Genomic DNA, 55447 nt, shown 5'->3' with positions numbered 1-55447 from the left:
TCGCCTCCATCCGTGCCTTCCACCCGTTGCAGGTGATCTACCTCGTGACCGGTGTCCTCGTCGTGGCCTCGACGCCGCGCCAGCACGACGCGGCTTCGCCCGAAGCAGTGCCCGCGCCCGACCGCCGGCTGACGCCATGAGCCGCCGGACCCGGCTCCTCTGCGCCTCGGTCGTCGCGCTGGTGGTGGTCGCCGCCGTCCCCACGTTCTTCGTGGACGGGATCCTCAACGGGACACCGGTGATGAACGGCTCGGCGCGCGGCACGGCGCTCGTCATGCTCACGCTGGCGCTCCCCGTGCTCGTCCTCGGGATGGTCTCGTCGGATCGCGGCTCACCACTGGGGGCCGCCGCGCTGCTCGGGGCGCTCGCCTACCTCACCTACAACGCCACCCTGCTCGTGTACGCCACGCCGTTCAACGAGCTGTTCCTGGCCTACGTCGCCCTCCTGGGGCTGTCGTTCTGGTCGTTGGTCAGCGCGCTGCTCGACCCACGTCCACCGCTCCTCCCGGAGACCCTGCCCGCGCGCGGCATCGCGGCGTTCATCCTCGTCGTCGTCGTCCTCAACACGCTCGCGTGGCTGCGGTTCGTCGTGCCCGACCTGGGCGAGGACCCGCCCGGGTTCCTGGCCGGGACCGGCCTGACCACCAACCCGATCCACGTGCAGGACCTCGCGTTCTGGCTGCCGGCGATGGCGATCGTGGCGGTGCTGCTGTGGCAGCGGCGCCCGGCCGGCATCTTCCTGGCCGGCCCGGGCCTCGTCTTCTGGGTGATCGAGGCGGTCGGCGTCGCGGTCGACCAGTGGTTCGGCCACCGCGCCGATCCGGGCTCCGACGTGGCCACGTCGGCCGGCGTCGTCATGTTCGCCGTCCTCGCCGCAGCAACGGCCGTACCCCTCGCCCTCTGGCTGCGCGCGGTCGCCGGACGCACCCGCCACCCGGGCGGCCCACCAGCACGTCCCTCACCACGCACTCCACAAGGAAGTGACCGAGCATGACCACCACGCCCACCCCTACTCCTGTCCCGATTCCCGATCCCTTCCCGGCGGCCTACCCGGTCCACGTCGATGCCGACCTGGACCCAGGCCTGAGCCGCGGGCTCTGGCTGGTGAAGTGGCTGCTGGCCATCCCCCACTACGTCGTGCTGGCCTTCCTGTGGCTCGCCTTCGCGGTCACCAGCGTCATCGCGTTCTTCGCCATCCTGTTCACCGCGCACTACCCGCGGGCGTTGTTCGACTTCAACGTCGGGGTCATGCGGTGGAGCTGGCGCGTCACCTACTACGCCTACGGCGCGCTGGGCACCGACCGCTACCCGCCCTTCACCCTCGCCGACGTCCCGGACTACCCCGCACACCTCGAGGTGGACTACCCCGAGCGCCTCTCGCGGGGACTGGTGCTGGTGAAGTGGTGGCTGCTGGCCATCCCCCACTACCTGGTCGTCGGCCTGTTCGTCGGCGGCCTCGGGTACGGCGTGCGGGGCGCCGACGAGGAGCCTCTGCTGACCATCAGCCTCATCGGGCTGCTCGTCCTGGTCGCCGGCGTCGCGCTGCTCTTCACGGGACGCTACCCACGTCCGGTCTTCGACCTCGTCCTCGGCCTGAACCGGTGGGTGCTGCGCGTCGCGGCGTACGTCTCGCTGATGACGGACCGCTACCCGCCGTTCAGCCTCGACCAGGGCGGGCACGAACCGCCGGTCGTCGGTCCGCCGCCGGCCGTCACTCCCCCCTCGAGCCCGTCCGCGGTGTCGCAGGGGGCACCCGCACCTCGCCCGCACGACGTGTCCCGCGGTGGCTGGACGACCGGCCGGGTGGTCGCCCTCGTGCTCGGCTCGCTGCTGGTGGTCGGCGCGGTCAGCAGCGCAGGCGCCGCCGTCACCCTGGTCGCCGCCGACCGGATGGCGCGCGACGACGACGGCTTCCTGACCAGCCCCCGCGAACAGCTCACGACGGACGGCTTCGCGATCACGTCGGAGGACGCCCACCTCCGGACCGACGGAACGCTCGAACGCCTGCCCGACGCGGTGATCGGGGACGTACGGCTGTCCGCCGAGGGGGCCGGCGGGACCGAGGTGTTCGTCGGCATCGGACCCGCTGTCGACGTACGGGCCTATCTCGCCGACGTGCAGCACGACACGCTGGTCGAGGTACGGGACGGAGACCCGGTCTATCGCTCGACGTCGGGCGGCTCCCCGGCGACCCCGCCGACCGAGCAGACCTTCTGGGTGGCCGAGGCGACCGGCGCCGAGCCGACCGTCACCTGGGCCCTCGCCGAGGGTGACTGGTCCGCCGTGGTGATGAACGCCGACGGCTCCGCCGCGGTCGAGGTCGACGTCGCGGCAGGCGCAGAGGTCCCGGTGCTGGCGACCGTGATCGCGGTGCTGTTCGTCGCCGCAGGGCTCCTGCTCCTGCTGGGGGCAGTCCTCATCGCCGTACCGATCCGAGCCGTCACCCGGAGGCGCGCCTGAGGGCTCCTGCCGCCTCGACGGGCGCCTGGCGTCAGACGTGCTCCAGGCGCTCGGCGAGGCGCGCCAGGTCCTTCGTCATCGCGCCCTTCATCGCCCTCCGCATCACGGGCGCCGCGACCTTGGCGAAGCCGCTGGGGGTGCCGCGGTTGCGGAGTCCCATCTCGGTGCCGGCCGGGTCCTCGCTCCAGGTGTAGGTGGTCTCCATGGGGAACGGGCCGTCGGCGGTCCGCATCACCAGCCGCTCGCCCGGCACGAGCTCGACCACCTCGTACGTGTAGGCGAGCCGCCTGCCGAGGAACCTGGCCTCGAAGTCCATCCGTGACCCGACCGCCACCGGAGGCGGCGTCCGCCAGCGCACCGAGTCGATGTTGGCGTACCAGTCGGGAGCGTTGGTCGGGTCGCCCGCGTAGGCGGCCACCACCTCACGCGGGAAGGGCAGCACGGCTCGCACCTCGACGTCGACGTCCACCGCACCAGTATGGGGTCGAAGGACTCTGGGCCCGCGGCTCGAGCACCGCCGAGGATGCTGGGATGGAGCGCACCACGATCCCGGCCACCATGTCCGCGTGGGCCGTGGACAGCCCGGGCCCGATCGCAGGACGACCCCTGGTGCAGGTCACCCGGCCAGTTCCTGATCCGCAGCGGCACGAGGTCCTCGTACGGGTGACCGCGTGCGGTGTCTGCCGTACGGACCTGCACCTGTGCGAAGGGGACCTCGCCCCTCGTGGCCGGGGGGTCGTCCCGGGGCACCAGGTGGTGGGGCGCGTCGCCGCCAGGGGCGAGGAGGTCACCGGGCTGGAGGTCGGGCAGCGCGTGGGCATCGCTTGGCTGCGAAGCACCTGTGGCGAGTGTCGCTGGTGCCGCTCCGGGGCCGAGAACCTCTGCCCCTCGTCGCTCTACACCGGCTGGGACGCCGACGGAGGCTTCGCCGAGTACGCCACGGTGCCGGCCGCGTTCGCCTACCCCCTCCCCGTCGACGTCCCGGACCCGCAGCTGGCCCCGCTGCTGTGCGCGGGGATCATCGGCTACCGGTCGCTCCGGCGGGCAGAGCTCCCCCCGGGTGGACGGCTGGGCATCTACGGCTTCGGCTCGAGCGCGCACGTGACCGCCCAGATCGCACTCGCGCAGGGAGCGGAGGTGCACGTGATGACTCGCAGCCGGGACGCCCAGGACCTCGCTCGCAGCCTGGGCGCCACCTGGGTGGGCGACGCCGAGGAGACCCCGCCGGTCCGGCTCGACTCCGCCATCGTCTTCGCCCCGGCCGGCGAGCTCGTACCTGTGGCACTGGCTGCCCTCGACCGCGGCGGCACCCTGGCCCTGGCGGGCATCCACATGTCGACCATCCCCGCACTCGACTACGACCGACACCTGTTCCTGGAGCGGACGGTGCGCAGCGTCACCGCCAACACGCGAGCCGACGGCGCGGAGCTGCTCCGGCTGGCCGCTCGCATCCCGCTCCACATCCGCGTGACGGCGTACGCCTTCGACTCGGTCGGACGGGCGCTGGCGGACCTCGCCGCCGACCGAGTGACGGGGTCAGCGGTCGTCACGATGTAGGACCCCGGCCGGGGTGCCGCTCGACACGGAGGGTCGGCGCCGGCTCATCGGCACGACGTCGGGCACGTGAGCTCGGACAGCGCCCGGGCGAACGTCGGTGGGGTGCGGACCGAACGCAGCAGCCGGCGGTGGAGCTCGGCACCGCCCCCCACCTCGACCAGCTGCTCGATCGCGGGCACCACGACCGCCTCGTCACCCCACCCGCCCAGGGTGGGTCGCACCAGGTCGAGCAGACCCTCCACAACTGCGGGGGCGGGAGCCCGCTCGCCGGTCCGCGGATCGCGCACGTGTCCGGCGAGACCCGTGCGAGCGGCCGACCAGCACGACTCGAGGAGCACCGCGTCCGGCACGTGCAGGAGCGGGACCGCCCGGTGTGCCTCGTCGACGGCCGTGGCCACGAGTGCCCGCACCAGCCCCGCGTAGGCCACCGCGTGGTCGACCGTCAGGCACACGTCGGCCACCCGGACCTCGACGGTCGGGTACCGGGGTGAGAGCCGCGCCAGGTAGTAGACGTTCCGCTCGTCCAGGGCGCGGCCGGACGACACGGCGGCGCGCACCTCGGCGTCGTACTCCTCGACCGAGCACACGTCCGGCGGGGGTCGCACGGTGGGCCATCGGGACATGAGGGGGAAGCGCCGACTGGCCCACCCGGAGTCACGTCCCTCCCACACGGGCGAGGCGGTGGTCAGGGCCAGGAGGGTCGGCAGCCACGGCCTGAGCCGACGCAGCACCTGGAGGCCGAGGCGCCGGTTCGCGACGCCGACGTGCACGTGGCAGGAGCACGTCCCGCTCGAGGGTGCCTGGTCGGGGAAGCGCCGCAGCAGCTCGGCGTACCGAGGCGTCTCGGTGATCATCGCCTCGAGCGGCAGGCCACGCGGTGGGACGCCTGCCGCGACGCTCACCACGTCCATGGCCGACGCTGCCCCGGCCACGCGGATCCGCGCTCGGTGAGACCTGTGCGCACCTCGTCGAGAGTCAGGCAGATCGGGGTGCGGGTCTCGACCATGTATCGCATGATCTCGCTGGTCACGACGTACGGCGCCGCGGCCAGCGCGATCACCTCGGGTGCGACGGCAGCGACCGACCCGGTCCGCGGGTCCAGCAGCAGGAACTCCTCCTCGACGCCGACCGTCGGGGGGCCGAGCGCCACGGTCGGACCACCAGGGCTCTCCACCGAACGCCTCCGTCCTCCCCCGCTCCACCTTGCGTGAGCCCCCAGCCCTCCACCAGAGACGAAGGGCCCGCGCACGCCGGGCGTCCGTCCCGGCGCCGACCGCCGTTGACCAAGACTTGAATATGTTTGCAATTTGCATATTCTTGAGCCGAGGGCACCGCTCCAGCTGGGAGTGAGCCAGGAACGGGAGTCAGCTCATGAGCGTGCCGCTGTACCAGGCGAAGGCCGAGTTCTTCCGGACACTCGGTCACCCGGCGCGCATCCGCATCCTCGAGCTGCTGTCGGAGCGCGACCACGCGGTGCACGAGCTGCTGGAGCAGATCAGCATCGAGCCCAGCAACCTCTCCCAGCAGCTGGCCGTGCTGCGGCGCACCTCACTCGTCGTCGCGCACCGCGAGGGAGGGGAGGTCAGGTACTCGATCGCCGCACCCGAGGTGCGGGACCTGCTGCTCAGCGCCCGGAGGATCCTGGTGGGCCTGATCCACGTGGACGAAGACCCGGTCACCTCCCCGTCCGCCAAGACGGCTCGGTGACGCGCGAGGCTCCCTCCGGGCCGAGCCGCACCGAGGGACGTGTCCTGCGCGTGTGGCGGGCTCGAGCACGGGACCTGCTGCCCCGCGGCAGTGACTGGACCCATGCTCGCCCCCGACGCGACCTGACGGCGGGTGTCATGGTCGGGCTCGTCGCGATGCCCCTGGCCCTGGGCTTCGGAGTGAGCTCGGGGATGGGCGCCACCGCGGGGCTGGTCACTGCCATCGTGGCCGGAGCGGTCGCCGCCGTCTTCGGAGGAAGCCGGGTCCAGGTGAGCGGGCCGACGGGCGCGATGACGGTGGTCCTCGTCCCGATCTTCGCCACGTACGGCGCCGACGGGGTCCTGGTGGTCGGGCTGCTCGCCGGGCTGATCCTGATCGGGCTCGCCCTCGCCGGCGCGGGTCGGTTCATCCGCTACGTCCCGGTACCGGTCGTGGAAGGCTTCACGGTGGGCATCGCGGCAATCATCGCCCTGCAGCAGCTCCCCGGCGCGCTCGGCGTCGAGGTCGATGCCGACAAGGTGCTGTCGCTGGGCGCCGTGGCGATCCGCACCTGGGCCGAGAACCCGTCGTGGGTGCCGCTCGGCATGGCTGCCACGGTCACCCTCGCCATCCTGGCGATGACCCGGTTCCGTCCCACGCTCCCCGGATCCCTGATCGCCGTCGCTGCGGCCACTGTCGCCAACTCGACCCTCGCCCTCGGGGCGGGGACCATCGAGCGCATCCCCTCCGGACTCCCCGCCCCTCACGTGCCCACCGTCGCCCTCGGCGACCTTCAGGCCCTGGTGCTGCCCGCGATCGCCGTCGCGGCCCTGGCGGCACTCGAGAGCCTGCTCTCCGCCACGGTCGCCGATGCGATGAGCGTGGGTCAGCGGCACGACTCGAACCGGGAGCTCCTCGGGCAAGGCCTCGCGAACCTCGCCGCTCCCCTCTTCGGGGGAATCCCTGCGACCGCCGCGATCGCCCGCACGGCGGTCAACGTCCGAGCCGGCGCCACCTCGCGGCTGGCCGCGCTCACCCATGCGCTGGTCCTCCTCGCAATGGTGCTGGTGGCCGCACGCTGGGTCTCGGAGATCCCCCTGGCTGCGCTCGCGGGAGTGCTCGTGGCGACCGCCATCCACATGATCCGGGTCTCCAGCCTGCTGGCCCTGACTCGCTCCACGGGCGGAGATGCGACGGTGCTGGCGATCACCGCCGCGGCCACTGTCCTCTTCGACCTGGTGACTGCGGTCATCCTGGGTCTCGTCGTGGCCGGGTTCGTCGCCCTGCGCCAGACCGCGAGGACGGCCCGGCTCGACGAGATGTCCCTCGATGGGGCCGACCACACCGACGAGGAGCAGTCACTGCTCGACGAGCACATCGTCGCCTACCGCATCGACGGTCCCCTGTTCTTCGCTGCGGCGCACGACTTCCTGCTCGAGCTGGCGGACGTCGCGCACGTCCGGGTGGTCGTCCTGCGGCTGTCGCGCGTCACCACGCTGGATGCCACCGGCGCGCACGTCCTGGCCGACACGATCAGCCGGCTCGAGGGTCGGGGGGTCACCGTGCTGCTCTCCGGGGTCCAGCCTGCGCACGCCCGCGTCCTGCGGGAGCTCGGCGTGTACGAGCGCCTCGCCCACGAACGGCACCTCTTCGAGGACACGCCGGCAGCGATCGCGCACGCCCGCCTGCACGCCTCGCGGATCGCCCACGCCGCCGCCACGACCACGACCGGTCACGACGAGGGCCTGACCTGACCCGTCCGCCGCCGCCGTGGCGACAGGCCCGGCAGGAGGTCAACATGACCAGCGGGCCCCTGGCAGCCCGAGACCAGGCTGGTCGCGCCTCGCTGACGCCGTCACCTGAGAGCGTCGGCGAGCTCCGTCAGCGACGCGACCCGGACGTCGGGCGCCCCGAAGTAGGACGGGTAGCGACCGCCCGACCGGTCGATCCAGGCGGTGGCCAGGCCCGCGCGTCGGGCACCGTCGATGTCCCAGGGGTGCACCGCGACGAGCATGGCGTCCATCGGCTCCACGCCGCACTGCTCCAACGCGTAGGCGTACGCCCGTGCAGCCGGCTTCCAGACACCTGCGTCCTCCACCGTGAGCAGGCGCTCGAACCGGTCGCGTACGCCAGCGCCCTGCAGGAGCCCGTCCGCGACCGCGGCGGACCCGTTGCTCAGGGTCACCAAGCGGATGCCCAGCTCGCCCAGGGCCCGGACGCCCTCGACGACGTCGGGGTGCACCGCGAGCTCGGAGAACCCCTGCATCACGTGCTCGACGGCCGCGTCGAGCGGACGGTCGAGAGGCTGACCGTGCAGCCGCACCCGCAGCGCCTCGGCGCCGAGGGTGGCGAACGACTCGCTCTCCCCGGAGACCGTCAGCGCGAACCCGTCCCGCAGGAGCTCGGCGAACCACAGCTTCGCCAGGTGCGCCGGGGCGCCGACGTCCTCGAACCGGGCCGACAGCGGGGCCATGTCGGACAAGGTCTCGTTCACGTCGAAGACCAGCAGCCTCGGCCTCCTCGGTCCGTCGGGGCTGACCGGGTGGTCGGAGCTGGGTGGCAGGTCGGTCACGAGGTCTCCTGTCGTTGCGCGGGCGTCCCTTCCCAGTGTGCTCCCGCCCCGCTCACGCCGGCACGGCGGTGATCACCAGGTTCTGCTGGTAGCCGCCGGCCTCCGGGACGTACGGGCCCGTGCAGGTGACGAGTCGGAGACGCGCGGGACCGGTGCGGGCGAACACCTCCGCCGGAAGCGCCTGTCGGTCGAACCTCTCGATGCTGTCGACCCGGTAGGACCGGATCTCGTCCGGACCGGTGGCGACCTCGACTCGGTCGCCGACACCGATCGCCTGCAGCTCGGCCAGCGGCCCCACGCCGAAGCGGCGCGAGTCCACGTGCCCCGCCAGCACCATCGATCCCCGGTCGCCGGGGCCCGCCCCGAACCGGTACCACCCGAGCACGCGCGGGTCGGCAGGCAGACGCATCTGCCGTCCCCCGTCCACACCGACCGGACGGACGACGGCGTCCAGCCCGAGGGCCGGCACCCGCACGCGGGTGGGTGGGCGAGCACGACTCGTCGGGAGCGCGCCGAGCGAGGCGTCGGCGCGTCGGACGATCCCGGGCGACCCGTCGTCGCCCGGGGTGCCGAGTCCGCCCGCACCCTGGCGGGGCAGGGACCCCGGGTCCGGCGCCGAGACGGCGGCGGCGCCGCGCACCTGCACGACCTCCGGCGGGTCGTCCCCTCCCGTGACGACGACGAGGCTGAGCAGGAGCCCGGCGACCGCAGCCGCAGCCACGGCCCACCAGATGATCCTGCCCAGCCTCGTCATGGTGTCTCCTCGTTCGAGCGCTCAGCCGTCAGCGGCGGGTACGCGCCGGGACGAGCCTCGTACCCGCCACGCCGAGCGCCAGCAGCGACCCGAGCCCCAGCGCGAGGGCCCACAGCGGGGCACCCTCGCCGACCGCGGCAGCGCCCGTCTCACCGCCGGGCACCCCGGCCGGAGCGGAGTGCAGCCCATCGATGGTCTGCACCGCGAGGTCGAGGTTGCCGGCCTCGGCCGAGCCCCACGCGTACACGATCGTGGCGGTCCCCTCCGCGAGCTGCAGGTCGGCCGGGCCGAGCACGGCCTGGTTGTCGCCGGCCAGCGTGACGTCGGCGGAGTAGCCGCCCGCAGGGACGTCGCCGGACGCCTCGTCGGGGTTGGCAAGGCTGGGGAACAGCACCTCACCGTCGGCTCGGACGTCCACCGCCGGAGCCGCGGCGGTGTGGCGCACCACGAGGCGCGCCTGGCCCGCCTCGGTCGCCGACACGTCGTTGACGAACGGGGTCAGCACCGGGTTGCCGTCGGCGTCGAGGTGGGCCACCACGGTGGCGTTGGCACCGGCCGGCACCTCCACCCCGTTCGCCTCGATGGCCGGATCTGCGTTGTCCGGGTTGTCACCGTCCGCAAAGACCTGGATGTCGTAGGTGCCGGCGGGCAGCTGGAGGGGGTCGGTGAGGGTGCCCGGCTCGAAGTCGGGGATCAGCTCCTCGCCGTTGGCGTAGACGTCCACGGTCAGGTCGGGGACGGCGTGCAGGACCGAGACGGTCGCCTCGGCCTGGGCGGCGGAGGCGGGCGCGGTCATGGCAGCGGGTACGGCGACCAGGGCGGCGGCCGAGAGCAGTGCAGCGGTCTTCTTCATCAGGCTGTTCCTTTCGTGGGTGTTCCTGATGGCCGACGTTCGGAGCCGTGCCCCATGGCGGATGGGAAAGTTCTACAAAAAGTTCAACAACATGTCGAAGGTGCCGTCCTGCGGCTGTCAGCGCGCGCGCTCGAGGTCCGCCGGACCAGCCCACTCGCCCTCGATCGGCCTGCGGATGCTGCCGGCGCCCCGATCGGGCGTAGTGTCGCGAGCACGAGGGACACGCTCACTCGAGCTCGGCCCGGGGGGATCGAGCGACTGACTGCCCGCGGAGCTGCTTGGTGCCCCGCGGGCAGCCGGGGCCGAGCTCACGAACCACCCGGACAGGACACCCGTGCACGCCAGGACCCTCGTACGACCCGCCGAGCCGGACGACGAGCGGACGGTGGCCGACCTGGCCGTCGTGAACCACATGTTCGCGCCGGACGACCTGGACGACTTCACCCAGACGTTCCGCGGCGCGGTCGGCGGAGACGTCGACGACCACCAGTGGTTCGTGGCGACGACCCGGGACGGCCGCGCCGTCGCTGCGGCCTACCTCGCTCCCGAGCCCTTCGCCGATCGGCTGTGGAACCTCTACTTCATCGCGGTCGATCCGTCCGAGCACGGGCGCGGAAGGGGAACGGCCCTCCTGGCGCACCTGGAGGGCCTGTTGCGCGACGCCGGTGAAGCACGCGCGCGAGTCCTGCTCGTCGAGACGTCGAGCACCGACCAGTACGCCGCCACGCGCGCGTTCTACCTGGCCCGTGGCTTCGACCAGGAGGCGACGATCCGTGACTTCTACGGCCCGGGTGACCACAAGGTCGTGTTCTGGAAGTCGCTCTCGAGCTGACCCGACACGCTCAGAACGTGAGCACGTCGTCGGCCTCGACCGTCCATGCGGCGAGGACGTCCATCGTGGATCGCGGTGCGCCGTCGATGAGGTTGTCCTCGGTGAGACCGCGGGCGTCGAGGCAGGTGCCACAGCAGGCGACCTGCCCACCGTGGCGGACGAAGCCCGTGAGCATCCTGTCGAGGGTGTAGTAGCCGTCGGGGGTCTTCTGCCCGGCCACCGCGCAGGTCACCGCGTCTCCCATCAGGAAGACCCTCACCTCGGCGTCGTCGCGGCGACCGAGGGCGACTGCGAGCCGTACGGCGTTGAAGGTCTCGTCCGCGCCGTAGGCCGGGCCGTTGAGGATGAGCAGGAGCTTCTTCATGGTTCCGATGCTCCTCGCCTGCGCGCTCACGCCTCAGGGGCGAAAGGCCCGTGGGCTCGGGTCGACGGTCACGCCGCGCCGGTCTCGATGGGCACGCCGGCGACGCGCCACTCGAGGACACCGTCGACGGCTCGGCGGGCGTCGAGTCCCTCCGCGTTGAGCAGTCGGACGGCGTCGTGAGCCAGCACGCAGTAGCGCCCGCGGCAGTAGGCGACGATCTCGCGGGTGCGCGGCAGCTCCCCGATCCGCCCGGCCAGCTCCTCGAGGGGGACGTGGATGGCGCCGGGAAGGTGACCGGCGGCGTACTCCGGCTCGGGCCGGACATCGAGGACCACCGCCTCGCCGTCGGCGATCCGGCGCAGCAGCTCGTCGGTGTCGACGGCCGTGGTGTCCTCCGGCCCGAGGTAGGCCCGCCGGGCGAGCTCGGTGTGCGGGCGGTGGACCTGCGCCACCCGCCGCAGGTGGTCCCAGAGGCCCGCGACGTCGGTCCCGGCCAGCGAGTAGTAGATCCGCTTGCCGTCGCGGCGGGAATCCACGAGACCCGCCTCACGCAGCGTCTGCAGGTGCGCGGAGCAGGTGCTCATGCCGAGGTCGGCCGCCTCGGCGAGGCTCTCGACGCTGCGGGGTCCCTGGCTGAGGAGGTCGAGCAGCTCGAGTCGCTTGGGATTGCCGAGGACCTTCCCAACGGCGGCGAACTCGGCGAAGAGCGCGTCCTTCCCGGCCCGGTCACCCATGCCCGATCTCCCTCGCCGACGAAGCGTCCGGGCGGTGGTGGGTCTCGTACATGCGCACCGCCACGATGAGCCCCGACACGGCGGTCAGCGCGGCGACGGTCCACACAGCAGCGGCCACACCGAGGGCGTCGGCGACGACGCCGGCCAGCAGCGCCCCGACCGCAAAACCGCCGTCGCGCCACAGCCGGTAGACACCGACCGCGCGGGCGCGCCACGCCGGGTGCGCCACGTCGCCGATCGAGGCGAGGAGGGTGGGATAGACCATCGCCGTGCCGGCACCGAGGAGCGCGGCCGCGACTGCCCAGAGGGCGAACGAGTCGGCGAGCGCGATCAGCGCGAGCGCGAGGGCCTGGAGCCACATGCCCGAGGCGATGAGCCACTTCCTCCCCCATCGGTCGGAGAGCGCGCCCGTGACGAGCTGCCCGACGCCCCACACGCCCGGGTAGAGGGCGGCGAGGACGCCGATCTCGCCGATCGAGAGGCCAGCGCTGGCGAAGAGGATCGGGAACAGGCCCCAGGCGAGGCCGTCGTTGAGGTTGTTGACCAGGCCGGCCTGGCTGGCCGACGACAGGGCGGGCTCCTTGAAGCTGGTCTGCACGAACACCTGACCGCTCGTGAGCTCGCCGCGGAGGTGATCGTGCTTGCCGTCGATCCGGGCGACGTGCCCGGCAGCCTCGAGCCGGGCGTGCTCGCGGGTCTCCTGCACGCCGAGTGTCGACAACCCGAGCCCGAGCGCGGCGAAGGCGATGCCGAGGAAGAACGGCTCCGGCCGCAGCCCGTACGACTCCGCGACGTAGCCGGTGGCCAGCGCGGTCGCGGCGACGGCGGCGTACCCGGCGGCCTCGTTGAACCCCATGGCGAGGCCGCGACGCGCGGGTCCCACGATGTCGATCTTCATCACGACGGTCGTCGACCAGGTCAGGCCTTGGCTGATGCCGAGCAGCACGTTGGCAACGATGATCCAGGTCCACGACGGCGCCCAGATGAGCATGAACGGCACCGGCACCGCGACGAGCCAGCCCGCCACCAGGACCGGCTTGCGACCGAAGCGGTCCGACCAGGTGCCGGCGAAGTAGTTGGTGGCCGCCTTGGCGATGCCGAAGGCCAGGATGAAGCTCAGCCCAGCGGTGTAGGCCGTGATGCCGAACTCTTCCTGGCCGAGCAGCGGGAGCACGGTCCGCTCCTGACCGAGCATGCCGCCGACGAGGGCGTTGACGACGACCAGCAGCGTGAACTGCGCGGCGTTCTGGCGCAGCCCGAGCTCGACCCGGCGCCCGGTGCCGGCGGATCTGGTCCCGGCGCTCACCGGCTCGTCTCCAGGGGTCCGCCGCTCGCGTCCGCCCACTCCTGGGGTCCGCCGTCGAGGACGGTGACGTGGTGGTGACCGGACCTCGCGAGCAGGCTGGCGGCACCCATGGCGCGTTCGCCGTGCCCACACATCACCACCAGCGGCTCGTCCGGCACGTCGGCAGCGCGGGTGGCGAGGGCGCCGAGCTCGATGTTGTCCGCGCCGGGCACGTGGCCTCCCTCGAACTCGCCGCGCTGCCGGATGTCGAGGACACGAGTGCCGGCGAGGGCGTCCGGGCGCGCCACCGGGATCGAACCCGCCGGCCGGCCGGTGGCCGTCCAGGCGGTCAGACCGCCGTCGAGCTCGCCGGCGAGCTGGTCGTAGCCGACCTTGCGGGCCTGCCAGACGATCTCGCCCGGGTCCTGGTCGGGGTTCCGGACGACCACGATGGGGCGGTCGTCGTCGAGGAGCCAGCCCAGCCAGGTGGCGAACACCGGCCGTAGCGGGATCGACACCGACCCGGGCACGTGCCCGGCGCCGAAGTCCGCCAGCGGGCGTACGTCGACGACCTGCGCCCCGGCCGCGACGAGGTGGTCCACCTCGTCCGCCGTGAGGGCGCGGAGGGTGTCGCCCTCGACCGCGGCGGGGCCGCGTCGGTTGATCTCACCCAGTCGCAGGAAGTAGGGCGGGAACGTACCCAGCGAGTCGAGCAGCTGGGCGACGAACGCGTCCTCGGACTCGGCCCGGAGCAACGCGTTCGTGGCCCGTTCGGTGCCGATCGTCGACGTACGCTCCGCACCCGGCGGTGCCGAGCAGAAGGAGCCGGCGCCGTGCGTGGGCCACACCGCCACGTCGTCGTCGAGGCGCGCCAGCCGCTGCAGGGACCTGTACTGAGCGCGGGCCAGCTCCTCCGTACGCTCCGGCGACACCAGGTCGGTGCGGGCCGCCGAGCCCACGATCAGGGAGCCGCCGGTGAACACGCCGAGCGTCCGGGAGTCGTCGAGCAGCTCGAAGGCGATGTGCTCGTGCGTGTGCCCGGGAGTCGCTAGGGCGCGCAGGCGCAGGTCACCCAGGTCGACCTCGTCACCGTCGGCGAGACCGGTGTGCGGGTACTCCCTGCCGCCCGACGCAGAGGCCAGCACCTGCGCCCCGTCCGCGCGGGCGAGCTGGACCGCGCCGGTGAGGAAGTCCGCGTGCAGGTGGGTGTCCGCGGCGTACGCCACCATCAGCCCACGGCGCCGCGCCGCGGCGTACAGGGCGCGGAGGTCGCGACTGGCGTCAACCGCCAGCGCGCGACCGTCGTCCAGGTCGAGGAGGTAGGCGGAGTTGCCCAGCCCCTCGTCCACGAGAGGGATGACACTGATGTCGCCCATGACCACCTCCGGAGCACGTCGGACAGACGCCGCGAAGCCTACGTCATTCCACAGAATGATGGAATGAATACGTTGCGGTGTCAGCCCGGAGTGCCGACGAACACGCGCCCCATGGCGAAGATCCCCCGCTGCGGGATCCAGAAGTCCCCCAACCGCGCCTGCTGCGGCAGCGGGGCAGGACGTCCGGCGTCGGCGCCGTCGATCGTCGCCTCGGTGTCCACGACCCGCCAGATCCGCAGGGGATTCGCGTCGAACGGGAGGCCGTTCGCGGTGAGCCCGGTCATGGAGACCTTGCCCACACCGAGGGTCGCGGAGGCCATGGCGCCCATCGCCCCGAGCATGGAGGTGGAACGCCAGGCCGCCATCGGCATGACGGAGCCCATCGCGCTCATCACCCGGGTCATCGGCGAGGCCGCGAGGGTGAGGCGCCAGTCCACACGCCCCTCGGCGATGACGTGCAGCTGCGCGGGTCCGTCCCAGGTCACGTCGATCGGGACGACCGTGGACTCCTGCACGCCGTGGCCGAACCAGCGGGAGCAGGCGACCTGGGGTTGTGCCGACTCGTAGAAGTGCCACGCGCCGTCGGGGTCGCGGTGCCAGATGGAGGTGAACTGCTCACCGACCGAGGACGCGGTCCACCGCCGCAGGCCGAGGACGTGGCCGGATGCGAAGGTCTGGCCCATCACGCCGTAACCGGCGACGCGCTCGTCCGGTCCGGGCGGCAGCTGCGGATGCCTCTCGGACTCGGTCGCGTGATCGCGCGGTGGCCTCACCTCTGCAGGCTAGCCCTCTCGACCGTGCCGGTGTGTTCCAGCAGACCGGTGATCCGCCACTCCCCTGCTCCCTCGACGAGGCGCCGCGAGTCCCCCAAGGACCCTGCCGCAACTGACTTCCGGCCCTGTCGGGCGCGGAGCATCGACGCGACGATGGCAGCACGTGGATCGAGAGGAGGGCAGGGTCGAGATGTCTTCGCTACCCATCCGCTGGCAGAGGCTGGTCAAGGACGGGGCCACCTGCACTCGATGCGGGGACACAGAGGTCGAGGTGCGTCGCGCGACTGAGACCCTCCGTCAGGCTCTCGCCCCGCTGGGGATCGAACCGGAGCTCGAGGTGCTCAGCGTCGACGAGAAAGCGTTTGCAGCCCGACCTCTCGAGTCCAACCGCATCTGGATCGCGGAGCGGCCGATGGAGGACTGGCTCAGCGGCAGCGTGGGCAGCAGCCGGTGCTGCTCCGTGTGCGGAGACGCCGACTGCCGGACGCTCGAGATCCACGGCACGACGTTCGAGACCATCCCCGCGACGATGATCGTCAAGGCAGGACTACTCGCCGCAGCAGACCAGCTGGACGGGGGCTCACCTACTCCGATTGCTCCGACAGAGACCGGGAGCGGAGCAGACTGACCGTCCTGCGGACGGGATGGGTGCGCACGTGCGAACCACGCCGGCCCTGTCGGCGGGATTGCGGGCACCGTCGTGTCGGACCACCATGGGTGGCGTGGCGACCACGAGCAGCACCCGCCTCGACTTCAGGGTGCTCGGGCCTGTGGAGGCGTGGCGCGAGGACGCTCCACTGGCGTTGGGCGGACGGCGGCAACGGTGGCTGCTCGCACTCCTCCTCATCGAGCCGGGACGGACGATCTCCAGCGACCGTTTGATCGACGAGCTCTGGCAGGGACGCGCCCCGGGCGGCGCGGAGGGCACGCTGCGCGTCTATGTCTCCCGCCTGCGTTCGATGCTCGGCGGCACCACGCTGGTCGCTCGGCCGCCCGGTTACGTGCTCGACATCGACGCCGAGCGCTGCGACGCGACACGTTTCGAGCGGCTCGCCCGTGAAGCACATGAGGCGCTGGGTCGGGGGGCGGCCGGACTCGCCGCCGAGCGGCTGAGGGCCGCGCTGGCGCTGTGGCGCGGGCCGGCGTTCGCAGACGTGCGCGACGACGGCGTCGTCGCCGACGAGGCTCGCCGGTTGGACGAGCTTCGGCTCGCCGCCCTCGAGGATCGCATCGAGGCCGACCTGGTGCTCGGGCGCTACTCGACGCTCCCCGCCGAGCTGGAACGTCTCGTTCTGGACCACCCCATGCGCGAACGGCTGTGGAGTCAGCTCGTGCTCGCGCTCCACCACTCCCACCGCCGGGTCGAGGCGATTGCGGCGTGCGACCGCGCGCGCAGGATCCTCGCCGACGAGTGGGGCGTCGACGCGAGCCAGGAGCTGTGCGCCCTTCAGGACATGATCCTCCGCCAGGAGCTCAGCCCCGCACCTTCGGCCGTCGAGCGCCACAACCTCCCGGCAGCCTTGACCAGCTTCGTCGGCCGCGACCGCGAGCTGGGTGCCGTGGCCGAGCTGCTGCGCGTCCATCGCCTGGTGACACTCACCGGTGCGGGCGGTGCCGGCAAGACCCGCCTCGCGCTCGAGGCGTCCCACGCCCAGGTCGGCGCCTGGACCGGCGGGGTCTGGCTGGTGGACCTCACGGCGATCGTCGACCCGCGCGCGACACCTGGCACGGTCGCCGACGTGCTCGGCGTCCGCGAACGAGGTGACGTCTCCGCCCTCGACGGGCTCGTCGAGCACCTCCGCGACAAGGAGCTGCTGATCCTGCTCGACAACTGCGAGCACCTGGTGGGCGCGTGCGCCGAGCTCGCCCACTCCGTGCTGCGCGCGTGTCCCTACGCGCGGATCATGGCGACGAGCCGAACTCCCCTAGGCGTGCCGGGTGAGGTCGACCTCGCGATCGACCCGCTGCCCACGCCGACCGACGACACCCCACTCGCGGAGATGACCACGTTCGACTCGGTACGCCTCTTCCTCGACCGCGGCCGGGCGCGACGAGGCGACCTCGCGACGACGTCGGCCGAGATGCAGACCGTGGCCCGTATCTGCCGGGAGGTCGACGGACTGCCGCTCGCGATCGAGCTCGCCGCCGCACGGTCCAAGGCTCTGTCGGTCGACGACATGGCCAGCCGTCTTGATGACCGGCTGCGGTTCCTCCGCTCCGGGAGCGCACTCGACGCCCCCCGCCACCAGACGCTCCGGGCGACGATCGACTGGAGCCACGACCTGCTCGCGGCGGAGGAGCGTGAGCTGCTGGCCGCCCTGTCCGTCTTTGCCGGGGGGTTCTCGCTCGGCTCCGTCGCCGCTGTCTGCACGGACGGCAGCACCGATCGCGCCGAGGTGGGCGTCACCCGGCTCGTCGAGTCGTCGCTGGTCGCCACGGCGACGCGCCACGGCACGACCCGGTACCGGCTCCTGGAGACGATCCGGGAGTACGCCGCCGAGAGCCTCGCCTCCGGGACCCTCGGCGAGCGGCTCCGTAGGGCGCACGCGGAGCACTTCCTTGCGATGGCGCGAGAGGCACCCACCGAGGCAGGACCGGGCAAGCTCGAGGCGCTCGAGGTCCTCGACGTGGAGCGCGAGAACATGGATGCCGCGACGAGGTGGGCGCTCGCCACCGGGAGCGACCTGGCCGTTCCCCTCGCAGCCGCCCTGTGGCGGCACTGGTTGATCCGGGGCCGGCGCCGCCAAGGCCTCGCGTGGCTCGAGCAGGCGCTTGACCTCCCGGACGACGTACCGTCCCCGCCGCGTGCCGTGGCCCTTGCCGGAGCGGCGCTGCTCGCCAGGCTTGTCGGCGACTTCGCGGCCGCCGAGAACCACGCCCGCGAGGGCATCGCGCTCGGTCGTACGATCGGCCCTCCGCGGGCCGTCGCGGTGTCGCTCAACGTCCTCACGACGCTCGCGGTTCGGGCCGGCCACGTCGATTGCGCCCGCGTCCACTGCGCGGCGTCGGTCGCCGTCGCGCGTGCCGCCGGCGACGAGCGGCTCGAGGCCCTCGCCCTCGTCGTCCTGACCGAGGGCCTTCTCCACGAGGGGAGGTACGCCGACGTCCGCGAGGTGGGCGGGCGCGCCTTGGCGCTGGCCCGCTCGGTCGGCGATGACGAGGTGATCGCACTTGCGCTGGCACGACTGGGGGTTGCCGCGGTCCACGAGCGTCGGCTCGCGGAGGCGTCCGACCACCTCGTCGCGGCGCTCGGCCACGCGCAGTCGCTGGGCTTCCCCGAGACAGCCGCATGGTGCTGCGAGGGACTCGCCGTCGTGGCTGCCGAGACGGGCGACCCCGCCCGCGGGGCCCGCCTCCTGGGTGCGGGCGAAGCCCTGCGACACGCCGGCGGAGGTGTCGTCCAGCCCGCCGAGGCCGCTGTCCGCGAGACGGCGCTGGTGACGATACGCCTCGCCCTTTCCGACGACCAGGTGGAAGCAGAGCTGGAGAGCGGGCGCCGCCTCAGCCTCGACGAGGCCGCCGCCGAGGCGGCGGCCACACCACGAGCGATGTAACCGATCTGCAACGCGCGCAGCGCACCGTGTCGTTCCCACGACCCCGAGGAGGAAGACATGTTGCACTCACGAAGGTTCCCGTTCACCGTCCTGGTGCTGCTCGCCCTGGTGAGCGGGCTGGCCCCGCGGGCAGCGGCCGGTCCGCCCCACCGGGCAGGTCAGGCCGAGGAGCCGGTCGCAGCCATGCTCCCATTCCACGGCACGCTGGAAGGGCGCCACGTCAGCAGGGTCCCCCTCGCCCCGCCCGTGGTGTCCGACCGGTTCGAGGCCACGGGCGAGGCGACCCACCTCGGTCGTTACGAGGTCGTCATCAGCGCCACCGTGGACTTCGGAACGCGGCCGGTGAGAGGCGAGGGGCACTACAGCTTCACCGCTGCGAACGGTGACCGGCTCGTGGCCGACCACACCGGGTCCTCCACGCCCGTCCGGCCGGGAACCGTGCTGATCACCGAGCACGCGATCATCGACCCCGTGCACTCAACGGGACGGTTCGCGGGCGCCACGGGGGCGTTCACCGTCGAGCGGCTCGCGGACGCCGCCACCGGGGTGGGTGGTGTGACGAGCGGAACTATCCACGGTTCGATCTCGTTGGCGCCGCTGCAGCGGCGCCTGGAGAGGGCCCCCTCCCAGCGGTAATCACAGGTCCGCCACGAGCGCGAGCCGGGGTGGTGCGCACATGCGAGAGGCCCTCACAGTCAGACTGGAGGGCCTCTCGAACTTTGCAGCGGGGGCAGCATCTGAACCTGCGACCTGGAGACATCGGGCGCCACGGAGCAGGTACGAAGGTCGCGGATCACGGACGTGATCGGACTGTACGTGCCTAGTTTGTGGCAGTCGGTCCGACTGGCACGCGGGATCCGGGCGTGCTGCTGGTCTTCCAAGCACTGGGCGCGTGCGCGTGAGGCCAAGCCTCCCACCGGCTGGCGATCGCGGACCTCGAAGAAGTCTCCTTCTCCCGCACGTGACGAGCGCCTGACCTGCACGTGGAGGCCATGGCACTTGCAGCTCCAGCACTGAAGTGAGCCAGATCACGATGGAGATGGAATGAATCGCCGCACTCGAACCTTGACTTAGTTGAACTCTCAACCACATCCTTCACCTGGAGCAGACCATGTCCTTCTTCCGCCGCAAGCCCAAGCACTCCACCACCTCCCCCGCCGGCGCGACCTCGGTCGCCGTGGCCGAGGCCACCCCCGGCTCGGTCCTCACCGGTGACTACACCATTGACGCCAGCCACAGCCGCCTCGGCTTCTCCGCACGCCACGCGATGGTGACCACCGTCCGCGGCCAGTTCGGCGACTTCGACGGCGCCGCGCACGTCGACGCCGAGAACCCGGCAGCCTCGACCGTGGCCCTGACGATCCGCGCCGCCAGCATCGCCACCGGCACCGCCGACCGCGACGGCCACCTCACCTCGGGCGACTTCTTCGACGTCGAGAACCACCCCGAGCTCACCTTCACCTCGACCTCTGTCGAGCGCGACGGCACCGAGTGGACCATCACCGGCGACCTCACCATCAAGGGCGTCACCAAGTCCGTCACGATCCCCTTCGAGGAGACCGGCACCGCCGTCGACCCGTTCGGCAACACCCGCGTCGGCTTCGAGGGCGCGACCACGGTCAACCGCAAGGACTGGGACCTCACCTGGAACGCCGCGCTCGAGACCGGCGGCGTCCTCGTCTCCGAGAAGATCAAGCTCGAGTTCGACATCTCCGCGATCAAGAACGCCTGACGTACGTCGACGACACCGACAAGGCCCCGGGCTCCCATCAGGGAGCTCGGGGCCTTACTCACGGCCAGGACTCTTGCCCGACGCTCTCCTCGAGGATCCGCAGCGTGCGGACGAGCAGGGCCGACTCGTCGTCGGCGCGCGTGGCGGCGAGGAGCTGCATCCGGGCGCGGGAGGCGAGTGGCCGGTAGACGGTGCCGGCTACGACGAGCGCCGAGACCGGCTCCGGCACGACGGCCACACCGAGGGCTGCTGCGACGAAGGTGACGAGGGTCGAGGTCTCCGCGACCTCGTGACGGATCGACGGCTCGAAGCCGGCATCGCGACACATCGTCGCGACCGCGTCGTACATCGCGGAGCGACCCTGCCCCGAGTGCACGATGAGGTCCTCCCCGCGCAGGTCGGCCACTCGCACCCGGCTGCGGCGCGCGAGCCGGTGTCCCTCCGGTAGGGCGACGACGTACTTCTCCTCCCGCAGCGCGGTCACGGAGACGTCGGTGCTCTGGGCGAGGTCCGCGAAGGGACGGAGCAGGGCGAGGTCGATCGAGCCGTCGCGGAGGGCACCGAGCTGCTCGGGGCTCAGCATCTCGCCGCGGAAGGCGAAGTCCACGCCCGGCAGCTGCTCGCGCAGGGACCGGGCCAGGGCGGGCAGCAGGGAGTAGGTCGCCGATCCGACGCACCCGAGGACGAAGCGACCCTCGAGCCCGTTCCCGATCCGGACGGCCTCGTCACCGGCGGCATCGACCGCCTGGAGGATCGCCCGGACTCGGGCGAGGTAGGCCTCACCGGCAGGTGTCAGGTCGACGCGGCGCGTGGTGCGGTGCAGCAGCGCGACCCCGAGCTCGTCCTCGAGCTGCTTGATCTGCTGCGACAACGGCGGCTGCGCCATGTGCAGCTTGAGCGCAGCGCGGCCGAAGTGCTTCTCCTCGGCGACCGCCTGGAAGTAGCGCAGGTGGCGGAGCTCCATTGATCAAGACTCTCACGATATCGATCGGGCGTAAATCGATACTTCCCGATATGGCTCTCGTCACTTAACGTCGTTCCATGCCCGACATCGTCATCTGTGAGCCCGTGCGCACCCCGGTGGGTCGCTACGGCGGCGCCTTCGCCTCGCTGTCCGCCGTCGATCTCGCCTCGACCACCCTCGCCGAGCTCGTCCGTCGTACGGGCCTGGAGGAGGGCGACGTCGACGACGTGATCCTCGGCAATTGCTACCCCAGCGGCGAGAACCCGGCCATCGGCCGCATCGCCGCCCTCGACGCCGGCCTCGGCACGGGCGTCCCCGGCCTGCAGCTCGACCGCCGCTGCGGCTCGGGCCTGCAGGCGGTCCTCTATGCCGCGTCCCAGATCGCCAGCGGCGCCGGCAGCGTCATCGTCGCCGGCGGCGCAGAGTCGATGTCCAACGTCGAGCACTACGCGCTGGGCCTGCGCACCGGCGTCCGCAGCGGCGGGGTGGAGCTGATGGACCGCCTGGTGCGGGCCCGCGAGACCGCCGGCGGCAAGGACCACCCCGTCCCGGGCGGCATGCTGGAGACGGCGGAGAACCTGCGCCGCGAGTACGACATCTCCCGCGAGGAGCAGGACGAGCTCGCTGTCCGTTCCCAGCAGCGCGCCGGTGACGCCCACGAGGCCGGCAGGTTCGCCGACGAGCTGGTGCCTGTCACCGTCCCGGGCCGTCGCGGCAGGCCCGACGTGGTCGTCGAGCGCGACGAGCACCCCAGGCCCGACACCACCCTCGAGCAGCTCGCGGCGCTGAGGCCGGTGCGCGAGAAGATCGACCCTGCCTCCACCGTCACCGCCGGCAACGCCAGTGGCCAGAACGACGGTGCAGCCATGTGCGTGGTCACCACGCGCGAGGAGGCCGAGCGCCGCGGCCTGCGCCCCCTGCTTGCCCTCAGGTCGTGGGCCGTGGCCGGGGTCGGGCCCGAGGTGATGGGCATCGGTCCGGTCCCGGCGACCGCCGCCGCGCTCGACCGCGCCGGACTCACCCTCGACGAGATCGACCTGATCGAGCTCAACGAGGCGTTCGCCGCGCAGGTGCTCGCGTGCCTGCGCGAGTGGAAGGTCGACCCGACCGACGAACGCCTCAACCCCAACGGCTCAGGCATCTCGCTCGGCCACCCGGTCGGCGCCACCGGGGCCCGCATCCTCGCCACCATGGCGTACGAGATGCAACGCCGGGGGTCCCGCTACGGGCTCGAGACCATGTGCATCGGCGGCGGCCAAGGCCTCGCCGCCGTCTTCGAGAGGGTTGCGTCATGAGCGCCGTCGCCGTCCACCACGTCGTCACCGGCCCCGAGGACGCCCCGGTCGTCGTGCTGTCCAACTCGCTGGGTTCCACGACGTCCATGTGGGACGCCCAGGCCGACGCGCTGGCCGAGCACTTCCGCGTCGTCCGCTACGACACCCGCGGTCACGGCGGCTCCCCCGTGCCGCCGGGCCCCTACGACATCGACGACCTCGCCGACGACGTCGTCGCGCTTCTCGACCGCCTCGGCGTCGAGAAGGCGCACGTCGTCGGCCTCTCCCTCGGTGGCATGACCGGCATGCGCCTCGCCGCCCGCAACCCCGAGCGCGTCGACCGTCTCGTCGTCCTCTGCACAAGCGCCAGGCTCGAGCCGTCGAGCGCGTGGCACGACCGGGCCGCGACGGTGCGCGAGCAGGGCTCGAGCGCAGTGGCCGAGGCGGTCGTCGGCCGGTGGTACACGCCGGAGTTCCTGGCGAAGAACCCCGACGTGAAGGCCGAGTGCGAGGGCATCGTGGCGGCCACGCCGGCCGAGGGCTACGCGTCGTGCTGCGAGGTCATCGCCACGATGGACCTGCGCGACGACCTCTCCCGCGTCGCCGCGCCGACGCTCGCGATCGCCGGCGCCGACGACCCCGCGACCCCTCCCCCGCACCTCGAGGCGATCGCCGACCGGGTGCAGGACGGACGGCTCCTCGTGGTCCCGGAGTCGGCGCACCTGGCCAACGCCGAGCAGCCGCAGGCCATCACCCCCGCGATCATCGAGCACCTCAAGGGCGGATCATGAGCACCGCACAGCGCGACAAGGGACGTATCGACAAGGTCGTCGCCGGCGCCGACGACGCGGTGGCCGACATCGCCTCCGGGGCCAGCCTGGCGGTAGGCGGCTTCGGCCTCGTCGGCATCCCCTGGACGCTGATCAGCGCCCTGCTCGACCAAGGGGCAGACGACCTCACCGTCGTGTCCAACAACTGCGGCGTGGACGGCGCCGGCCTCGGCCTGCTGCTCGAGGCCCGCAGGATCAGCCGCGTCATCGCGTCCTACGTCGGCGAGAACAAGGAGTTCGGCCGGCAGTACCTGGCCGGCGAGCTCACAGTGGAGCTGACCCCGCAGGGCACGCTCGCCGAGCGCCTGCGAGCCGGCGGCGCCGGGATCGGCGCGTTCTTCACGCCCACCGGGGTCGGCACGATGGTCGCCGAGGGCGGGCTGCCCTGGCGCTACCACCCCGACGGCACCGTCGCGCTGGCCTCGGAGCCCAAGGAGGTGCGCACCTTCCACGGCGTGGACATGGTCCTGGAGGAGTCGATCGTCACCGACGTCGCGCTGGTGCGCGCCGCCAGGGTCGACCGCGCCGGCAACTGCGTCTTCCACGCCTCGGCCCGCAACTTCAACATCCCGGCGGCGATGGCCGGGCGCCTGACGATCGTCGAGGCGGAGGAGGTGGTGGAGATCGGCGAGATCGACCCCGACGACGTCCACCTGCCCGGCGTCTTCGTCCAGCGCGTCGTGGAGCTGACACCCGCGCAGGCGCACGAGAAGGACATCGAGAAGCTCACCACCCGACCGCGCCCCCGACCGGCCGAGGAGGCCTCAGCATGAGCTGGACACGTGACGAGATGGCGGCGCGTGCGGCGCTGGAGCTGCGCGACGGCGAGTACGTCAACCTGGGCATCGGCCTGCCGACGATGATCCCGGCCCACCTGCCGGCGGACTCGACGGTGACCCTGCACGCCGAGAACGGCATCCTCGGCGTTGGGCCCTACCCCTACGAGGACGAGGTCGACCCCGACCTCATCAACGCCGGCAAGCAGACCGTGACCGTGCTGCCCGGCGCCTCGTTCTTCGACTCCTCGCTCAGCTTCGCGATGATCCGTGGCAGCCACATCGACACCGCCGTGCTCGGCGGGATGCAGGTCTCGATGACCGGCGACCTCGCCAACTGGATGGTCCCCGGCTCGATGGTCAAGGGCATGGGCGGCGCGATGGACCTCGTCAGCGGCGCCCGCCGCGTCATCGTGCTCATGGAGCACGTCGCCCGCAGCGGCGCGCACAAGCTGGTCGCCGGGTGCGACCTGCCGCTCACCGGCCGCCGCGTGGTGGACCGCGTCATCACCGACCTCGCTGTCCTCGACGTCGCCGGCGACGGCTTCGAGCTCGTCGAGCTCGCGCCCGGCGTCGCCCTCGAGGAGGTCTCCGAGCGGACCGGCGCCCCGGTCCGGTTCCCGGTCGGGGTCTGACATGGTCGTCCTCGACCCCGCCACCGGGACTGACGAACTCGCCGCCCGGGTCCGCCGGCTCGAGGACCTCCACGCCATCGGCCAGCTCCGCGCGCACTACTGCCAGGCCCTCGACGACGGCCGCTGGGACGACCTCGTCGACCTGTTCACCCCGGACGGAGCCTTCGTCGGGCTCTCCACCGCCCGCGGCCACGACGAGCTGCGGCGGTTCTTCTCCGACCTCCAGGACGGACCGCTGTCCGCCTGGTGGCACTTCTCGTCCAACGAGACCATCGACCTCGTGGGCTCACCCGCCCACGCCGCGACCGGAGCGACGTGGCTCGACCAGCCGTGCGTCGTCGACGGCCGCGCCCACGTCGCCGCCGGTCGCTACACGGACCGGATGGTCCGCGGCGACGACGGCCGGTGGCGCTTCTCCGAACGTCGCGTGACGTTCTTCTTCTGGGTGCCCGGTGACGAGGACTGGGCCCCCGGGCGCTACGGATGGGCACCCGCCCGCGCCGCTGCCGACGTACGCACCCTCGAACGGGTCGCCGCGCACCGCGGCTGATCGACCCACCTCCTCGCCCGCACGACGACGTGCCGGCGCTGTCCTTGCGCGCCCCGCGCAGCCCACCACCCACCGGAGACACCCATGTCGCAGACCCTCACCACTCCCCCGCCCGCCGCGGCGCCGGGACACCCGACCGCCGACCGCCGTACGCTCACCCGCGTCTGCACCGCGGTGCTGCTCGGCTCGGCCCTCGAGTGGTACGACTACTTCCTCTACGGCGCGGCCGCAGCCCTGGTCTTCGGCCAGGTGTTCTTCCCGAGTGCCTCCGAGTCGACCTCTCTGCTGCTGTCGCTGGCGACCTTCGGCGTGGGCTTCGTCGCCCGGCCGATCGGCGCCATGGTCTTCGGCCACATCGGCGACAAGCACGGACGGCGTCCCGCCCTGATCGCGACCCTGATGCTGATGGGCCTCTCGACGACCGCGATGGCCCTCATCCCCTCGCACGCCATGATCGGCATGGCCGCCCCCCTGCTGCTCGTGGTCCTCCGCCTGCTCCAGGGCATGGGTTCGGGCGCGGAGTACAGCGGTGCGTCCGTCTACGCCGTGGAGTACGCGCCGCCCGGGCGCCGCGGGCTGTTCGGCTCGTTCTCCGCCGCCGGCGTCTACCTCGGCCTCGTGCTGTCGTCCGGCGCCCTGCTGCTGACGACGTCGCTCACCACCGACGCGCAGTTCGCGTCGTGGGGCTGGCGGCTGCCGTTCCTGGCGAGCCTGCTGCTCATCTTCCTCGGCTTGTGGATCCGGCTGCGTCTCGAGGAGACGCCCGCGTTCGAGGAGGTCACCGAGGACGCTCCCCCGGCCAAGGCCCCGCTGCTGACCCTGGTGCGCACCCAATGGCGCAGCATGGTCCTCGTGATGGGCCTGGTCGCCGCTCCGCTGTCGTTCAGCCACCTCTACCAGGTCTTCGCGCTCTCCTACATGGCCGAGCACGGCTATGACCGCGTCACCGGCACCGCCGGCCTGCTCATCGCCGGCCTCGTCGTGATGGTCACCGCCCCACTCGCCGGCATCGCCTCCGACCGCTTCGGACGACGTCCGGTGCTCATGGTCGGTGCGCTGTACGCCGCCGCGTTCGCGTTCCCGTTCTTCGCGCTCGTCGACTCCGGCCGTCCCCTCCTCGCCATGCTCGCCCTCGCCCTGGCCCAGGGCGGCAGCGTCGGCATCATGTTCGGGGTGCAGGGCGTGGTGCTCTCCGAGCTCTTCACGACCGCCAGCCGCTACAGCGGCGCGGCCGTGAGCCGGGAGTTCGCGGCCATCGTCTTCGGCGGCTTCGCCCCGCTCATCGCGGTCAGCCTCGCGGCCTCTGCCAACGGGGCGTCGTGGCCCGTCGGGATCTACGTCGTGGTGCTCGCCGGCATCACCCTCGTGGCGGCCTTCCTGGCGCCGGAGACCTACCGCAGCAGCCTCTCGGAGCCGGTGTCGGGGCCGGCCGCGGACTGAGCCAGGGATCGGGTCAGGGGCCGGAGCCGGTGGCGCGCTGCGCCGTCAGCTCCCCCCTGGACCGGATGCCGAGCTTCGCATAGATGCGGGTCAGGTGGTACTGCACCGTCTTGGTCGAGACGAAGAGCTCGGTCCCCACCTCGCGGTTGGTCATGCCCCGTGAGACGAGCTCGGCCACCAGCTCCTCCTGCGGCGTCAGCGCCGCGACGTCTCGCTCCGCCGGGACGGGGCGACCGGCATGGACACCACCCGCCCGCAGCTCACGGTCGCAGCGTTCGACGTACGTCGTCGCGCCCAAGCCGGCGTAGAGGTCGCGCGCCGTCTGGAGCAGCGGGTCGGCCTCGCGGCGCTTTCCTGCCCGTCGCAGCGTCTGTCCCCAGGCGAAGTGCACCCGGGCCCGGTCGTAGGGCAGCGGCAGGTCCTCGAGCAGGTCGGCCGAGCGCTGGAAGGTCGCTCGCGCTGCCGCGAGGTCGCCGGTGCCTCCGAGGAGGCGACCGCGGGCATAGCCGAGCCGGGCCTGGGCGGACCGGTGCCCGCGGACGTCCGCCAGCTGCTCGTGCGGGCGCAGGAAGGCGTCGGCGTCGCCGTAGCGGCCCTCGACCGCGAGCGCGTTGGCGTAGACGTCCGGCCACGGCCACGCGCCGGGTTCGTCGATGCTGCCGCGGGCCCACGGCTGGCGGAGCGGGTCGAGCGCGCGCAGCACGGCGGCGTAGTCGGCCCGCGCCTCGGCCACGCTCGCGCGGGCCAGCGCACCGGCGACGCGCATGATCTCGTAGTCCCGTGGCCCGACGTCGGCGTCGCGCACGGCGCGGTCGGCGAGCGGCCAGTCCCCCCGCAGCGCATGGACCTGGGCGCGGGTCCAGGCGAGCAGCGGCTCGATCAGCCGCATCCCCGTGCGCTCGGCCAGCAGCTCTCCCTGGTCTGCCGCGCGCAGCGCGTCGTCCCACTCCCCGCTGACGAAGTGCGCGCGGGCGAGCCAGGCGTGGGCCCACAGCGAGATCCGCGTCGACCCGCCGAGGAAGTCGGTGGGAGTGGCCGACGACAGGGTCTCGCGAGCCACGTCGACCTCGTCGAGGGCCAGGGCGGTCCAACCCCGGCCCATCGCCACCCGCTGGGCCTGGGCGCCGTGACCTACCTCCTCGGCCAGGGCGGCGTACTGCGCCAGTGCCTGCGCGCCACGACCCGTGCCGGCCACCCCGAGGCCCCGGATCGCGGCCGTCTCGACGGCGGCGGGTGATCCGCGTGCGGCCAGGGCGATCGCACGGTCCGCCCACTCGACCAGGTCCTCGCCCCGGCAGCGGGCCAGGCTGTGCAGCACCCAGCGGTGGCAGACCAGGGCAGCGACGTCGGGGTCCCGGTCGGTGTGGACGAGGTCCCACGCGCGCCCGAGCCGGTTCTCGGCCTCGCCCGGGCGCCCCCGCACGATCGCGAGGTAGCCGAGGGCGGCGTTGCGCAGCGGGGTCTCGCGCAGGCTCTCGACCTCCGCGACGGCCGCCGCCGCACCGAGCGTGTCACCCGATCCGACCAGCGCGTCGAACGCCCGCGCGAGCCGCTCCTCCCGCAGCAGGGTGTCGGGGGTCAGCCGGGCGGCACTGGCGAGCAGCTGCGCCACGGCAGCCCACTCCCCCGTGCCTGCGCGGGCGACGGCGAGGGCGTCGAGCTCATCGGCCAGGACCGGGTCCGGCAGGGGGCTGGCGGCGACGAGGTGCCCGAGGCGGGCCACCGGGTCCGCGACCAGTGCCGCAGAACGTCGGTGCAGGTCGGCACGCCTGACCCGGCCCAGCGAGCCGAGCACGGCCGCGGCGACCATCGGGTCGGCGGGCTCCACGAGCGCCAGCCCGAGGTGCTCGACCCACCTGACCAGTCCGGTCCCGAGGAGCTCGTCGACAGGCGCGAGGGGGTCGCCGACCTCGGCCAGCGACGCCGCCAGGGCGAGGGGCGCCCGGCCGAGCACCGCGACGGCCTCGGCCAGGGCGCGGCCGGAGTCGCTCGCCCCGGCCAGCCGGCCGTGGACCTCCGCGGCCACGGCGGCCGGCGCCGGGAGGACGGGCTCGAAGTCGGCCCACAGCTCGGCCGGCTGCTCCGCCAGCAACGCGAGCACGGGGCCGGGGCGTCCGGCGGTGAAGCGACACAACCGGTCGGCCAGGGTGGGATGCAGGGCGACGCCCGCGCGGGCGGCCAGCTGCTGCACGTCTCCCGGCTCGAGCGGCGGCAGGACGATGCGGTCCTCCACGCGATCGAGCACGGCGGCGGCGGCCCCGGTGAGGGGGCTCGACGCAGCGAGCACCACCAGCGTCCGGGCCTCGGGGTGGTGGCGTACGACGCTCAAGAGCGCCTTCAGCGACGCCGGGTCGGCATGGGCCGCGTCGTCGACGACGACCAGCACAGGACCCTCGCCCGTCGTGCCCACGACCTCGGCGGCGATCCGGTCCGCCGCCACCATCACGTCCGGCGCGGACGGCGCGGTGCCCAGCAGCTGGGCCAGCACGCCCTGCTCGACGTCCTGCTCCCACGGGACCCCGCGGGCCTTCAGGCAAGGACGACCGACGGCCACGTGCTCCGCGGCGAACCGTCGTACGAGGGCGCTGGTGCCTGTCCCGCCGGGGCCGGTCACCAGGACCACGCCAGGGCCGAGCTCGCCGACCCGCTGCAGGCGTTGCCGCAGGTCGGCGAGCTGGTCGTCGCGCGCCACCAGCACGGCGGCGGCGTCGGCATCGGTCACGCAGACACGGTAGACCCGACCCCGCTCGGCACGGGCTCGGCGCGACGCACCTCGGCGTGGGCTGGGCGCGGCACCGCGAGCGCGACGACCGCACCGGCGAGGGAGATCGCGGCGAAGAGCTGGAAGGCGGTCGAGCCGCCCACGCCTGCCCCGACGAGCACACCACCGATGATCGGCCCGACGATCCCGCCGAGCCGTCCGAAGCCCGCGCACCAGGCGACCCCGGCCGCGCGGGCGTTGGTCGGGTAGTAGTTGGAGACCAGCCCGTAGATCAGTACCTGGGTGCCGATCGTGCCGATGCCTGCCAGCCCGACGGCGAGGAAGAGCACCGCGGCCGGCATCGACAGCGGCAGCGCCGCGAGGGCCAGCGCCGCGAGCACGAACGTGGCGGCGACCACGCGCTTGGCACCCACCCGGTCCGCGACGTACGACGCCGCGAGGCCGCCGCCGATCGCGGCCAGGTTCAGGACGAGCAGGAAGGTCAGCGAGTAGTTCTTGCCGTAGCCCTGCTCCCCCATGATCTGCGGCAGCCAGGTGTTGAGGCCGTAGGTCAGGAGCAGCCCCGCGAAGCTCATCAGGCCGAGCAGCGCGGTGGGGAAGGCGAAGCGACGGCTGGCGAGTGCCGGGAAGCCGACCTTGTCCTCCACGACCGGCTCGGGTGCGGGGACCCGGATGCCTGTGCGGGCGCACACGGCCTCCGCGTCGGCGAACCGGCCGCGCGACACGAGCCACTTCGGCGACTCGGGGAGGAAGCGGACGGCGAGCGGGAGGAGCAGCACGATGGGCAGGGCGCCGATCCAGAACAGCCCGCGCCAACCGATGACGTCGCCCAGCCCGATAGCGGTCAGCGCGGCGAGCACGCCGCCGGCAGGGACCCCGCTGTAGACGATCGCGTTGTAGCGGTTGCGCTTGCCGGGCGGCGCGAACTCGGCCACCAGCGCGCCGACGGTGGCGACGAGCGCACCCACTCCGATGCCGGTGAAGAAGCGGAACAGGCCGAACGTCGCGACGGACTGTGTCGTGGCGGTGATCGCCATGCCGATGGAGAACCACGCCAGGTTCACCAGCATGACCCGGCGACGACCGATCCTGTCACCGACGGCGCCGGCGGCCAGGGCGCCCACGAGCACGCCGACCAGGGCGTAGCTGCCGAGCGTCCCCGCCTGGGCGGGGGTGACCGTGCCGAGGTGGGCGGGGTCGGCGAGCAGCACGGGGACGACCGTGCCGTAGACGACGAGGTCGTAGCCGTCGAAGACCAGCGCGGCGGCGGAGAGGAAGACGACCCAGGCGACGCTGCGGCGCCGACGTGCGTCCTGGTCAGGGGTCGTCGAGGACAGGTGTTCGGGCATGACTGTGCTCCGAGGTGGTGAGGTGGGTGGTGCGGGCTGACGGGGACGTCAGCCCAGGTCACCGCCGGCCACGGGGAGGACCGTTCCGGTGATGTAGGAGGCTTCCTCGCTGGCGAGGAAGGTGATCGCTGCCGCCTGCTCGTCGAGCGAGCCGTAGCGGTGCATCAGCGAGTGCGACAGCGTCTGGTCGATGTGGGCCTGGAACCACTGCTGCTCCATCTCGTCCTGGGGCACCGGCGTGCCGCGCGAGATCTTGCGGGGCGGGGCCTCGGTCCCGCCGGGCGCAGTGGCGACCACGCGGATCCCGTCGTCGGCGTGCTCGAGGGCGAGCGAGGCGGTGATGGCGTTGATCCCGCCCTTGGCCGCGGAGTAGGGGATGCGGTGGATGCCGCGGGTGGCTGCCGAGGACACGTTGACGATCACGCCGGACCCGCGCCGCACCATCTCCGGCAGGGCGGCGCGGCAGGCGAACAACGTCGTCATCAGGGACCGCTGGACCTCGGCCTCGATCTCGGCCTCGGTGAACTCGGTGAACGGCTTGAAGTTGATCGCCCCGCCGACGTTGTTGACGAGCACGTCGACCCGGCCGAAGCGGGCCACGGCATGCTCGACGACCCTGGCCGCGCCGGCGTACGCCTCCAGGTCCGCGACGACCGCGAGCGCGCCCTGGCCGGTGGCGGCCAGCTCGTCGGCCAGCTCGTGGACGAGGTCGGAGCGGTCGGCGAGCACCAGCTGCCCGTCCTCCGCGCTGATCCGCCGGGCGACCGCCTCGCCGATCCCCTGGGCCGCGCCGGTCACCACGACGACCTTGCCGGCGAACCGGCCGGGGGTCGTGAAGCGCGGCCGCCCGGAGGTCCTGCCGCGGTCCATCGCTCGGCGCATCGTGGTCTTCGAGCGGTCGGCGTGCGCGGTGACGAGCTCGCGGGCCGCCGTGCGGTCACCGCGCTCGACCGCCTCCACGATGTCGAGGTGGTCCTGGACGCATCGGGGGTGGCACCAGGTGGCGGTACGCAGCACGTCCTCCATCCGGCCCTTCACGCCGAGCGCCTGGTAGGCGCGCAGGAGGTGCTCGTTGCCGGTGAGGGTGAACAGGTAGTCGTGGAAAGCAGCGTTGGTCTCGGTGTATGCCGCCGCGTCGACGAAGCGGTCACCGTCGACGTAGGGGGCGCAGCCCTCGGCGAGCAGCCGGTAGCCGGCGACCTGCCGCGAGCTGAGCCGGCCGAGCACCAGGTCGAGCGCACCGAGCTCGAGCGCCATCCGGGCCTCGAAGATCGCGTCCGAGGCATGCACCGAGGGGTGCTCCTCGCCGATCTCGTAGCCGTCCTCGCTCGGGACGGCCGCACTCGGCTGGACCAGTGCGGCGACGTCGCGCGACGCGAAGACCTGCCGACCGGCGAGGGTGCGTGCCGTCGCGGCGACGTCCGCGGGGTCGGCGGCCACACCGCCACCGAGGCGGGCGAGCTCGCGGGCCGGGAACAGCTCCTGCCCGGCGACGGTGCGACCGGCGTACCCCTCGACGAGCGGCGCGTCAGCCACCGCCGCGGTCAGCTCGAGCGTGGCCCGCTCACCGCTCACCGGCGCGTCGGGCCCCGACACGGCCACCGGCGGTGCCTCAGCCACCTCCGGGGCGGACTCCACTGCGGCGGGCTCACCGCCGGCGGACGTGGCGGCGGCAGGCGAATCGGGGGCGGCGGTGGGCGCCGGTCCCGACAGGGCGAACTTCTCGTAGTAGAAGCCGGTCGGCTCCACGCCCTGCTCGGCGAAGTGCGCGCGCACCGCCTCGACCATCGGCGGGGGCCCGCACAGGTATACCGCGACGTCGCCCTCGTACAGGTGCTCGGGCTGGATGAGGCCCATGACGTAGCCCCGGTGGGCAGCCGTGGTCTCCGGATCGGAGACGCAGTGGTCCCACGTGAGGCCGGGGATCGCGGCGGCGAGCTCCTCGAGCTCGGCGAGCTCGACCAGGTCGTCGTCGGTGCTGACGCCGTAGACCAGGTGCGCCGGGCGGGTGCTGCCGCTCTCGCGCATGGTGCGCAGGATCGACAGGATCGGCGCGAGGCCGGTGCCCCCGGCGATGAGGAGGAGGGGGCGCGCCGCCTCACGGAGGAAGAAGCTGCCGTTGGGCCCGGTGAAGCTGACCTCGTCGCCGACTGCCGCCTCCTCGGAGAGCCACGTCGACATCACCCCGCCCGGGGTGAGCTTCACCAGGAAGCCCAGCGAGGGCTCGTCGGTCGCGGTGCTGAAGGAGTAGGACCGGCTCTCCCCCGTGCCCGGGACCTCGATGTTGACGTACTGGCCCGGGAGGAACGCCAGGTGCTCGCGCTCGTCGGTCTCCAGCGAGAAGGCCACGGTGGTCGGGGAGAGCTGCTCGAGGCGGGTGATCCTCGCCTTGTACGTCGCCGCGCGGGTCTTGGCGACCGCCGAGGTGCTCGCGATCTGGAGGACCAGGTCCGAGCGCGGCTTCATGCTGCACGGCAGCACCAGGCCGGCTGCCGCCTCGTCGGGGGTCAGGGCGTCGTCGATGTAGGTGCCGCCGTCGTACTCCCCCGACTCGCACGTCGCCTTGCAGGTGCCGCAAGCGCCGTCGCGGCAGTCCAGCGGGATGTTGATGCGGGCGCGGTAGGACGCGTCCGCGACGGTCTGGTCCTCCGCGCAGGTGATGAAGCGGGTGACTCCGTCCTCGAAGGCGAGGGCGACCTGGTGGGTGCTCATGGCTGCTCCGGATCCGGGGGCTCGAGGCTGGTCGGGACGTGTCTCAGAAGTGGTAGACGTCGACGACGTGGTGGATGTAGTCGTTCTTCAGCACCACGGTCTTGCGCCGGATGAGCGGGCTCTCGCCCGAGAAGTCGATCGAGTAGAAGGAGGTCCCGTAGTAGGGGTCGATCGTCTTGTAGCGGAAGTACATGGTGTGCCAGTTGAAGCGCACGTCCACGACGTCACCGCGACGCTCGATCACCTCGACGTTGCTGATGTTGTGGCTGGTCCGCGGCTCGGGGATCGACGTGGCGCTGGAGCGCTCGGTGCGGATCCGGAAGACGCGATCCTCCAGACCGCCCTTGTTGGGGTAGTAGATGAGCGAGATCTCGGTCTGCGGGTCCTGGACCAGCTCGTCGTCGTCGGTCCACGCCGGCATCCAGTACTCGCAGTCGTCGGCGTAGCACTCGAGCCACTTCTCGAACTCGCGGTCGTCGAGGTAGCGCGCCTCGCGGTAGAGGAACTGCTCGAGGTCGTTCTGGGTGATCAGCGTGCTGCCTGCCACGGGGCTCGTCGTGCTGGTGGCGCTCATGCCTGGACCTCCGTGCCGTTCTCGCGCGCCACCGCGGCCCGCATCGTGTCGAGCCAGTAGCCGTGCTGGACGGGGTAGAGCCCCTCGTCCTCGTTCTTCACCCCGGCCGAGATCACGCCCGGCATCTCCAGCGCGAGGGCCACCTCGTCGGGACCGCTCAACCAGTGCTCGGCGCCGCGACTCATGTCGTTCCACGGCGCGGCGGTGGCCTGGAAGGTCAGCTGGCACGACCGGAACTCCTCGAGGTCGTCCGGCGTCGCCATGCCCGAGGCGTTGAAGAAGTCCTCGTACTGGCGGATCCGCCAGGCGCGCGACTCTGCCGACTCGCCCCTGGGGGCGATGCAGTAGATCGTGACCTCGGTCTGGTCCGGCGAGATCGGCCGGAAGTGGCGGATCTGGGTGGAGAACTGGTCCATCACGTAGACGTTGGGGTAGAGGCAGAGGTTGCGGCTGCCCTTGACCATGAACTCGCCCTTGGCGTCGCCGAACTTCTCCTTGAGCTCGTCGAGGCGGTCCCACAGGGGGCGGTCCTCGGGGTTTCCCGCCCAGGTCCACAGGCACAGGTGCCCGTTGGGGTAGGACCAGTAGCCACCTCCCGACTTCCCCCAGCTGCCGGCGTCGAGCGTCTTGGTGGTGTTGGCCGAGTCGCCGGTGTTGCGGCGCGAGGTGGTGGCCGCGTAGTTCCAGTGGGTCGCGGTGACGTGGTAGCCGTCGGCGCCGTTCTCGGCCTGCACCTTCCAGTTGCCGTCATAGGTGTAGGTCGACGAGCCGCGCAGCACCTCCAGCCCGTCCGGCGACTGGTCGACGAGCATGTCGATGACCTTGGTGGAGTCGCCGAGGTGGTCCTCGAGGCTGGACACGTCGGGGTTGAGCGAACCGAACAAGAAGCCCCGGTAGCTGTCGAACCGCGCCACGCGGGTCATGTTGTGGGACCCGTCGACGTCGAACGTCGCGGGATAGCCCGCCCCTTCGGGGTCCTTGACCTTGAGCAGCGTGCCGTCGTTGCGGAACGTCCAGCCGTGGAAGGGGCAGGTGAGCGTCGTACGGTTGTCGGTCTTGCGACGGCAGATCATCGCGCCGCGGTGCGCGCAGGCGTTGATGAGCAGGTTGAGCTCACCGTCCTGGCCGCGGGTGATCACGACCGGCTGGCGACCCATGTAGGTCGTGAAGTAGTCGCCCTTCTCCGGCACCTGGCTCTCGTGGGCGAGGTAGATCCAGTTGCCCTCGAAGATGTGCTTCATCTCCAGCTCGAAGACCTCCTCGTCGGTGAAGATCCGGCGGTTGGCGCGGTAGACGCCGGCGTCGTGGTCGTCGACCACCGCGTCGGCGAGCACCGACTCCACGTGGGAGAGCGTCTCGGTCATGGGGTCCTCCAACAGGTCCGAGGTGGATGAGGCCTCCGACCGTTCCACGGCGTGTCGGTCGTCACACGAGCCGAATGCCTAGGCCTGACCTAGGCACCTTTTGATCGCTGCGGCGTATCAATCAGCGCAAAACAAGTCCTTGTCATCGATGAATATCCAGACCTACCGTGAATCAATCACCGACGACGTGAGCGTCGTCACCACCCATCGCGAACCGGACGGAGGACCCATGGAGCTGCGCCACCTGCGCTACTTCGCCGCCGTCGCCGAGACCAGGCACTTCGGCCGCGCCGCCGAGCGGCTGCACCTCGCGCAGCCCGCGCTGTCCCAGGCCGTGCGCCAGCTGGAGGCCGAGCTCGGCACGCCGCTGTTCGTTCGCACGACCCGTCAGGTCAACCTCACTCCCGCCGGGGAGTTCCTGCGTGACGAGGCGGCCCGGATCCTGGCCGCGATCGACGACAGCGTCCGCGGCGTGCGCCGGATCGCCGAGGGCCGGCAGGGCCTGCTGCGGATCGCCTTCACGGGCACCGCCGCCCACACCCAGCTGCCCAGGATCGCGAGGGCCGTCAAGCGTGAGCTGCCGGGCCTCGCGCTGGAGATCCACGCCGACCTTCTCACGCCCGCCCAGGTCGCCGGGCTGACCGAGGGCAGCCTCGACCTCGGCGTGCTGCGGCCGCCCACGTCCGGCGACGCGCTGACGGTGCGTACGATCGCTCGCGAACCGCTCGTGCTGGCGGTGGCGGCCGACCACCGCCTGGCCAGCGAACCGGTCGTCTCCATGGTCGACCTCCGCACCGAGGACTTCATCGTCTTCGGCGGGGCCAGCTCGGTCGTCAACGACGCCGTCCTGCGCAGCTGCCGCGAGGCGGGCTTCACCCCGACCGTCGCGCACCACGCGCCGGGCACCACGGTGATGCTGCCGCTCGTCGCGGCCGATCTCGGTGTCGCGCTCGTCCCCGCCTCGGTGCGCGCGGCTCCGCTCGCTGGTGTCGTATTTCGCGACGTCCCCGACGCCGAGTCGCTCGACCTCGCGCTCGCCTGGCGCACCGGCGACGAGGACCCGGCCCTCCTGGCGGTCCTCGAGGTGCTGGAGACCGCAGGACTCTTCTCCCCGGTCGGCACCGACGCCGGCTCCACCCCCCAGCCCGACGAGGTCGTCCGATGAAGATCACGCAGGTCGAGGCGATCCCGTTCGCCATCCCCTACCGCAAGCCCCTGAGGTTCGCCAGCGGCGAGGTCCACGTCGCCGAGCACGTGCTCGTGCGGGTCACCACCGACGACGGCGTCGTCGGCGTGGCCGAGGCGCCGCCACGTCCCTTCACCTACGGGGAGACGCAGGCCAGCATCGTTGCGGTGATCGACTCGATCTTCGCCCCGGCGGTCGTCGGCCTCGACGTCGTCGAGCGCGAGCAGATCCATGCCCGCCTGTCGCGCACCGTCGGCAACCCCACCGCCAAGTCGGCGCTCGACATGGCGATCTGGGACGCCCTCGGTCAGTCGCTCGGCTACAGCGTCACCGACCTGCTCGGCGGCTACACCGACCGCATGCGCGTCTCGCACATGCTGGGCTTCGACGAGCCCGCAGCAATGGTCGCCGAGGCGGAACGGATGCGTGACACGTACGGCATCACCACCTTCAAGGTGAAGGTCGGCCGCCACCCGTTCACCCTCGACACCGCCGTCGTGCGAGCCCTGCGCGAGGGCCTGGGGGACGCTGTCGAGCTGTACGTCGACGGCAACCGCGGCTGGTCGGCGTCGGAGTCCGCGCGGGCGATGAAGGAGATGGCGGACCTCGGCCTCACCTTCGCCGAGGAGCTGTGCCCGGCCGACGACGTCCTGGGGCGGCGCTGGCTCGTGCGGCAGCTCGACGTCCCCTTCATCGCCGACGAGTCCGTCGTGACGCCCGCCGAGCTCACCCGCGAGATCCTCGGCGGCTCGGCGACTGCCGCCAGCATCAAGACCGCGCGCACCGGCTTCACGACCAGCCGTCGCGTGCACCACCTCGCCGAGGGCCTGGGCATCGAGCTCGTCATGGGCAACCAGATCGACGGCCAGCTCGGCTCCCTGTGCTCGGTCGCCTTCGGCTCGGCCTTCGAGCTGACCTCGCGCCGTGCCGGCGAGCTCTCCAACTTCCTCGACATGACCGACGACCTGCTGGCCGACCCGCTCGAGATCCGCGCGGGCGAGCTGGTCGCCCGGTCGGGCCCCGGCCTCGGGGCGCTCATCGACCCCGACAAGCTCGCACACTTCCGCCAGGACTGAAGACACCGACCTCCCGACCAGTCAGCACCCACCCACCACCCCACGCAAGGAGCAACACCATGAGCACCACCGTCCACGAGACCGCCACCGCGGCCGCGTCCGGCGCGAGCGCCACCGAGCGGTTCCACGCCGACAAGTCGCCGTACGACGCCGTCAAGGACGTCCCCACCGAGCGCGTCGACGCCATGGCCCGCGAGGTCCTCGAGGCGATCCACGCCACGGTCCGCAAGCACAAGATGACCTACGACGAGTTCAACGCCCTCAAGGCCTGGATGATCGACGTGGGCCAGGACGGTGAGTGGCCGCTGTTCCTCGACGTGTGGCTCGAGCACGTCGTGGAGGAGGTCAACACCGAGCACCGCGAGGGCAACAAGGGCTCGATCGAGGGCCCCTACTACGTGCCCAACGCCCCCGAGCAGGGTGCCGAGGGGACCATCCCGATGCGCGACGACGAGGGCGGCACACCGCTGACCTGGTCCGGCAGGATCACCTCCACCGACGGCTCGGTCCTCGGCGGCGCCAAGGTCGAGCTGTGGCACGCCGACGCAGACGGCTTCTACTCCCAGTTCGCACCCGGCATCCCGGAGTGGAACCTCCGCGGCACCTTCACGACCGGCGAGGACGGCACGTTCGCGATCCACACCGTCCAGCCCGCGCCCTACCAGATCCCGACCGACGGCTCGTGCGGCAAGCTCATCAAGGCCGCCGGCTGGCACGCCTGGCGCCCGGCGCACCTGCACGTCAAGGTCTCCGCACCTGGTCACGAGCTCCTGACCGCGCAGCTCTACTTCCCCGGCGACGAGCACAACGACGACGACATCGCCTCCGCGGTCAAGCCGGAGCTGATCCTCGACCCGCAGCACCACGACGACGGGACCGCCACCGTCACCTACGACTTCGTCCTCGACCCCGAGAAGGCCTGACCAGATGCTCTACCACGTTCGCATGGACGTCCGGATCCCCCACGACATGGACCCCGAGGTCAAGGCCGACCTCGTCACCCGGGAGAAGGCATTCGCGCAGGAAGTCCAGCACTCCGGTCGCTGGCCACACCTGTGGCGGGTCGTCGGGGAGTACGCCAACGTCTCGATCTTCGACGTCGAGTCCAACGACGCCCTCCACGACCTGCTCGCGGGCCTGCCGCTCTTCCCCTACATGGACATCACGGTGACGCCCCTCGCCGTGCACCCCAGCGACGTCAACGCCTGATCCACGGAAGGGTCGGTCCGATCTGGACCGTGCCGTCGGTGCGCCAGTTGCGGATCGTCGTGACGGGCACGCGGAGGTACTCGGCGAGCTCCTCGATGCTCAGCAGCGGCTCCAGGCCGCTCAGTGCGCTGTGGTGGTCTCCATGACCGTGGGGTGCGCCGTGGGGGCTCGCGTGGCCCCATGAGCACCCGCCCGCACCCGGACGTCGCCGAGTACATCGAGCGGGTCACCGACACGTTCGAGCCCTTCGTGGGCGTGAGCGCTGCCCCGGGAATCCCGTTGGGCCGACCCGGGGAGTCCGACGACATCGCCTTGTTGCTGGGTGCCGAGGCCAGCGATGTCACCGGGGCCGCCGGCATCCGGGCGGCGGGTGGACTGTGACCCCGGATCGAGGTCGCGGTGGTCGCCCGGTGGTCCCGCCCATGCGGAAGGCCCTCACAGTCAGACTGTGAGGGCCTTCCGAACTATGTAGCGGGGGGACGCCGCAGACCTGCGAGTCCTTGGTTGACCGTCGCCACATCCCCGCGCTGCTTGGTGCCTGCGAGGGCATCTGCCACCCGTTGGTCATGACCGGATCGAACCACACAGCCCAGACACTGCGATGCCGCGGAAGACGCTTCGGCCATGCGGGCGCTTGAACGCGTCCCGTCGGTTGGAGAAGGTTCTCGGACCCGCACGGCGGACGACGAGGTGATGCTAGGGATCAGCGATCGACGAAGGAGCGGTGCGCGCGTCAGCGACGGACCTCGCAGGAGCCGAGCTCCTCGCCGTTCAAGCAGCGGTCCCGACCACCTCTCCCGGACAACCGGTCGCGACCAGGACCGCCGTCGAGCATGTCGGCGAACCGGCCGCCCTCGAGCAGGTCTCGACCTCCGCGGCCGAAGGCGCTGACCCTGAGCCGCGACCGGTGAGACGGGAGTACCCACTCGTCCGCTGCGCTTCCGAGGAACGTCAGCCGGCCGGGCGGCGCACCGATGACGAAGATCTCGAAGCCGCGAAGGTCAAGGACCGTGCGGCGGTTGATGGAGAACCGCTTGTGGGGGACGTCCACCTTCAAGTGCAGTCCCGATGCGAACACGGACGTCGGAAGCGTCAGCCACAGCTTGTTGCCTCCGCTTCCGCCGTCAATCCTCGAGCGCGTCCTCGAGACGAGCTCCAGCCAGAGCTCGTCGTACTCGGCGCCGCCCGACATCGTGGTGCCACTCGTACCGCGAAGCCGGTCCCTTCCTGCACCGCCCCTCAAGGTCGACTGCGGCCCCCCACTCAATGAGTCGTCGCCCTCGCCGCCCTTGATCTGGTCGGTGCCCGCGCCGCCGCCGATGGAGTCATTGCCCGAGCCGCCGTCGGCCCTGTCGTCACCGCGAGAGTCTCCGTCGAGCGTGATGACGTCCTTCCGTGCTCTCCCCTCGACCACGTCGTTCCCGCCGCCCGCCACTATGAAGTCCTTGGCATCCGACCCTAGAAGCACGTCGTCGTACGGCGACCCGATGATGCCCGCAGACAGATCGGGCACGGGAACGACGATCACGTCTGTCCCATCGCCAGTGGCGGTGCCGGCCGCAAGGTCGACCGACACCGGTCCCGGAGCACCGGCGAAGGACACCTGGTCGAAGCGGGGATAACCGGGGTCGGCGTAGAAGGCGCCGCCGCGCGAGTCCTGATCTGCGCCCAGGTCGACGTAGTCGTCGCCCGGTCCGGGCACCACCACGTCGCCGAAGTACCCATCCTCGTCCGGGACGTAGTCATCATCCAGGCCCCCGAACAGCCGGTCGTCCCCAGGGCCGCCGGCGAGCACATCTGCCCCGGCCAGTCCGCAGATCACGTCGGCCCCGGCGCCGCCGTCGATCCTGTCCCGACCCTCCGAGCCGACGATGACGTCGTCGCCCGGGGTCCCGGCCACCGGAGCGGTGCTGTCCCAAGGACTCGACACAGCTGGGAGCACGATGGTGGCGGCCCTCCCGTCGCAGGTCTCGCCGACTGCCCAGGCTGGAGTTGCGGTCACTGGCGCGAAGGCGACAACGAGGAGCAGGGCGCTCGAACCCACTGCGGAAACACGCTTCATGGCAATGCCCCATCACTCGACCGATGGGACGAGGTTAGGGACGCGGGAGTGGCAGCGCACAGAGCCGAAGGTCCCGGCGATGGCCGGGGCGAGCACGCCATCCCTCTCGAAACCCACGTGCGACGCTCCTGCCAGAGGAACAGATGGTTGCGCACATGCGAGAGGCCCCCACAGTCAGACTGTGAGGGCCTCTCGGATTTGTAGCGGGGGCAGGATTTGAACCTGCGACCTCTGGGATACACCCGTAGTGCGCTGAGCGCCTGTCGTCGTTTGACACTGTTTAACGGTTCTCGCGGATGACCTGCGCAAACGCCACACGCACGACTTCACCGTATGACACTGGCTGATTCGATTTGCGGCCAAATCCGCCCACTTTTCGCCCACCTTCAAGTTTCCGGCCCTGCGCAGGCAGGCCCCGATGGGGTGGGCGGAAACGTCGTTCGACTTTCCAATCGTTGCGCCCCACGGGGGCCACAACAAGCGGCTCTTCACAATCCAGGGTGTAGTCGAGGTCTGATGAAGCGCCCCAGGTTTGATGCCGCTCCTGTTTGAGTCCAGGAGGATGAGCAGCATGCCGAAGAAGATCGATGAAGAACTCAAGGCCAGAGCCGTACGACTGGTCAACGACCACCAGGGCGAGTACTCCTCGCTCACGGCCGCAGCGGCGGTCGTGGCCAAGCAGCTCGGGGTCGGCAAGGAGTCCGTGCGTCGCTGGGTGATCCAGTCCCAGATCGACGGTGGCCAGCGTGCCGGGGCCAGCAGTGAGGAGCTGGCTGAGATCAAGGCGCTGAAGGCCGAGAACCGTCGGTTGCGTGAGGACGTGGAGATTCTGCGCGGGGCAACAACTTTCTTCGTCGGGGAACTCGACCCCCGCAACCGCTGATCATGGGCTTCATCGACACCATGAGAAGCCAGGGTTACGCGGTCGAGTCGATCTGCCGGGTCCTGCGCGAGCAGGCCTGCCAGATCGCCGCGCGGACCTACCGGGCCTGGAAGCAGGCAGGACGTGTCATCGCGCCCAGGACCGTGTCCGATGCCCAGGTCGTCGACGCGGTGCGCGACATCGCCTGGACGACGAAGGCCGACAGCGATGGCGTCCTGGTGCGCAAGCTGGCCCCTGAGGGGCTCTACGGGCGCCGGAAGATGACGGCCTACCTGCGTCGCACCACGGCGCCAGAGGCGTCAGCGGGCAGCGTGGACCGGGCGATGCGGACCCTGGGGCTTTCCGGGGTCAGGCGTGACAAGGGCATCCGGACCACGATCCCGGCCAAGGACGGGACCCGGGCCGGGGACCTTCTCGACCGTGACTTCACCGCAGCGGCACCGAACCGGACCTGGGTCACGGATTTCACATATGTGAGGACCTGGGCGGGGTTCACCTACGTCGCGTTCATCGTCGACGTATACGCGCAGCGGATCGTGGCCCGGCACGCTGCCACGACCAAGCAGACCGATCTGGTGATGATCCCGCTGCGGATGGCGCTGTGGCAGCGCGACCACGAGGGACACCCCACCGAGCCCGGCGAGCTGATCCACCACTCGGACGCCGGGTCTCAATACACATCGGTTCGGCTGACCGAGCACCTCGCGCTCGAGGAGATCCGGCCCTCGATCGGAACGGTCGGCGATGCGTATGACAACGCGCTGATGGAGTCGATCAACGGGCTCTACAAGGCCGAGTGCATCCGCACGCTCGTGTTCCACGACGGCCCCTACAAGACGATCGCCGACGTCGAGTACGCCACCGCCGGCTGGGTCGACTGGTACAACAACCGAAGGTTCCACTCGACCTTGGGAAACATCCCGCCCGTCGAGTACGAGCAAGCCCACTACGCTGCTCTCAACCGAGAGCCGCACCCCGTATAGGAACGGCCGAGAACCTGGGGCGCTTCATCGTAAGAAGGTCGACCTCAAGGTCGCTGCTACGCCCCACAAGATAGATCGGCGGGGCAAGCCCGGGTACCCGGAGGAAGGTGAAACCCAGACCACCGCCCATCCCGAAGACCAGACCTTCGCTCGGTACCTCCTCCCAGCCGAGACCGGCCCACTCTAGGAGGTCTCTCAGCGCTCCGGAACCGCAACGACCGGCCTCACGGTGGGGATAGTCCAGCAGGACCCGCCGCGGCTCCGGCTGTCGGGGTAGGAACTCAGCTGACATGGCAACTCCTGGATCGGCTCGCAGCGCTCTGTGCGTACGCCGGTGGGTCGGGCGCGGCGGGTTCCGCGACTCTACATTTCGCTGAGGCACGCAGGGGCTCGCGGTCGACGGCGGTCGTGACGGCTGGTGCAGGTCACGATTCGAGGGACAGGAACCGGACGGCGACTTCGGAGATCTTGCGCGCCGTCGCGGTGCGGTCCCACTTGGGGAGCGCCAGATGACTGACCGTCAGGCGCACCATGGTGTCGGCCGCGTCGATGACGTCGTCTGGGGGAAGACTCGGGTAGCTCTCCGCCACCCATGCGGCTAGGGTGTCGGAGGCGAGGTCGTGAAGCCGCGCGGATGTCGTGAGCAGCGGGAGCATCCCTGTGGACGCCTGACTGCCCGCACCCAGGTCGCGGTTGGAGATGAGCACTGCCTTGAGCAGGGGGCTGCGTTCGGCCTCGTTCAAGGTGTAGTCGACGGCTGCTGCGATGCCGCGTTTCGCATCGCCGATGTGTGCCTCCAGCGCCTTCTGGATGCCCTCCAGGAAGCGCGAGGCCTCGCGGAGCACGAGGGCTTCTCCAAGGCCGGCCTTGTCACCGAACTCCTTGTAGAGCGCCGCTCGCGACACCCCGGCACGATCCGCCACCTCCCCCATGCGCACCCGGTCCCAGCCGCGGTCGACGATCAGGTCGTGGGCAGCCTCGAGGACAGCGGCGCGCATATGCTCCCTGAACCGTTCGCGCATGGAGGGTCCCCGCATGTCAGAGAGGTTAGCGATTCGTGTCTCGCGACCGACTCGCGTCACTGACCTGGACACGCCCGCACGCTACCTAGCGTGCTCGTCGGCCAGTTGGTCGACCATGACGGCGAGGGTGTCCTGAAGCCTCTGCACCCCTACAGCGACTGCCGTCGCCCTCGGCAACTCTCGGAGGTCCTCGAGTTGCACCGGGTCCCCGACCAGCAGGGTGACCCGACGGCGGCGGCGGCCCAGCACCACCCTCCCTTCGTAGGCTGGCACGATCGCCTGCACCCCCCATTGAGCAACGGGAATCAATGGAGCCGACGTCTCGAGTGCGATGCGCACGGCCCCGGGCTTGAGCGACATCAGACGTCCATCCGGTCGCTTCGTGATCGATCCTTCTGGGTAGACGACGACAAGGGCGCCACGGTGTACGGCTTCGATCGCGGGGTAGATCCCAGCTCGGCCGTTGCAGCGATCGACCTCGACGTGGCCGGCCGACCGGAACCACCAGCCGACTGCTCTACTGTGAAACAGGCTCGCCTTGGCCATGAACCGGGGGGTCCGGCCCTGGGCGAGGATCATCTCCCCCAGGAACAGCGGGTCGGCCTGGGAGACATGGTTGGCCGCCAGCACCGCGCCTCCCGACCCGGGCAGGCGCTCCGTACCGCGCCAGTCCGCTCTCCTGCCCAGCAGCAGCAGCAGCGGTTTGCAGACGAGCAACGCCAACCACCACGCAGGCCCGCGGGCGTCTCTGGGGACGCGTCTCACGCCCGCGGACCGACCCGAGTCACGCAAGTCCGGAACGATAGGCAGGACTCCCATCGCCGTCCAGACCGTCGACCTCCAAGCCATCCTTGCTCACCTCGGCGGGCAATGGCTCGATGGTGACCACGACCAGCGGTCACTGCGGCTTCTCACACCGCCACCTCCGCTGTCAGGGCGGCCATGTCGACCGCGGTCGCCTGGGTGAGCATGCGTTTGGTGGTCATGAAGTCTCGGGGACGGTTGACACAGTCAGCGGCTATCGGCTCGCCCTTCCGGAGGTAGTAGCAGGTGAAGTCGCGGTCACGGGTCGGGTCACCGCTCAGGGCGATGTCGTCATAGCCGGTGTTGAGTCCCGCGATCTGGAGCTTGAGGTCATACTGGTCCGACCAGAACCACGGGAGCGCCGCCACCTCCTTGTCATGTCTACAGATGGTCGCCGCTGCCACCTTGGCCTGCTCCACTGCACTCGGGACCGACTCCAGCCTGATTCGTCGGCCGTAGCGGGGGATGTCCTGCGACGTACAGTCCCCGGCCGCCACGATGTCAGGGTCACTGGTGCGGGCGTGGGCGTCGATGACGATGCCGTCGTCCACGACCAGGCCGGCTGCCTCGGCGAGTTCGATGGTGGGCTCGATCCCGATCCCGACGATCACAAAATCCGCTCGGACCGACTCGCCACTGGCCAGCACCACCTCTCGCACGCGGGTGTCGCCGACCAGGGCCTCTACCGAGGCGTTCGTCCTCACGTCGACGCCCTCTTGTTGGTGGATCCGCGTAAAGAAGGCCGACACCTCAGGGGCAGTGACCCGCTCGAGGACCCGGTCTGCGGCCTCGAGGACTGTGACGTGGAGGCCCAACGAGCGCAGCGAGGCGGCGGTCTCCAGCCCGATGTACCCACCACCCACGATGACGGCGTTGCGCCCGGGGATCGCGTCCTCGCGGATCCGCTCCACGTCCGACGACCGACGCAGGGAGTGCACCCCGTGGAGGTCGGCACCCTCGGCGCGGAGACGTCGGGGGTGCGCTCCCGTGCACAGAGCAAGAGCGTCATAGGACAAGCGGTCCCCGGTGCGGAGCACGAGCTCGCCCGCCGACCGGTCGATCTCCTGCACGCTGGCAGTCACGCGCTCGACGTCCTGCTTGACGTAGAAGTCCTCCGACCGGATGGCCAGCTCCTTCAGCGAGCACTTCCCGGCCAGATATGCCTTCGACAACGGAGGCCTTTGGTACGGCAGCGCCGACTCGTCACCGACCAGCACGATCTCACCCGACCAACCCTCTCGGCGGAGGCTGGTGACCAGCTGCACCCCGGCATGGCTGGCGCCGACCACCACCGCGCGCCCTGAGCTCATCCGCTGCCCTTGGGGGTGAGCTCGACCATCAGCTTGCTGATGCCGCGAACAAAGTTGGACTGCACGTACTGCGGCTCCCCGACCACATCGATCCTCTCGAAGCGCGGGAGCAGCTCCTCCCAGAGGATCCGCAGCTGCAGCTCGGCCAACCGGTTGCCCATGCACCGATGCACGCCGAAGCCGAAAGCGATGTGGTTGCGGGCGTTGCGACGGTCGATGATCAGCTCGTCCGGCCGCTCGAACACCGTCTCGTCGCGGTTGCCGGACGCGTACCACATCACCACCTTGTCGCCCTTGCGGATGAACTGACCGTTCAGCATGGTGTCGGTCTTCGCGATCCGCCGCATGTACGCGAGCGGCGTCTGCCAGCGGATGATCTCCGAGACCATGTTCGGGATCAGGTCCGGATTGGCCTTGAGCTTCTCGAACTGGTCGGGGAACTGATTGAGTGCAAGAACTCCGCCGCTCATCGAGTTGCGTGTGGTGTCGTTGCCGCCCACGATCAGCAGAACAAAGTTGCCGATGAACTCCATCGGACGCTTGATCAGGTCCTTGGTGCTCTCATCGCTCTGCAGCATCGTGACCAGGTCGAACCCGGGCTCTTCGCCGGCCGCGAGCCGGGCGGCCTTGTCGTGCCAGAGTTCAGTGAGTCCTCGCGCCATCTCGAGCATGCCCCGGAACAGCTCGTCATTGTCGGTAGTGGCGGGGCCGCCGTTGGTCTGCTCCATCGAGGTTGCCAGGTCCGACCACTCGACGAGCTTGTGGCGCTCCTCGAAGGGGAAGTCCAACAGCGTGGCCAGCATGCGGGCGGTCAGCTCGATCGACACCGTGCTCACCCAGTCGAACGGTTCGTTGACGGGCAGGTTGTCCAGGACGTCCCTGACGCGCTCGCGAATGAGGTCCTCCATCTCGTGGAGGTTCTTCGGTGCGACGACACCTTGTACGGCGCGCCGCTGTATGTCGTGCTTGGGTGGGTCCATGGCGATGAACATCGCGACGTCCATGAACCGCGGGGGTGTTCCGATGACGATGAGAGGCTCGGCGGAGAAGACCTCGTGGTTCTTGTCCACCGCCATGATGTCGGCGTGACGCGTCACCGACCAGAACGGGCCGAAGGGACTGTGGGGCTGGTAGTGGACCGGAGCCTCGTTGCGCAGACGTTCGAAGTAGGACGCCCACCGCCCCTGTCGGTAGAGGAACGGGTTGCTGAGGTCGATCTCGGCGAGGGGGACCGCTTCGACCGGCGGGATCCGGGCCTCGACGAACATCGGCCCGTTCGCGCCGGTGAGCCAACGCCGGCCCTTGTCGTAGAGGCGCGCGCCCTGGATCTGTCGCTCCAGGGGGATGGCGGACTCGACCTTCGTTTTCACTGTTTCTGGGATCTTCACTTCTGGGAACTTCATCGGGCTTGACCCTCCTGCTACATCTGGAACTCGGGCAACTGCACCGTCAAGCCGTCCCACGATTCGCAGACCTTGACTTGGCACGACAGGCGAGACGTCGGCTGTCGCTCGGGGTTCATCGACAGCATCTCCTCCTCCTCGGGACCGGACCGGCCGACCTTGTCGGCCCAGGCGGGATCAACGATCACGTGGCAGGTGCCGCATGCGGCCTCGCCGCCGCAGTCGGCATCGATGCCCGGGATGGCGTTGTTCGTCGCCACCTGCATCAGCGAGCTGCCCTCCTCGAGCGGGGCCTCGTGCTGCTCCCCATCGTGCGACATGAAGGTGACCACTGCCATCGACAATTCTCCTGCCTTTGCCTACCGGATAGACGTTTCGATGATGATTGTTGTCGACTGTCCACGGCAAAGCCATGTCGTATCGTGTCAGTATGTTGTGAATTCGGATCACGAGAGGATTGCCTGTGAGGACAGACGAGCCAGGCGTCCCGTCGCTGGCCTTCGTGCAACTGCTAAGCAGTCCGGCGATCGACGCGGACGCCGTCGAGCGTTTTCGCGTCATCATGGCGCGCGAGGGAACCGGTGAGCTGGCTCTCATCCAGACCCAGGGCGAGGGACCGCTGCGGTGGTTCCGCGAGGTCTATCCCGACCTCGACGTCGAGCAGGCCACCCGGCTCGGGATCGCCTGCGCAGAACACGCGCAGCTCACATCCTTCGGACCGTTGAGTGTCCCGTTGGTTAGCGCGTGCACCGTCGAAGAAGTCGTGGAGCTGCTGGCCTATCTGCCCTTGATCACCAACGCGGTCACCACGCAGTTCCAACCGCAGCAGGACGACCTGACGATCCGGCTGTCGGGGAACGCAGGCGATCCCGATCTCGACTGTCTGGTCGTCACCTACTGCGGACTGGCACTCATACGCTTGATCGACCTGGTGGTCGTCGAGGCCTCGGAGGCAACCATGCACAGCCACTGGCCGGAGCCGAGCGTGCTACCCCGAGAGGCCGAGATCCGGTCCCGGCTCGACTTCGACGCCCCCTTCTCCTACCTGCACATGCCCGCGAGGACGCTTCAGGCTGCCTGCCGCTTTCCCGACCCGATCTCCTACGGACTCGCCGTCACCGAGCTCCAGCAGGCGCTCGCGCGCCGAGCCGACACCCCGGAGTTCACCCGCAGAGTCTGGGCGTTGCTCGACGACGGGTCCGGGGCAAGGACGATTCAGTCCGTCGCGGACGAGTTCTCGATGTCCTCGAGCACCCTGAAACGGCGCCTCGCCGCTGAGGGGACCAGTTTCCGCGAGCTGCTGCAGCAGTCGATGGTCGACCGCGCCAGGAAGCGGCTTCTCGACCCCTCCACGTCGGTCGGCGAGGTCGCCAACGAGCTCGGCTACAGCGATCTCACCAACTTCTCGCACGCCTTCAAGAAATGGACCGGCAGCTCACCGAGCCACTTTCGACGTGAGCACGAGGTCCGTTGAGGCGAGAGTGCTCAGTCCGAGCTCCCTGACGGGTCCACGGGTGCATGCTCGGTGGCCTCTCTGGCGTCGGCAGGAGCAATGAAGGCGTCGTCGGCAACCCCGACGCCGGGGGCCATGCGGCCGTAGGTCAGGTCGAGCGCCGTCAGGATCCGGTCCAGCGGGAGGTCGTCGAAGCTGCCGTGGTCCCGCACGTACTCCATGTGCCGGGTGCCGTCGGACGTGAAGGCGTGCATGAGCGCGTCGCTCTGTCCGTCGAAGTCCACCGGGGGCACATCGAAGCGCTCGCACAGCTCGACATTGAAGGCCGGCGTCGCCTTCAACCATCGCCCGTCCAGGTGGACGCTGCAGTACCCGTGGTACACGAACAGGTCCGTGCCACCCATGACGGCCCGCAAGGTATCGGTCTGCAGGTGGTTGCGGACGTCGGCGAAGCCCAGCCGGGCAGGGATGCCCGCGGCCCGCAGCGCCGCGGTCAGTAGCACCGCCTTGGGAACGCAGTAGGCGCGGCCCGTCTCGAGCACGTAGCTGGCCCGGTAGTGCTCACGATCTCGGGCAACCGAGTAGGGGTCGTACCAGACTCTGTCCCGAACGGCCGCGAAGAGCAGGCTCGCCCGCTCACGCGGACTCGACGCGCCGGCGATCACGTGCTGTGTGAAGTCGCGCACCGGAGCGCTGTCGTGATCGAGGAAGAAGGTCGCCTCGAGGTGCGGTCCCGCCGTCGGCGTCATCGCCGCCGCCAGGCGGTCGTCTGCCTTCCCGACTTCGACGTCCATGCTTCGGCCTCCTCTACCCACGCGGCTGCGCACGGTGCGCGCCGTCCACACGCTGGAGCGGTCCTCATCGGACGCTCAAGTAACTGTCGTCGTCGATGCCGAGCCCGACGCTGTCAGCGAGATCGCGCAGGATCAACCACACCTGGTGCGCGATCCGCGCAACGACCTCGTCCTGCGACTCGTCGTGGTGGTCGAGCCACCAGATGATCCCGGCATCGACCATACCCATCAGCCCGGCCATGACCCCGTCCGGAAGGTCGACCTCGACCTCGGGGGTGCGCAGGTACGCCGACGCGGCGGCCACCACCTCCCCCAGGAACCGCGTGCGACCCAGCCTGGCCCGATGCGTCTCCTTGTCCTGCTGGCGCACAGCCATGAAGCGATAGAGGTTCGGATGCTCGGCCGCCCACCCGAGTGCAGCCCCGATCACACCCCGGATGATGGCAGGGGCGGTGCCACTGACCTGCATCGCGGGCCGAACGGTGTCGATGAGTTGGTCCGCCGCGAACCGCAGCACCTCGCCGGCGAGATCCGCTTTGCTGTCGAAGTGGCGGTAGACGTGGGGCCGCGCCACGCCTGCGCGTTCGGCGATCTGAGCGGTGCCGACCCCGGCGCCGTACTTCTCGATCGCGTCAGCCGCCGCCACCACTATCTGTTCGCGCCGCGGAGCTCGATGGGAGTCGTGCGCAGTGGACCGGCGCACGACGGCCGTGTCCACCCACCTCGCGAGATCCACGACCGCAACATAACCCACGGGGCTGGCGCGGGTACAGGACGTACCCGTAGCCTGCGGTACAGGTTGTACCCGGTACCCATTAGCTCTGGAGGACCCATGCCCGGCCGCCGTTCGCCCTGGATGACCCAGGATCTCGACGACTTCCGCCAGCTCGCCCGCACGTTCTGCGAGAAGGAGATCAAGCCCAACATCGAGCGGTTCATCGACCAGAAGCGCGTCGACCGCGAGCTGTGGATCCGCGCCGGCGAGCTGGGCCTGTTGTGTACGTCGATCCCGGAGGAGTACGGCGGGGGCGGCGGCACGTTCTTCCATGAGGCGATCCTCATCGAGGAGCAGGCTCGCATCGGTGACAGCAGCTGGGGAGCAGCGCTGCACAGCGGCATCGTCGCGCACTACCTGCTGCACTACGGCACCGAGGAGCAGAAGCAGCAGTGGCTGCCCAAGATGGCCTCCGGCGAGGTCGTGACCGCCATCGCGATGACCGAGCCCGGCACCGGTTCCGACCTCCAGGGGATCAAGACCAAGGCAGTCCGAGAAGGCGATGACTACGTCGTCAACGGCGCGAAGACCTTCATCACCAACGGCTATCACGCCGACATGGTGCTGGTCGCCTGCAAGACCACCCCCGATCAGGCCGCTGCGGGCGTCTCGTTGGTCATCGTGCCGAGCAGCTCCGAGGGCTTTCGGCGCGGTCGGGTCCTGGACAAGATCGGCCTGAAGGGCCAGGACACCTGCGAGCTGTTCTTCGATGACGTACGCGTGCCTGCCGGCAACCTGCTCGGCACCGAGGAGGGTCAGGGCTTCATCCAGCTCATGATGCAGCTGCCGCAGGAGCGGCTCATCGTCGCCGTGAGCTGCGCCGCGTCGATGGACTTGATGCTGGACCTGACGCATGAGTACACCCTTACGCGCGAGGCGTTCGGCAAGCCGATCTTCGGATTCCAGAACACCAAGTTCAAGCTCGCCGAGGTCGCCACCGAAGCCCGCGTCACCCGCGCCTTCATCGACGAGTGTCTCGACCTGCACGTCAAGGGCGAGCTGGACATCCCGACCGCCGCGATGGCGAAGTACTGGTCCTCGGAACGGGCTCAGCAGGTCGCTGACACGTGTCTGCAGCTCCACGGCGGCTACGGCTACATGGAGGAGTATCCGATCGCGCGCGCGTGGACAGACCTGCGGATCAGTCAGATCTACGCCGGCACCACCGAGATCATGAAGGAGATCATCGCCCGGTCCCTGCCGAAGCCCGGCTGAGCCGCCGGGCCGCCGGGCCGCTCGGTCAGAGACGCAGGGGCCGGATCGGGGCGAAGACCAACGACGGATCGGCGAGCCACTCCTCGGTCGCCATCACGTCGACGTAGAACTCGATCTGGTGCCCGTCGGGGTCGGCGATGTAGAGCGAGTGGGTGACCGTGTGGTCGCTGGCCCCTGGATCGGCACCCCGTGCTCGGTCAGGTGACGCACGACCTCGCGCAGGTCGTCGTCGCTGTCGGCGACCTTCAGCCCGAACTGGTACAGCCCCACACGGCGCCCCGGAGGCATCGGCGCCGCCGCCGAGCCCACCTCGATCAGCAACAGCTCGTGGTGGGTGCGTCCGGAAGAGAACGCCGCCGCGGGGACCGGCAGGGGCACCTCCCCGCGGATCTCGTTCCACCCGAGCACGTCTCGGTAGAACCGCCGGGACCGATCCAGGTCGCGGACCTAGAGCACCGGGTGGCCGAGCTCGTGGATGCGCATGATGGTCGGCTCCGATCTCTCGGCCGGTCAGGCCGGACCGCTCACGTGCGTACTCGAACGATGCGGTCACGATCCGGGAGACCAGCTCTGCCTCCTCCTCATCGCGGGGTGCGTAGACCAGCACCGCGCCCGAGGTGATCAGGCCGCGGCGGGCGACCGGGTGTTGCTCCGCCCACCCTGCCTCGACCACGCGGGAGGCGACAGCGGGCGGCAGCACCAGGTGAAGTGAGTGGTCCGGGGCGGGGTGCAGGTGAGCGAACTCGGTGCCCACCATGAAGGCCTCGGGCGGGCCCTGCGCGGCGTCTGCCGGCAGGGTCATGGCGCGCGCTCCGGGGACCGAGATCATGCTGGGGCGCCAGACCACTCCCGGCAGCAGCTGGGCGAACCTCTCCTCCAGGAGGCGGCGCGGCCGATCGTCGTCAGGTTGCTGGTCGAGCTGGGTGTGCGGATTGCTCGGAGTGGTGCGCGGCCTGGCGCCGGCGCGGGCGGGCAGGTCGACCAGCGAGCCGGTCACAGCGTGAGCACCGGGCCGAGCACCAGGCCGAACTCGCCACCCGCGGAGGCGAAGAAGGCAAACAGGGCCAGCGCGGCGCCCGCGAGGGATAGCTCCTTGAGGGAACTGGGTTGCCCGTTCACCTTGCTCACCGGGTCGGTCTCGCGCCAGGCTCCCAGGTCGGGCCAGACGCCGACGGACACCATGAGGCCACGCAGGATGATCACGGCACCGGTGAAGGGCACCATCAGCCCAGCCGCCGGCACACCCCTGCTCACCGCGTGGTCGGTCATCATCTCCCGGCGCTCAGGAGCATCAGCGCGAAAGGGTCCGGCCGATGGGGACGAACGTCCACGAGACCCTCCTCGTATGGAAGTATGCACTTACTCTGTGGTAAGCGACTCTAGGGTTTCCATCCCAGTCACGTCGTGGCAAGGGTCGAGGGGGCCGGCGACTCGTGGGTCGCGGAGGTTGGCTGCATGGACGAGAGGGAGAGCTACTGACCGATCTTCCACCGCGCGGTCGAGTTGATCAGGGGCCGCTGGAACGGCACGATCATCCGCGCACTGCCGACGGCGTGGAGCGCCTCGGCGAGATCCGCTCGAGAGTTCCCGGGCTCACTGACCGGCTCGTCGCCCAGCGGCTTCGGGAGCTCGAGCGCGAGGGCGTGGTGGAACGTGCCTACACCGCCGCCACCGTGCCGGCACTACACGCTGACGGCCGGGGGCCACTCACTGGCGCCGGTGATCGAGTCGATAGCCCCGTTGGCTGTCACGTGGGGGGCCTCCCAGATCCGCGGCGCACGGCGAACAGCCGCCGACAACGCAGCCATAGAGTCGTTCTTCGCGCTGCTGCAGAAGAACGTCCTCAACCGACGAGCATGGCCGACGCGTGAGGAGCTGCGGATCGCCATCGTGACCCCGCCCCGGACGTTTGACCCCGGTCGAATACGAGCTGAGCATGAAGCCCTACGCGACCCAAGCGGCCTAACGACGCTGTCCACCCGATCGTGCAGCAGTCCCTACCGTCTAATGGTGCCGCCGCGCCCGGCCGTGCCGATCCCAGGTCAAGCGAAGAGAAGGACGAGATGCCCCGCGACACACGCCGGCTTACCATGACCCTCAATCTCGACTGTGTGCTCGACGACGAGCTGCTTGCCCGTCGGGAGATCGCGGATTTCGCCGAATCGCACGTGCGAGCGTAGGCGACTATCGACCGGGACCGGTGCCGGAAACCTCACCCTTTCGAGTCCGTAGTTCAGTCGGGCACCCGGCGTCTCAAGCGCGAACACCTGCGACGCGAAGTGGGAGAGCAGGCTCAGGGTGAGAAAGCCGTGCGCGATCGTCTTCCCGAAGGGCCCCGCAGCGGCCGCGTCCGCATCGACGTGGATCCACTGGTAGTCCAGCGTGGCGTCGGCGAAGGCGTCAATGCGGGCCTGATCGACGACGAACCATTCGCTGGTGCCGATGTCGGTAGCAGCAGCCGCGGCGACGTCGTCCAGCGTGGTGAAGATGCGCATGCCACTACGATAGTCGGAACCTCGGATGGCGCTGGCAGGTCTCCAAGCCGCGGACGCCCAACCATACGGGATCCACGTTCGCCCGGTGCAGGGAAGGAACTCAGTAGTGGTGTCTCACCTCAGCCTGACGCACCGGGATCCGCCACCGGGCCCAACCCAACCTGACCTGACCTACCTCCTGGGTTCCAGATTCGGTGGCTAACCGACGGCCTTCACGAAAGGCTGAGAGCCATGCCTCGTCCCTATCCGCCGGAGTTCCGGGCGCGCGCCATCGCGCTGGTCCGGGCCGGCAAGCAGGCCAAGCAGACCGCGGTCGAGCTCGGCATCCATCCAGTCACGCTGTCGAAGTGGCTGCGCCAAGACGACATCGACAACGGGCTGCGCCCAGGAGTTCCCTCGAGCGAGTCCGCTGAGCTGCGAGCTGCTCGTCGCCGGATCCAAGAGCTCGAAACCGAACTGGGGATCGTTCGGCACGCCGCGAAGTTCCTCGGCGAGGACAAGCCCCGCCCAAAAGGCTCTACCCGGTGATCGAGCGACTCGTCGACGCCGGGGCTCCGGTCGACACGTGCTGCCGGATCCTCGGGGTCACGCGGCAGTCCTACTACAAGCACAAGCGAACTCCCAGCACACCCAGACAGCTGCGCCGCGAGTGGCTCACCGGCCTCATCCGCGAGGTCCACGTCGCGTCCAGGGGCACCTACGGCTATCGGCGGATCCATGCCGAGCTCACCATGGCGATGGGGATCCAGGTCTGCCAGCGGACTGTCTCGGTCCTGATGACGCAGGCGGGGATCTACGGCCTGCCCGGGCCTACCCGCGTCAACCGCCTGCGTGGCGTCGTGACCGCAGACGACTTGGTGAACAGGAAGTTCCACCGGATCAGGCCCAACGAGCTGTGGGTCACCGACATCCAATGCCGACGTCGGCATTGCAGGTCCTATGCCGACCTCCGGACTATGCCGATGTTGCTCACGGTCGTGCAGGTCAGCGACGGGCGGAGGACTGGAAGGTCGGCATAGTCCCGGCGTCGTGATCACGCTTCAGGCACACGGAGT

At 70.6% G+C, this 55447-nt stretch carries 55 protein-coding genes and 4 pseudogenes (1 of these 59 cut by a window edge); 28 read left to right on the top strand and 31 right to left on the bottom strand.

The features are described from left to right. The 3 genes in view from AC57BS_RS00635 to AC57BS_RS00625 are tightly spaced (each overlapping or abutting the next) and all read left to right on the top strand, a layout consistent with a single transcriptional unit that may run on beyond the window. Window positions 1–140, top strand: partial view of a hypothetical protein gene (locus AC57BS_RS00635; RefSeq protein WP_496409618.1) — the 3' portion only. It extends 232 nt beyond the left edge of the window; 140 of the gene's 372 nt are visible here — the last part of the coding sequence; its start codon lies beyond the left edge, outside the window; the stop codon is at window positions 138–140. Then, window positions 137–994, top strand: coding sequence for a hypothetical protein (locus AC57BS_RS00630; protein WP_496409617.1), 858 nt, complete (start codon window positions 137–139; stop codon window positions 992–994). The genes AC57BS_RS00635 and AC57BS_RS00630 overlap by 4 nt, the downstream gene beginning before the upstream one ends. Next, complete coding sequence (locus tag AC57BS_RS00625; RefSeq protein ID WP_496409616.1) at window positions 991–2460, top strand: DUF4389 domain-containing protein; 1470 nt, start codon at window positions 991–993, stop codon at window positions 2458–2460. The genes AC57BS_RS00630 and AC57BS_RS00625 overlap by 4 nt, the downstream gene beginning before the upstream one ends. Window positions 2461–2491: 31 nt before the next feature. Here the strand turns inward: AC57BS_RS00625 and AC57BS_RS00620 are convergent, their stop codons facing one another. Then, window positions 2492–2929, bottom strand: coding sequence for an SRPBCC family protein (locus tag AC57BS_RS00620; RefSeq protein ID WP_496409615.1), 438 nt, complete (start codon window positions 2927–2929; stop codon window positions 2492–2494). A gap of 62 nt (window positions 2930–2991) precedes the next feature. On the opposite strand from AC57BS_RS00620, the gene AC57BS_RS00615 reads away from it, so the two are divergent. Beyond that, window positions 2992–4017, top strand: a complete 1026-nt coding sequence (locus AC57BS_RS00615; protein WP_496409614.1) for a zinc-dependent alcohol dehydrogenase family protein — start codon at window positions 2992–2994, stop codon at window positions 4015–4017. A 44-nt stretch (window positions 4018–4061) separates the two neighbouring features. On the opposite strand, the gene AC57BS_RS00610 is transcribed toward AC57BS_RS00615, so the two are convergent. Both AC57BS_RS00610 and AC57BS_RS00605 read right to left on the bottom strand, forming a co-directional pair. Further along, window positions 4062–4928, bottom strand: a complete 867-nt coding sequence (locus AC57BS_RS00610) for a carboxylate-amine ligase (RefSeq protein ID WP_496409613.1) — start codon at window positions 4926–4928, stop codon at window positions 4062–4064. Beyond that, complete coding sequence (locus tag AC57BS_RS00605; RefSeq protein WP_496409612.1) at window positions 4916–5191, bottom strand: hypothetical protein; 276 nt, start codon at window positions 5189–5191, stop codon at window positions 4916–4918. The genes AC57BS_RS00610 and AC57BS_RS00605 overlap by 13 nt, the downstream gene beginning before the upstream one ends. A 197-nt stretch (window positions 5192–5388) precedes the next feature. On the opposite strand from AC57BS_RS00605, the gene AC57BS_RS00600 reads away from it, so the two are divergent. Continuing rightward, on the top strand, window positions 5389–5724 hold the full coding sequence (locus tag AC57BS_RS00600) for an ArsR/SmtB family transcription factor (protein WP_496409611.1): 336 nt from the start codon (window positions 5389–5391) through the stop codon (window positions 5722–5724). Next, window positions 5721–7457 (top strand): SulP family inorganic anion transporter, encoded by a 1737-nt coding sequence (locus AC57BS_RS00595; RefSeq protein ID WP_496409610.1) that lies wholly within the window; start codon window positions 5721–5723, stop codon window positions 7455–7457. Before AC57BS_RS00600 ends, AC57BS_RS00595 begins: the two co-directional genes overlap by 4 nt. 101 nt (window positions 7458–7558) lie before the next feature. Here the strand turns inward: AC57BS_RS00595 and AC57BS_RS00590 are convergent, their stop codons facing one another. The 3 genes from AC57BS_RS00590 to AC57BS_RS00580 are packed head-to-tail and all read right to left on the bottom strand — an operon-like array spanning window position 7559 to window position 9882. Next, window positions 7559–8275, bottom strand: coding sequence for a haloacid dehalogenase type II (locus tag AC57BS_RS00590; protein WP_496409609.1), 717 nt, complete (start codon window positions 8273–8275; stop codon window positions 7559–7561). Between the two features lie 52 nt (window positions 8276–8327). After that, window positions 8328–9029: a class F sortase gene (locus AC57BS_RS00585; RefSeq protein ID WP_496409608.1), complete on the bottom strand. Its 702-nt coding sequence runs from the start codon at window positions 9027–9029 to the stop codon at window positions 8328–8330. Between the two features lie 28 nt (window positions 9030–9057). Beyond that, window positions 9058–9882, bottom strand: coding sequence for a DUF4397 domain-containing protein (locus tag AC57BS_RS00580; RefSeq protein ID WP_496409607.1), 825 nt, complete (start codon window positions 9880–9882; stop codon window positions 9058–9060). Window positions 9883–10216: 334 nt separating this feature from the next. On the opposite strand from AC57BS_RS00580, the gene AC57BS_RS00575 reads away from it, so the two are divergent. Then, the gene (locus AC57BS_RS00575; RefSeq protein ID WP_496409606.1) at window positions 10217–10714 is read left to right on the top strand and encodes a GNAT family N-acetyltransferase; all 498 of its coding nucleotides are present in this window, start codon (window positions 10217–10219) and stop codon (window positions 10712–10714) included. Window positions 10715–10724: 10 nt separating this feature from the next. On the opposite strand, the gene AC57BS_RS00570 is transcribed toward AC57BS_RS00575, so the two are convergent. From AC57BS_RS00570 to AC57BS_RS00550, 5 genes are all read right to left on the bottom strand, one after another. After that, the gene (locus AC57BS_RS00570) at window positions 10725–11078 is read right to left on the bottom strand and encodes a DsrE/DsrF/TusD sulfur relay family protein (protein WP_496409605.1); all 354 of its coding nucleotides are present in this window, start codon (window positions 11076–11078) and stop codon (window positions 10725–10727) included. 68 nt (window positions 11079–11146) lie between these two features. Continuing rightward, on the bottom strand, window positions 11147–11812 hold the full coding sequence (locus AC57BS_RS00565; RefSeq protein WP_496409604.1) for an ArsR/SmtB family transcription factor: 666 nt from the start codon (window positions 11810–11812) through the stop codon (window positions 11147–11149). Continuing rightward, a complete protein-coding gene (locus tag AC57BS_RS00560) occupies window positions 11805–13118 on the bottom strand; it encodes an MFS transporter (protein ID WP_496409603.1) in 1314 nt (437 codons plus the stop codon). Before AC57BS_RS00560 ends, AC57BS_RS00565 begins: the two co-directional genes overlap by 8 nt. After that, a complete protein-coding gene (locus tag AC57BS_RS00555) occupies window positions 13115–14473 on the bottom strand; it encodes an MBL fold metallo-hydrolase (RefSeq protein ID WP_496409602.1) in 1359 nt (452 codons plus the stop codon). Before AC57BS_RS00555 ends, AC57BS_RS00560 begins: the two co-directional genes overlap by 4 nt. Window positions 14474–14553: 80 nt before the next feature. Then, window positions 14554–15246 (bottom strand): hypothetical protein, encoded by a 693-nt coding sequence (locus AC57BS_RS00550; protein WP_496409601.1) that lies wholly within the window; start codon window positions 15244–15246, stop codon window positions 14554–14556. A gap of 190 nt (window positions 15247–15436) precedes the next feature. Here AC57BS_RS00550 and AC57BS_RS00545 point away from each other — a divergent pair, with 190 nt between their 5' ends. From AC57BS_RS00545 to AC57BS_RS00530, 4 genes are all read left to right on the top strand, one after another. Further along, window positions 15437–15874 carry a DUF2703 domain-containing protein gene (locus tag AC57BS_RS00545; RefSeq protein ID WP_496409600.1) on the top strand — a complete coding sequence of 146 codons (438 nt, stop codon included), beginning with the start codon at window positions 15437–15439 and terminating at the stop codon, window positions 15872–15874. A gap of 94 nt (window positions 15875–15968) precedes the next feature. After that, window positions 15969–18800, top strand: a complete 2832-nt coding sequence (locus AC57BS_RS00540; RefSeq protein WP_496409599.1) for an AfsR/SARP family transcriptional regulator — start codon at window positions 15969–15971, stop codon at window positions 18798–18800. A gap of 57 nt (window positions 18801–18857) precedes the next feature. Further along, window positions 18858–19436 (top strand): hypothetical protein, encoded by a 579-nt coding sequence (locus tag AC57BS_RS00535; protein ID WP_496409598.1) that lies wholly within the window; start codon window positions 18858–18860, stop codon window positions 19434–19436. A gap of 475 nt (window positions 19437–19911) precedes the next feature. Continuing rightward, the gene (locus AC57BS_RS00530) at window positions 19912–20532 is read left to right on the top strand and encodes a YceI family protein (RefSeq protein ID WP_496409597.1); all 621 of its coding nucleotides are present in this window, start codon (window positions 19912–19914) and stop codon (window positions 20530–20532) included. A 58-nt stretch (window positions 20533–20590) separates the two neighbouring features. On the opposite strand, the gene AC57BS_RS00525 is transcribed toward AC57BS_RS00530, so the two are convergent. Continuing rightward, entirely contained in the window at window positions 20591–21496 is a 906-nt protein-coding gene (locus tag AC57BS_RS00525) for a LysR substrate-binding domain-containing protein (RefSeq protein WP_496409596.1), read from the bottom strand. A 77-nt stretch (window positions 21497–21573) separates the two neighbouring features. Between AC57BS_RS00525 and AC57BS_RS00520 the strand changes: the two genes are divergently transcribed. The 6 genes from AC57BS_RS00520 to AC57BS_RS00495 all read left to right on the top strand — a co-directional run bounded on the left by AC57BS_RS00520 (window position 21574) and on the right by AC57BS_RS00495 (window position 27001). Next, the gene (locus AC57BS_RS00520) at window positions 21574–22791 is read left to right on the top strand and encodes an acetyl-CoA C-acetyltransferase (RefSeq protein ID WP_496409595.1); all 1218 of its coding nucleotides are present in this window, start codon (window positions 21574–21576) and stop codon (window positions 22789–22791) included. Further along, window positions 22788–23561, top strand: coding sequence for a 3-oxoadipate enol-lactonase (pcaD, locus tag AC57BS_RS00515; protein ID WP_496409594.1), 774 nt, complete (start codon window positions 22788–22790; stop codon window positions 23559–23561). The genes AC57BS_RS00520 and pcaD overlap by 4 nt, the downstream gene beginning before the upstream one ends. Beyond that, window positions 23558–24373, top strand: coding sequence for a CoA transferase subunit A (locus AC57BS_RS00510; RefSeq protein WP_496409593.1), 816 nt, complete (start codon window positions 23558–23560; stop codon window positions 24371–24373). Before pcaD ends, AC57BS_RS00510 begins: the two co-directional genes overlap by 4 nt. Then, window positions 24370–25011 (top strand): CoA transferase subunit B, encoded by a 642-nt coding sequence (locus AC57BS_RS00505; RefSeq protein ID WP_496409592.1) that lies wholly within the window; start codon window positions 24370–24372, stop codon window positions 25009–25011. The genes AC57BS_RS00510 and AC57BS_RS00505 overlap by 4 nt, the downstream gene beginning before the upstream one ends. Before the next feature lies 1 nt (window position 25012). Further along, on the top strand, window positions 25013–25561 hold the full coding sequence (locus AC57BS_RS00500; protein ID WP_496409591.1) for a nuclear transport factor 2 family protein: 549 nt from the start codon (window positions 25013–25015) through the stop codon (window positions 25559–25561). A gap of 84 nt (window positions 25562–25645) precedes the next feature. Next, window positions 25646–27001, top strand: a complete 1356-nt coding sequence (locus AC57BS_RS00495) for an MFS transporter (RefSeq protein ID WP_496409590.1) — start codon at window positions 25646–25648, stop codon at window positions 26999–27001. 13 nt (window positions 27002–27014) lie between these two features. Here AC57BS_RS00495 and AC57BS_RS00490 read toward each other — a convergent pair whose 3' ends face one another. Genes AC57BS_RS00490 through benA form a run of 5 tightly spaced genes read right to left on the bottom strand, consistent with a single transcriptional unit; the run spans window position 27015 to window position 35722 of the window. After that, window positions 27015–29723 carry a helix-turn-helix transcriptional regulator gene (locus tag AC57BS_RS00490; RefSeq protein WP_496409589.1) on the bottom strand — a complete coding sequence of 903 codons (2709 nt, stop codon included), beginning with the start codon at window positions 29721–29723 and terminating at the stop codon, window positions 27015–27017. After that, window positions 29720–31072, bottom strand: a complete 1353-nt coding sequence (locus AC57BS_RS00485; protein ID WP_496409588.1) for an MFS transporter — start codon at window positions 31070–31072, stop codon at window positions 29720–29722. The genes AC57BS_RS00490 and AC57BS_RS00485 overlap by 4 nt, the downstream gene beginning before the upstream one ends. 48 nt (window positions 31073–31120) lie before the next feature. After that, the gene (benC, locus tag AC57BS_RS00480) at window positions 31121–33784 is read right to left on the bottom strand and encodes a benzoate 1,2-dioxygenase electron transfer component BenC (RefSeq protein ID WP_496409587.1); all 2664 of its coding nucleotides are present in this window, start codon (window positions 33782–33784) and stop codon (window positions 31121–31123) included. A 43-nt stretch (window positions 33785–33827) separates the two neighbouring features. Then, window positions 33828–34358, bottom strand: coding sequence for a benzoate 1,2-dioxygenase small subunit (gene benB / locus AC57BS_RS00475; protein WP_496409586.1), 531 nt, complete (start codon window positions 34356–34358; stop codon window positions 33828–33830). After that, window positions 34355–35722 (bottom strand): benzoate 1,2-dioxygenase large subunit, encoded by a 1368-nt coding sequence (benA, locus tag AC57BS_RS00470; protein ID WP_496409585.1) that lies wholly within the window; start codon window positions 35720–35722, stop codon window positions 34355–34357. The genes benB and benA overlap by 4 nt, the downstream gene beginning before the upstream one ends. A gap of 148 nt (window positions 35723–35870) precedes the next feature. On the opposite strand from benA, the gene AC57BS_RS00465 reads away from it, so the two are divergent. The 4 genes from AC57BS_RS00465 to catC are packed head-to-tail and all read left to right on the top strand — an operon-like array spanning window position 35871 to window position 39193. Further along, window positions 35871–36887, top strand: a complete 1017-nt coding sequence (locus tag AC57BS_RS00465; RefSeq protein WP_496409584.1) for a LysR substrate-binding domain-containing protein — start codon at window positions 35871–35873, stop codon at window positions 36885–36887. Further along, a complete protein-coding gene (locus AC57BS_RS00460) occupies window positions 36884–37984 on the top strand; it encodes a mandelate racemase/muconate lactonizing enzyme family protein (RefSeq protein WP_496409583.1) in 1101 nt (366 codons plus the stop codon). The genes AC57BS_RS00465 and AC57BS_RS00460 overlap by 4 nt, the downstream gene beginning before the upstream one ends. A 59-nt stretch (window positions 37985–38043) precedes the next feature. Then, window positions 38044–38907, top strand: coding sequence for a catechol 1,2-dioxygenase (catA, locus tag AC57BS_RS00455; protein WP_496409582.1), 864 nt, complete (start codon window positions 38044–38046; stop codon window positions 38905–38907). Window positions 38908–38911: 4 nt separating this feature from the next. Beyond that, a complete protein-coding gene (catC, locus tag AC57BS_RS00450) occupies window positions 38912–39193 on the top strand; it encodes a muconolactone Delta-isomerase (protein ID WP_496409581.1) in 282 nt (93 codons plus the stop codon). On the opposite strand, the gene AC57BS_RS00445 is transcribed toward catC, so the two are convergent. After that, complete coding sequence (locus AC57BS_RS00445; protein WP_496409659.1) at window positions 39183–39290, bottom strand: helix-turn-helix domain-containing protein; 108 nt, start codon at window positions 39288–39290, stop codon at window positions 39183–39185. The two genes, catC and AC57BS_RS00445, sit on opposite strands and share 11 nt — an antisense overlap. A gap of 83 nt (window positions 39291–39373) precedes the next feature. Here AC57BS_RS00445 and AC57BS_RS00440 point away from each other — a divergent pair, with 83 nt between their 5' ends. Then, the gene (locus AC57BS_RS00440) at window positions 39374–39574 is read left to right on the top strand and encodes a hypothetical protein (RefSeq protein WP_496409580.1); all 201 of its coding nucleotides are present in this window, start codon (window positions 39374–39376) and stop codon (window positions 39572–39574) included. A 352-nt stretch (window positions 39575–39926) separates the two neighbouring features. On the opposite strand, the gene AC57BS_RS00435 is transcribed toward AC57BS_RS00440, so the two are convergent. After that, the gene (locus AC57BS_RS00435; protein ID WP_496409579.1) at window positions 39927–41255 is read right to left on the bottom strand and encodes a calcium-binding protein; all 1329 of its coding nucleotides are present in this window, start codon (window positions 41253–41255) and stop codon (window positions 39927–39929) included. Between the two features lie 571 nt (window positions 41256–41826). Here AC57BS_RS00435 and AC57BS_RS00430 point away from each other — a divergent pair. Beyond that, a protein-coding gene (locus AC57BS_RS00430; protein WP_496409578.1) for an IS3 family transposase occupies window positions 41827–43121 on the top strand; the annotation gives its coding sequence in 2 pieces (ribosomal slippage) (window positions 41827–42100 and window positions 42100–43121; 1296 coding nt in all). Here AC57BS_RS00430 and AC57BS_RS00425 read toward each other — a convergent pair. The 6 genes from AC57BS_RS00425 to AC57BS_RS00400 all read right to left on the bottom strand — a co-directional run bounded on the left by AC57BS_RS00425 (window position 43096) and on the right by AC57BS_RS00400 (window position 47998). Beyond that, entirely contained in the window at window positions 43096–43413 is a 318-nt protein-coding gene (locus AC57BS_RS00425; protein WP_496409577.1) for a BtrH N-terminal domain-containing protein, read from the bottom strand. The two genes, AC57BS_RS00430 and AC57BS_RS00425, sit on opposite strands and share 26 nt — an antisense overlap. Window positions 43414–43546: 133 nt before the next feature. Beyond that, complete coding sequence (locus AC57BS_RS00420; RefSeq protein WP_496409576.1) at window positions 43547–44143, bottom strand: TetR/AcrR family transcriptional regulator; 597 nt, start codon at window positions 44141–44143, stop codon at window positions 43547–43549. 81 nt (window positions 44144–44224) lie between these two features. Beyond that, window positions 44225–44866: a lysophospholipid acyltransferase family protein gene (locus AC57BS_RS00415; RefSeq protein WP_496409575.1), complete on the bottom strand. Its 642-nt coding sequence runs from the start codon at window positions 44864–44866 to the stop codon at window positions 44225–44227. Between the two features lie 188 nt (window positions 44867–45054). After that, window positions 45055–46257 (bottom strand): NAD(P)/FAD-dependent oxidoreductase, encoded by a 1203-nt coding sequence (locus AC57BS_RS00410; RefSeq protein ID WP_496409574.1) that lies wholly within the window; start codon window positions 46255–46257, stop codon window positions 45055–45057. Then, window positions 46254–47660 carry a cytochrome P450 gene (locus AC57BS_RS00405; protein WP_496409573.1) on the bottom strand — a complete coding sequence of 469 codons (1407 nt, stop codon included), beginning with the start codon at window positions 47658–47660 and terminating at the stop codon, window positions 46254–46256. Before AC57BS_RS00405 ends, AC57BS_RS00410 begins: the two co-directional genes overlap by 4 nt. 17 nt (window positions 47661–47677) lie before the next feature. Continuing rightward, complete coding sequence (locus AC57BS_RS00400) at window positions 47678–47998, bottom strand: 2Fe-2S iron-sulfur cluster-binding protein (RefSeq protein ID WP_068121188.1); 321 nt, start codon at window positions 47996–47998, stop codon at window positions 47678–47680. Window positions 47999–48123: 125 nt separating this feature from the next. On the opposite strand from AC57BS_RS00400, the gene AC57BS_RS00395 reads away from it, so the two are divergent. Further along, complete coding sequence (locus tag AC57BS_RS00395) at window positions 48124–49134, top strand: AraC family transcriptional regulator (protein WP_496409572.1); 1011 nt, start codon at window positions 48124–48126, stop codon at window positions 49132–49134. 11 nt (window positions 49135–49145) lie between these two features. Here AC57BS_RS00395 and AC57BS_RS00390 read toward each other — a convergent pair whose 3' ends face one another. Both AC57BS_RS00390 and AC57BS_RS00385 read right to left on the bottom strand, forming a co-directional pair. Next, the gene (locus AC57BS_RS00390; RefSeq protein WP_496409571.1) at window positions 49146–49907 is read right to left on the bottom strand and encodes a transglutaminase-like domain-containing protein; all 762 of its coding nucleotides are present in this window, start codon (window positions 49905–49907) and stop codon (window positions 49146–49148) included. Window positions 49908–49971: 64 nt separating this feature from the next. Continuing rightward, on the bottom strand, window positions 49972–50643 hold the full coding sequence (locus AC57BS_RS00385) for a TetR/AcrR family transcriptional regulator (RefSeq protein ID WP_496409570.1): 672 nt from the start codon (window positions 50641–50643) through the stop codon (window positions 49972–49974). Window positions 50644–50763: 120 nt separating this feature from the next. On the opposite strand from AC57BS_RS00385, the gene AC57BS_RS00380 reads away from it, so the two are divergent. After that, the gene (locus tag AC57BS_RS00380) at window positions 50764–51897 is read left to right on the top strand and encodes an acyl-CoA dehydrogenase family protein (RefSeq protein WP_496409569.1); all 1134 of its coding nucleotides are present in this window, start codon (window positions 50764–50766) and stop codon (window positions 51895–51897) included. 93 nt (window positions 51898–51990) lie between these two features. Here the strand turns inward: AC57BS_RS00380 and AC57BS_RS00375 are convergent. From AC57BS_RS00375 to AC57BS_RS00365, 3 genes and pseudogenes are all read right to left on the bottom strand, one after another. Next, a pseudogene (locus AC57BS_RS00375) lies at window positions 51991–52344 on the bottom strand (VOC family protein); the annotation flags it as partial. A gap of 106 nt (window positions 52345–52450) precedes the next feature. Further along, a pseudogene (locus tag AC57BS_RS00370) lies at window positions 52451–52654 on the bottom strand (luciferase domain-containing protein); the annotation flags it as partial. A 236-nt stretch (window positions 52655–52890) separates the two neighbouring features. Next, the gene (locus tag AC57BS_RS00365; RefSeq protein WP_496409568.1) at window positions 52891–53169 is read right to left on the bottom strand and encodes a hypothetical protein; all 279 of its coding nucleotides are present in this window, start codon (window positions 53167–53169) and stop codon (window positions 52891–52893) included. 161 nt (window positions 53170–53330) lie between these two features. Here AC57BS_RS00365 and AC57BS_RS00360 point away from each other — a divergent pair, with 161 nt between their 5' ends. Then, window positions 53331–53768, top strand: a complete 438-nt coding sequence (locus tag AC57BS_RS00360) for a winged helix-turn-helix transcriptional regulator (protein ID WP_496409567.1) — start codon at window positions 53331–53333, stop codon at window positions 53766–53768. Continuing rightward, a pseudogene (locus AC57BS_RS00355) lies at window positions 53692–53863 on the top strand (IS3 family transposase); the annotation flags it as partial. The gene AC57BS_RS00360 and the pseudogene AC57BS_RS00355, both read left to right, overlap by 77 nt. Before the next feature lie 76 nt (window positions 53864–53939). On the opposite strand, the gene AC57BS_RS00350 reads toward AC57BS_RS00355, so the two are convergent. Next, window positions 53940–54392, bottom strand: a complete 453-nt coding sequence (locus AC57BS_RS00350) for a MaoC family dehydratase (protein WP_091193139.1) — start codon at window positions 54390–54392, stop codon at window positions 53940–53942. 231 nt (window positions 54393–54623) lie between these two features. Between AC57BS_RS00350 and AC57BS_RS00345 the strand changes: the two are divergent. Beyond that, a pseudogene (locus AC57BS_RS00345) lies at window positions 54624–55303 on the top strand (IS3 family transposase); the annotation flags it as partial. Window positions 55304–55447 lie beyond the last annotated feature (144 nt).

The sequence above is a fragment of the Nocardioides sp. BGA-UO-ETr-FS32 genome (genome assembly GCF_059567905.1).
The sequence above is the reverse complement of the archived record's forward strand: the minus strand, read 5'-3'. Positions and strand labels throughout refer to the sequence as shown.

Coding starts and splice junctions, on each gene's coding strand:
- AC57BS_RS00625 (WP_496409616.1), top strand. CDS start 991: ATGACCACCACGCCCACCCCTACTCCTGTCCCGATTCCCGATCCCTTC.
- AC57BS_RS00435 (WP_496409579.1), bottom strand. CDS start 41,255: ATGAAGCGTGTTTCCGCAGTGGGTTCGAGCGCCCTGCTCCTCGTTGTC.
- AC57BS_RS00390 (WP_496409571.1), bottom strand. CDS start 49,907: ATGGACGTCGAAGTCGGGAAGGCAGACGACCGCCTGGCGGCGGCGATG.
- AC57BS_RS00465 (WP_496409584.1), top strand. CDS start 35,871: ATGAATATCCAGACCTACCGTGAATCAATCACCGACGACGTGAGCGTC.
- AC57BS_RS00565 (WP_496409604.1), bottom strand. CDS start 11,812: ATGGGTGACCGGGCCGGGAAGGACGCGCTCTTCGCCGAGTTCGCCGCC.
- AC57BS_RS00425 (WP_496409577.1), bottom strand. CDS start 43,413: ATGTCAGCTGAGTTCCTACCCCGACAGCCGGAGCCGCGGCGGGTCCTG.
- AC57BS_RS00410 (WP_496409574.1), bottom strand. CDS start 46,257: ATGAGCTCAGGGCGCGCGGTGGTGGTCGGCGCCAGCCATGCCGGGGTG.
- AC57BS_RS00350 (WP_091193139.1), bottom strand. CDS start 54,392: ATGCGCATCTTCACCACGCTGGACGACGTCGCCGCGGCTGCTGCTACC.
- AC57BS_RS00510 (WP_496409593.1), top strand. CDS start 23,558: ATGAGCACCGCACAGCGCGACAAGGGACGTATCGACAAGGTCGTCGCC.
- AC57BS_RS00555 (WP_496409602.1), bottom strand. CDS start 14,473: ATGGGCGACATCAGTGTCATCCCTCTCGTGGACGAGGGGCTGGGCAAC.
- AC57BS_RS00520 (WP_496409595.1), top strand. CDS start 21,574: ATGCCCGACATCGTCATCTGTGAGCCCGTGCGCACCCCGGTGGGTCGC.
- catC (WP_496409581.1), top strand. CDS start 38,912: ATGCTCTACCACGTTCGCATGGACGTCCGGATCCCCCACGACATGGAC.
- AC57BS_RS00495 (WP_496409590.1), top strand. CDS start 25,646: ATGTCGCAGACCCTCACCACTCCCCCGCCCGCCGCGGCGCCGGGACAC.
- AC57BS_RS00630 (WP_496409617.1), top strand. CDS start 137: ATGAGCCGCCGGACCCGGCTCCTCTGCGCCTCGGTCGTCGCGCTGGTG.
- AC57BS_RS00500 (WP_496409591.1), top strand. CDS start 25,013: ATGGTCGTCCTCGACCCCGCCACCGGGACTGACGAACTCGCCGCCCGG.
- pcaD (WP_496409594.1), top strand. CDS start 22,788: ATGAGCGCCGTCGCCGTCCACCACGTCGTCACCGGCCCCGAGGACGCC.
- AC57BS_RS00505 (WP_496409592.1), top strand. CDS start 24,370: ATGAGCTGGACACGTGACGAGATGGCGGCGCGTGCGGCGCTGGAGCTG.
- AC57BS_RS00570 (WP_496409605.1), bottom strand. CDS start 11,078: ATGAAGAAGCTCCTGCTCATCCTCAACGGCCCGGCCTACGGCGCGGAC.
- benC (WP_496409587.1), bottom strand. CDS start 33,784: ATGAGCACCCACCAGGTCGCCCTCGCCTTCGAGGACGGAGTCACCCGC.
- AC57BS_RS00365 (WP_496409568.1), bottom strand. CDS start 53,169: ATGATGACCGACCACGCGGTGAGCAGGGGTGTGCCGGCGGCTGGGCTG.
- AC57BS_RS00440 (WP_496409580.1), top strand. CDS start 39,374: ATGAGCACCCGCCCGCACCCGGACGTCGCCGAGTACATCGAGCGGGTC.
- AC57BS_RS00405 (WP_496409573.1), bottom strand. CDS start 47,660: ATGAAGTTCCCAGAAGTGAAGATCCCAGAAACAGTGAAAACGAAGGTC.
- AC57BS_RS00615 (WP_496409614.1), top strand. CDS start 2,992: ATGGAGCGCACCACGATCCCGGCCACCATGTCCGCGTGGGCCGTGGAC.
- AC57BS_RS00600 (WP_496409611.1), top strand. CDS start 5,389: ATGAGCGTGCCGCTGTACCAGGCGAAGGCCGAGTTCTTCCGGACACTC.
- AC57BS_RS00420 (WP_496409576.1), bottom strand. CDS start 44,143: ATGCGCGAACGGTTCAGGGAGCATATGCGCGCCGCTGTCCTCGAGGCT.
- AC57BS_RS00530 (WP_496409597.1), top strand. CDS start 19,912: ATGTCCTTCTTCCGCCGCAAGCCCAAGCACTCCACCACCTCCCCCGCC.
- catA (WP_496409582.1), top strand. CDS start 38,044: ATGAGCACCACCGTCCACGAGACCGCCACCGCGGCCGCGTCCGGCGCG.
- AC57BS_RS00535 (WP_496409598.1), top strand. CDS start 18,858: ATGTTGCACTCACGAAGGTTCCCGTTCACCGTCCTGGTGCTGCTCGCC.
- AC57BS_RS00400 (WP_068121188.1), bottom strand. CDS start 47,998: ATGGCAGTGGTCACCTTCATGTCGCACGATGGGGAGCAGCACGAGGCC.
- AC57BS_RS00545 (WP_496409600.1), top strand. CDS start 15,437: ATGTCTTCGCTACCCATCCGCTGGCAGAGGCTGGTCAAGGACGGGGCC.
- AC57BS_RS00485 (WP_496409588.1), bottom strand. CDS start 31,072: ATGCCCGAACACCTGTCCTCGACGACCCCTGACCAGGACGCACGTCGG.
- AC57BS_RS00460 (WP_496409583.1), top strand. CDS start 36,884: ATGAAGATCACGCAGGTCGAGGCGATCCCGTTCGCCATCCCCTACCGC.
- AC57BS_RS00585 (WP_496409608.1), bottom strand. CDS start 9,029: ATGACGAGGCTGGGCAGGATCATCTGGTGGGCCGTGGCTGCGGCTGCG.
- AC57BS_RS00380 (WP_496409569.1), top strand. CDS start 50,764: ATGACCCAGGATCTCGACGACTTCCGCCAGCTCGCCCGCACGTTCTGC.
- benB (WP_496409586.1), bottom strand. CDS start 34,358: ATGAGCGCCACCAGCACGACGAGCCCCGTGGCAGGCAGCACGCTGATC.
- benA (WP_496409585.1), bottom strand. CDS start 35,722: ATGACCGAGACGCTCTCCCACGTGGAGTCGGTGCTCGCCGACGCGGTG.
- AC57BS_RS00580 (WP_496409607.1), bottom strand. CDS start 9,882: ATGAAGAAGACCGCTGCACTGCTCTCGGCCGCCGCCCTGGTCGCCGTA.
- AC57BS_RS00610 (WP_496409613.1), bottom strand. CDS start 4,928: ATGGACGTGGTGAGCGTCGCGGCAGGCGTCCCACCGCGTGGCCTGCCG.
- AC57BS_RS00525 (WP_496409596.1), bottom strand. CDS start 21,496: ATGGAGCTCCGCCACCTGCGCTACTTCCAGGCGGTCGCCGAGGAGAAG.